At 70.3% G+C, this 42,183-nt stretch carries 35 protein-coding genes and 1 pseudogene; 23 read left to right on the top strand and 13 right to left on the bottom strand.

Annotated elements, in window-relative coordinates:
* Positions 1-950: 950 nt before the first annotated feature.
* Positions 951-2,360 carry an MFS transporter gene (locus ACLF3M_RS32660; protein ID WP_430661202.1) on the bottom strand — a complete coding sequence of 470 codons (1,410 nt, stop codon included), beginning with the start codon at positions 2,358-2,360 and terminating at the stop codon, positions 951-953.
* 1 nt (position 2,361) lies between these two features.
* On the opposite strand from ACLF3M_RS32660, the gene ACLF3M_RS32655 reads away from it, so the two are divergent.
* Positions 2,362-3,297, top strand: a complete 936-nt coding sequence (locus ACLF3M_RS32655; RefSeq protein ID WP_430661201.1) for a lipid kinase — start codon at positions 2,362-2,364, stop codon at positions 3,295-3,297.
* Here the strand turns inward: ACLF3M_RS32655 and ACLF3M_RS32650 are convergent.
* The 7 genes from ACLF3M_RS32650 to ACLF3M_RS32620 all read right to left on the bottom strand — a co-directional run bounded on the left by ACLF3M_RS32650 (position 3,221) and on the right by ACLF3M_RS32620 (position 13,095).
* Positions 3,221-4,471, bottom strand: coding sequence for an SDR family oxidoreductase (locus ACLF3M_RS32650; RefSeq protein WP_430661200.1), 1,251 nt, complete (start codon positions 4,469-4,471; stop codon positions 3,221-3,223). The two genes, ACLF3M_RS32655 and ACLF3M_RS32650, sit on opposite strands and share 77 nt — an antisense overlap.
* 94 nt (positions 4,472-4,565) lie before the next feature.
* The gene (locus ACLF3M_RS32645; protein ID WP_430661199.1) at positions 4,566-5,576 is read right to left on the bottom strand and encodes an AI-2E family transporter; all 1,011 of its coding nucleotides are present in this window, start codon (positions 5,574-5,576) and stop codon (positions 4,566-4,568) included.
* A gap of 33 nt (positions 5,577-5,609) precedes the next feature.
* Positions 5,610-6,329, bottom strand: a complete 720-nt coding sequence (locus ACLF3M_RS32640; RefSeq protein ID WP_430661198.1) for a hypothetical protein — start codon at positions 6,327-6,329, stop codon at positions 5,610-5,612.
* A 37-nt stretch (positions 6,330-6,366) separates the two neighbouring features.
* Complete coding sequence (locus ACLF3M_RS32635; protein ID WP_430661197.1) at positions 6,367-6,906, bottom strand: hypothetical protein; 540 nt, start codon at positions 6,904-6,906, stop codon at positions 6,367-6,369.
* Between the two features lie 110 nt (positions 6,907-7,016).
* Positions 7,017-9,989, bottom strand: a complete 2,973-nt coding sequence (locus tag ACLF3M_RS32630; RefSeq protein ID WP_430661196.1) for an FAD-binding and (Fe-S)-binding domain-containing protein — start codon at positions 9,987-9,989, stop codon at positions 7,017-7,019.
* 15 nt (positions 9,990-10,004) lie between these two features.
* The gene (locus ACLF3M_RS32625) at positions 10,005-11,270 is read right to left on the bottom strand and encodes an alpha-hydroxy acid oxidase (protein WP_430661195.1); all 1,266 of its coding nucleotides are present in this window, start codon (positions 11,268-11,270) and stop codon (positions 10,005-10,007) included.
* Between the two features lie 10 nt (positions 11,271-11,280).
* The gene (locus tag ACLF3M_RS32620) at positions 11,281-13,095 is read right to left on the bottom strand and encodes a thiamine pyrophosphate-requiring protein (RefSeq protein WP_430661194.1); all 1,815 of its coding nucleotides are present in this window, start codon (positions 13,093-13,095) and stop codon (positions 11,281-11,283) included.
* A gap of 174 nt (positions 13,096-13,269) precedes the next feature.
* Here ACLF3M_RS32620 and ACLF3M_RS32615 point away from each other — a divergent pair, with 174 nt between their 5' ends.
* The 15 genes from ACLF3M_RS32615 (at position 13,270) to ACLF3M_RS32545 (ending at position 30,020) form a co-directional block, all read left to right on the top strand.
* Positions 13,270-13,722 carry a PPC domain-containing DNA-binding protein gene (locus ACLF3M_RS32615; RefSeq protein WP_430661193.1) on the top strand — a complete coding sequence of 151 codons (453 nt, stop codon included), beginning with the start codon at positions 13,270-13,272 and terminating at the stop codon, positions 13,720-13,722.
* A 76-nt stretch (positions 13,723-13,798) separates the two neighbouring features.
* Positions 13,799-16,264, top strand: a complete 2,466-nt coding sequence (locus ACLF3M_RS32610; RefSeq protein WP_430661192.1) for a glucose/quinate/shikimate family membrane-bound PQQ-dependent dehydrogenase — start codon at positions 13,799-13,801, stop codon at positions 16,262-16,264.
* Positions 16,265-16,441: 177 nt separating this feature from the next.
* Positions 16,442-17,098 carry a cytochrome c3 family protein gene (locus ACLF3M_RS32605; protein ID WP_430661191.1) on the top strand — a complete coding sequence of 219 codons (657 nt, stop codon included), beginning with the start codon at positions 16,442-16,444 and terminating at the stop codon, positions 17,096-17,098.
* Between the two features lie 10 nt (positions 17,099-17,108).
* On the top strand, positions 17,109-19,925 hold the full coding sequence (locus ACLF3M_RS32600) for a 4Fe-4S dicluster domain-containing protein (protein ID WP_430661190.1): 2,817 nt from the start codon (positions 17,109-17,111) through the stop codon (positions 19,923-19,925).
* The gene (gene nrfD, locus ACLF3M_RS32595) at positions 19,922-21,274 is read left to right on the top strand and encodes an NrfD/PsrC family molybdoenzyme membrane anchor subunit (protein ID WP_430661189.1); all 1,353 of its coding nucleotides are present in this window, start codon (positions 19,922-19,924) and stop codon (positions 21,272-21,274) included. The genes ACLF3M_RS32600 and nrfD overlap by 4 nt, the downstream gene beginning before the upstream one ends.
* Positions 21,271-21,789: a DUF3341 domain-containing protein gene (locus ACLF3M_RS32590; protein WP_430661188.1), complete on the top strand. Its 519-nt coding sequence runs from the start codon at positions 21,271-21,273 to the stop codon at positions 21,787-21,789. The genes nrfD and ACLF3M_RS32590 overlap by 4 nt, the downstream gene beginning before the upstream one ends.
* On the top strand, positions 21,786-22,304 hold the full coding sequence (locus ACLF3M_RS32585; RefSeq protein WP_430661187.1) for a c-type cytochrome: 519 nt from the start codon (positions 21,786-21,788) through the stop codon (positions 22,302-22,304). The genes ACLF3M_RS32590 and ACLF3M_RS32585 overlap by 4 nt, the downstream gene beginning before the upstream one ends.
* Positions 22,301-23,380: a hypothetical protein gene (locus tag ACLF3M_RS32580; RefSeq protein WP_430661186.1), complete on the top strand. Its 1,080-nt coding sequence runs from the start codon at positions 22,301-22,303 to the stop codon at positions 23,378-23,380. The genes ACLF3M_RS32585 and ACLF3M_RS32580 overlap by 4 nt, the downstream gene beginning before the upstream one ends.
* Positions 23,367-23,750, top strand: coding sequence for a hypothetical protein (locus ACLF3M_RS32575; RefSeq protein WP_430661185.1), 384 nt, complete (start codon positions 23,367-23,369; stop codon positions 23,748-23,750). The genes ACLF3M_RS32580 and ACLF3M_RS32575 overlap by 14 nt, the downstream gene beginning before the upstream one ends.
* Entirely contained in the window at positions 23,750-24,517 is a 768-nt protein-coding gene (locus tag ACLF3M_RS32570) for a hypothetical protein (protein ID WP_430661184.1), read from the top strand. Before ACLF3M_RS32575 ends, ACLF3M_RS32570 begins: the two co-directional genes overlap by 1 nt.
* Positions 24,514-25,500, top strand: coding sequence for a cytochrome c oxidase subunit II (gene coxB / locus ACLF3M_RS32565; protein ID WP_430661183.1), 987 nt, complete (start codon positions 24,514-24,516; stop codon positions 25,498-25,500). Before ACLF3M_RS32570 ends, coxB begins: the two co-directional genes overlap by 4 nt.
* Positions 25,497-27,182, top strand: coding sequence for a cytochrome c oxidase subunit I (locus ACLF3M_RS32560; RefSeq protein WP_430661182.1), 1,686 nt, complete (start codon positions 25,497-25,499; stop codon positions 27,180-27,182). The genes coxB and ACLF3M_RS32560 overlap by 4 nt, the downstream gene beginning before the upstream one ends.
* Complete coding sequence (locus ACLF3M_RS32555; protein WP_430661181.1) at positions 27,179-27,802, top strand: cytochrome c oxidase subunit 3; 624 nt, start codon at positions 27,179-27,181, stop codon at positions 27,800-27,802. Before ACLF3M_RS32560 ends, ACLF3M_RS32555 begins: the two co-directional genes overlap by 4 nt.
* Complete coding sequence (locus ACLF3M_RS32550; protein WP_430661180.1) at positions 27,799-28,149, top strand: cytochrome C oxidase subunit IV family protein; 351 nt, start codon at positions 27,799-27,801, stop codon at positions 28,147-28,149. The genes ACLF3M_RS32555 and ACLF3M_RS32550 overlap by 4 nt, the downstream gene beginning before the upstream one ends.
* Before the next feature lie 17 nt (positions 28,150-28,166).
* Complete coding sequence (locus tag ACLF3M_RS32545; protein ID WP_430661179.1) at positions 28,167-30,020, top strand: glycoside hydrolase family 15 protein; 1,854 nt, start codon at positions 28,167-28,169, stop codon at positions 30,018-30,020.
* On the opposite strand, the gene cax is transcribed toward ACLF3M_RS32545, so the two are convergent.
* From cax to ACLF3M_RS32530, 3 genes are read right to left on the bottom strand one after another with little or no spacing between them, the layout of a single operon-like run.
* The gene (cax, locus tag ACLF3M_RS32540; protein WP_430661178.1) at positions 29,975-31,039 is read right to left on the bottom strand and encodes a calcium/proton exchanger; all 1,065 of its coding nucleotides are present in this window, start codon (positions 31,037-31,039) and stop codon (positions 29,975-29,977) included. The genes ACLF3M_RS32545 and cax overlap by 46 nt on opposite strands.
* A gap of 55 nt (positions 31,040-31,094) precedes the next feature.
* Positions 31,095-31,724: a response regulator transcription factor gene (locus ACLF3M_RS32535; protein WP_430661177.1), complete on the bottom strand. Its 630-nt coding sequence runs from the start codon at positions 31,722-31,724 to the stop codon at positions 31,095-31,097.
* Entirely contained in the window at positions 31,714-33,576 is a 1,863-nt protein-coding gene (locus ACLF3M_RS32530; RefSeq protein WP_430661176.1) for a sensor histidine kinase, read from the bottom strand. The genes ACLF3M_RS32535 and ACLF3M_RS32530 overlap by 11 nt, the downstream gene beginning before the upstream one ends.
* Positions 33,577-33,680: 104 nt before the next feature.
* Between ACLF3M_RS32530 and ACLF3M_RS32525 the strand changes: the two genes are divergently transcribed.
* The 6 genes from ACLF3M_RS32525 (at position 33,681) to ACLF3M_RS32500 (ending at position 38,811) form a co-directional block, all read left to right on the top strand.
* Positions 33,681-34,595 (top strand): PRC-barrel domain-containing protein, encoded by a 915-nt coding sequence (locus tag ACLF3M_RS32525; protein ID WP_430661175.1) that lies wholly within the window; start codon positions 33,681-33,683, stop codon positions 34,593-34,595.
* An 85-nt stretch (positions 34,596-34,680) separates the two neighbouring features.
* Positions 34,681-35,124 (top strand): hypothetical protein, encoded by a 444-nt coding sequence (locus tag ACLF3M_RS32520; RefSeq protein ID WP_430661174.1) that lies wholly within the window; start codon positions 34,681-34,683, stop codon positions 35,122-35,124.
* A 434-nt stretch (positions 35,125-35,558) separates the two neighbouring features.
* The gene (locus ACLF3M_RS32515) at positions 35,559-35,972 is read left to right on the top strand and encodes a hypothetical protein (RefSeq protein ID WP_430661173.1); all 414 of its coding nucleotides are present in this window, start codon (positions 35,559-35,561) and stop codon (positions 35,970-35,972) included.
* Positions 35,973-35,993: 21 nt separating this feature from the next.
* On the top strand, positions 35,994-36,521 hold the full coding sequence (locus ACLF3M_RS32510; protein ID WP_430661203.1) for a DUF421 domain-containing protein: 528 nt from the start codon (positions 35,994-35,996) through the stop codon (positions 36,519-36,521).
* Positions 36,522-36,664: 143 nt separating this feature from the next.
* A complete protein-coding gene (locus tag ACLF3M_RS32505) occupies positions 36,665-37,549 on the top strand; it encodes a mechanosensitive ion channel family protein (RefSeq protein WP_430661172.1) in 885 nt (294 codons plus the stop codon).
* Positions 37,546-38,811: a DUF2254 domain-containing protein gene (locus ACLF3M_RS32500; protein WP_430661171.1), complete on the top strand. Its 1,266-nt coding sequence runs from the start codon at positions 37,546-37,548 to the stop codon at positions 38,809-38,811. The genes ACLF3M_RS32505 and ACLF3M_RS32500 overlap by 4 nt, the downstream gene beginning before the upstream one ends.
* Before the next feature lie 578 nt (positions 38,812-39,389).
* Here the strand turns inward: ACLF3M_RS32500 and ACLF3M_RS32495 are convergent.
* Both ACLF3M_RS32495 and ACLF3M_RS32490 read right to left on the bottom strand, forming a co-directional pair.
* Positions 39,390-39,929 carry an ATP-binding protein gene (locus ACLF3M_RS32495; protein WP_430661170.1) on the bottom strand — a complete coding sequence of 180 codons (540 nt, stop codon included), beginning with the start codon at positions 39,927-39,929 and terminating at the stop codon, positions 39,390-39,392.
* Positions 39,930-40,341: 412 nt separating this feature from the next.
* Positions 40,342-40,661: pseudogene (locus ACLF3M_RS32490) on the bottom strand (integrase core domain-containing protein); the annotation flags it as partial.
* 384 nt (positions 40,662-41,045) lie between these two features.
* Here ACLF3M_RS32490 and ACLF3M_RS32485 point away from each other — a divergent pair.
* The coding region (locus ACLF3M_RS32485; RefSeq protein ID WP_430661169.1) for a pyruvate formate lyase family protein at positions 41,046-42,183 on the top strand (1,138 nt) is incomplete at its 3' end.

Here is a 42,183-nt window from a genome sequence, read left to right as displayed (position 1 = left end):
ACCCACAGCGGACTCTCGCGTCGGTCGACATCCCGCCGACCGTGCTCGGGGAGCTGCGTCGGTGGAGCAGGTCAGCGGCGGAGCAACGCGCCTCACCGCACCAGCATCAAGCCGGCCGGTTGCGGTCATGAACTGCATCGAGGTGTCCAAGCGGCCCCCTCAGCGTGCTGGTTTCGTGATGGCGATGTGGGCAGAGCTGGTGCCCTTCGCGCACCGCGGAGGCGGCCGCCTCATCTGCTACCGCGCCCTTCGCCGCACGCTTCTCCGATTTCGCCGCCGCCTTTGCCTGTTTGGCGCGCTAACGGTCCTTGCGTTCCACGTTGTAGTTCGGCTTCCGCCTGCTTGGTCCTTCTGAATGACATGCGCCGATCGCCGTCGGCGCGGCACGTCGCCGTACGGCACGTCGTGGCGCCGGAAAAATCCTTTGGTCGATCGAAAGCGTCGAGGCTCTCGCGTCTTCGTGCTTCGCACGACCTGAGTCCGCAAGCATGCAGGCGAGTGGGGCTCGAGTGCGGATCGGCGAGAGTGCCCGCGGACGGTCAGGCGACAAGGTTGCTTGTCGCAGTTCTGGCTGTTCGCTGGTAGTGGCCGCCGATGAAGCAAGACAGCGATCCGAAGGCAGCGTCAGCGAACTCTGGCGATGTTGTCCAAACCATTCCGACCAGGGCCGAGATGTACCGGAAGCGCCTTCATCAGGCCCAGACTGTCGCTGCGCAGATTGCCCGTGCACGGTCAGCCGGCGGGACGCCTAACGAAGCCGAAGCGGCGCGCTTGATCGCCGAGTTCCACGCCCGTGGCGGCCGAGTGACGGTCTGCCTCGAGCTACGCGAGACCGATACATCGGCAGCCGGGCACCGCACCGGGCGAAACAGCCTAGACTAGGTGCCGGACGGCATTGGAGGCCCTTCTCCAGCAGCCCGATGCGCCCTGACGCGCACGCGCTTCCCCTATCAGGAGAGCGGCCGCCGCGCGGTTTCAGGCATGGCCGCGATGGTGAGAAAGGAGACCACCGCGGCAGCGATGACGTAGAGCGACGGCGACATCGGGCTGCCGCTCGTGGCGATCAGCCAGGTCGCGACGAAAGGGGCAAAGCCCCCGAAGAGGGCGACAGCCAGAGCGTAGGAGGTGCTCATCCAGGTGGAGCGCCCTCGCGTCGGGAAGATCTCGGCGATGGCGGCCGGCCCGGGGCCGGAGAACAGCGCGATCGCGACGCCGAACAGCAGCTGGATCAGCACGACCATGGCGAACTCTGCGTGGTGAGCGAGCATGAGCGACATGAGCGGCCAGGTCATGACGGCAAAGAAGCCGCAGGAGGCGAGCAGCAGCGGCTTGCGACCGAAACGGTCCGAGAGCAGGCCTGTGAGCGGGATAAGCACCACGAGCGCCACCAGCCCGATCGTGTTCGCCCAGAGCGACTCCTGCGACGAGAGGCCGACCTGCGTTCGCGTGAAGGTCGGCATGTAGTTGAGGAACACGTAGTAGGAGACGGTCCAGAATATCGTGAAGCCGAACGCGCGAGCTGCGGGGGGCCAGCCGCTGCGAGGCTGCGGCAGATCGGCCTGGCTGGAGCCCTGCGCCGGCGCCGCCTCGTATGCTGGCGTCTCCCCCACATGGCGTCGCATGTACTGTCCAAGCAATCCGAGCACGCCGCCAAGCAGGAACGGCACGCGCCATCCCCAGGCCTCCAGCGCATCGGGCGGCAGCAGCGTCGCGACCAGTGCGCCGATGCCGGATCCGAGCAGCAGGCCTGCCGCCACCGACATCTGCTGGAAGCTGCCATACAGGCCGCGCCGGCCTGTCGGTGCCCATTCCACCATGAAGGCGGTCGAACCGCCCCACTCCCCGCCGGCGGAGAAGCCCTGCAGCAGCCTCGCAGCGACCAGCAGGGCGGGTGCGGCGGTGCCGATGGCGGCGTAGGTGGGCAGCAGACCGATCGCCACGGTGCCCGCTGCCATCAACATGATGGTCAGCACCAGCGCGGGCCGCCGGCCATAACGGTCACCCATCCAGCCGATGACGATGCCGCCGAGCGGACGGACAACGAAGCCCACGCCGAACACCGCAAAGGTGGCGAGCAGCGAGGCGGTCGGGTCCTCGGAGGGGAAGAACTCCCGGCCAATCGTCGCGGCGAAGAAGGCGTAGACGCTGAAGTCGTACCACTCGAGAACATTGCCGACAGTCGCCGCGGCGACCGCGCGCCGGCTCTCGTCCGTTCCGGTGACGGCTGGCTGCATCGGTTCCGGCCCCGCGATGTTACAGGCTGCATGGCAACGTGCCGCGCCGGATGCGCGTTCCACCGGAACCGGAAGAAGCGTCTGCACCGCGTCGTCGGCGCATGGCAGCCGATCCTGGCGCTGCAAGATGATCTTCACGGAGGCCTCGAAGTTGGATCCGGCGGATGTCGCGTCATGCTCCTCCCGGCGTGCGTTGCTGGTCGTCAACCCCGGTGCGCGTCGCGGCGATGCCGACATCTCGGAGGTGCTGGACGTCCTGCGTGCGTCCGGGATGACCGTCGAGGTGCATGCATCGGCACCTGGCCAGACGGTTTCCGATGCCATTCGCCAGCGCGCCGACGAGGACCTGGACTGTGTCGTCCTCGGTGGAGGGGACGGCACGCTCAACGAAGCGGCCACGGCGCTGTTCGATGCAGGGCTTACTCTCGGGATCCTGCCGATGGGCACGGCCAACGACCTGGCGCGCACCCTGGGCATTCCACCGGACCCTGTCGCGGCTGCCCACATCATCGCGGGCGGCCATACCAGGAGCATCGATCTGGGGGAGGTGAACGGGCATCCCTACTTCAATGTCGCGAGCCTCGGCTTCAGCGCGGATCTGGCTCGGGACCTGGGCGCGGAGGCGAAGAAGAAGTGGGGCAGGCTGGGTTATGGGCTCGCGGCGCTCCGCCTTCTACGCAGCGCCAGACCCTTCAGCGTGTGGCTCGATCATGATGGGACGACCGAGCATTTCAAGACGCTCCAGGTTGCTGTCGGGAATGGCCGCTTCTATGGCGGCGGGCTGACAGTGGCGTCGTCGGCGCAGCCTGATGACGGCAGCCTGGACGTCTACAGCCTGGAGGTGGCGCATTGGTGGCGCCTGCTCGCGCTGCTGCCGTGGCTGCGACGGGGAACACATGGCAGTTGGCGCGACGTGCGCGCTTTCCGGACGACCGAACTGGTGCTTCGCACACGGCGTCCGAAGCCGATTAACGCCGATGGCGAGATCAGGACACAAACGCCCGCGCGATTTCGTCTGCTAAAGCAGGCGATACGGGTCTACGCTCCTGCGCCGGCGGAGTAGCAGGCGTAGGCCGGGTGGTCGGCCCGGGTGTCGCATCTCCTGCCCGTGACGCCGCGCACCTTGCTGCTCGGCGCGACCGACGGACTGCTCGACGCAGGACTGGAGTGCGCGCAGGCAGGTGCACGCGGATACAGCCGCTTCGCCAAACGCGCCATTGCATGGGGCCGAAGCGTCGACCCAGCGCGAAGCCGGCTGCCGCAATGCCGACGCAGCACAGGGCCGCCACACCGCGAAGCATCGGCGGCTCCACCGCGTGGAGACGGCGTTTCGCGCAGGCGTCGAAGCGCCCGTTGGCGCCGTGGTCCGTCGGCGCCGGACCTTGCAGCGTGTCCGGCTCTCCGGGGAGGACAGGCCTGTCGGACAATTGGCCCTCATAGGCCGTGCGCGCGAGATACCGGTCGGCGAAGCCGGGCGCGAGCATCGCGCCAAGGATCGCCTGCACGGCCGGAAAGCCGAGCCAGCGCTCGCGGGTAGGGTGTTCCGCCGCACGCACGACCTCGGCGGCGACGGCTGCGGGCTGGTAGCAGGCGCCGACGGGCTGGTGGCGGCGCCCGAAATGCATGTGCGACCAGTCGAATTGCGGCGTGTTGACGCCGGGCAGTTGCAACATCGTCAGCCGGATCCGGCTGCGGTCGTGGATCAACTCCGTCCGCAGCGAATCCGTGAAGCCGCGGATGGCGAACTTGGCCCCGCAATACGCGGATTGCAGCGGGATGGCGCGGTAGGACAGGGCGGATCCGATCTGGACGATCGTGCCGCGGTTGCGCGGGCGCATGTGCCGCAGCGCTGCAAGCGTCCCATGCACCGTGCCGAGATAGGTCACCTCCGTCACGCGGCGGAATTCGGCCGGCGTGATGCGGTCCACCGGCCCGACCACCGTCTCCATCGCGTCATTGACCCAGACGTCGATCCGGCCCCAGCGCGCCATGACGCGGTCGGCGGCCTGGTAAACGGCCTCGGCGTCGGCGACGTCCGTCGGCGCCGTCAGCGCCTCGCTGCCCGCGGCCTCGACATCGTGCCGCGCGCCGGCGAGCCCCGCCTGCCCGCGCGCGAGCAGCGCGACGCGGTAGCCGCGCCGGGCGAAGGCGATCGCTGTCGCGCGGCCGACACCGGCGGAGGCGCCGGTGACCACGACGACCGGTGAGGATCCGAGGGGGCGGCTGCTCTCGCTCATCCGCATTTGCCTCTGCTGCGGCCCGGCACCTCGGCGATATGCCAGGCGATGACCGCCCGGGAACGCGATTTGGCGCGCCGTGTTCCGCCGCGCCTCATTCGCGCGACAGCAGCCGGGCGATCCAGCCTGTCGCGCGGAATTGGGCGCAGGTCACGACGAAGGCCGCGGTGAGCGGGATGGCCATCAGGCCGCCCGCCGCCCCCCAGGCCCAGCCCCAGAAGACCAGCGCGATGAGGATGGCCGTGGGCGAAAGCGACACGCCGCGGCCCTGCAGCCAGGGATAGACGAGGTTGCTGATCACGATCTGGATGGTCGCATAACCCGCGAACACGATCGCCGCATGCGCACCGAGCCCGAACTGCACCACGGCGAACAACGTCGGCGGGACGATGCCCGCGATGTTCCCGACCACGGGAAAGAAGTTCAGCAGGAAGTTCAGGATGCCCCACAGCATCGCCAACTCCAGCCCGGTCACCGCGGCCCAACCCGCGCAGGCCGCGCCCGTCAGCACGCTCGTCAGCGCCGTCACGCCCGCATAATCGCGGACCTTCGTCGAGATCTGCTCCGCGGTGGCGATGATCCGGTCGGCCTCCTCGGACAGGGTGGACCGGCGCAGCCGACGTGTCGCGGCGGACACTTCCTGCAGCCCGAACAGCACCAGGATGGCGACGAGACAGACATAGGCGCCGATCGTCCAGATATCCGCCAGGACGGCCTTCGCGACGCCGAGCAGGCGCCGATAGCCGTCGTCGCCGCTGATCACCGGCAGGCCATGCGCCGCGGCCCATCCGGTGGCGCGGGCGTAGATGGCCTCGAACTGCCCCCGGCGCTCGACGAGCGTGCCGACGAGCTGCGAGACGGAGACATAGAGGGCAGCGACGAAGGCGATGCAGATGACCAGCAGGACCAGCACCGTGCCGGCATAGCTCGCCCAGGCCGGCACCACGCGATCGAGGCCGGTCTTCACCGGCCAGGCTGCGGCGACGACGAAGGCCGCCGCAGCGAGCGGCATCGAAACAGGATAGCTCCACTTGAGCGCGGCCACCGAGGCCAGGCCCACGAGGACGGCGAGCAGGCGGTTGCGGACGACGTCGTGCTCGGGCATCGGCGACCGCCTGCTGCGCGGGGGCAGGCGGCGCTAGCGTGTCGCGCCCTGCGCCGGCGAGCCGGGGCTACCCGCCGACCCCGCCGCCGGCGCGGATGAGCCGCCCGAGCTGCCGGCCATGGCCGCGTTGCTGCCGGAGGAGGACTGCTGCTGGTTGGCCGGGGGCTGCGCGCCGGCGTTTCCGGTCCCGCCGTCGCCACGCAAGGCCTGGCGGGCCTGCTGGATCGCGGCCTGCACACCTTGTCGGTCGCCGCGCTGCAGGGCCTGCTCGGCCTGCGAGAGCGCCCGGTCCACCTGCTGCTGGCCGCGCTGCGCATCGGCCTGGCGGAACACCTGGTCGGCCTGATCCAGCGCGGAGCGGGCGCGGTTCTGGTCGCCCTGCTGCAACGCTGTCCGTGCCTCCTGCAGGGACTGCCGCAGGTCGCGCATGGCCTGCTGCTGACGGTCGCGGTCGATCAGCAGGATGAGCACGCCCTGGTCGTCGTTCCAGCCGCCGCCCTGGCCGGCGGCCTGCTGGCCCATGCCGTATGACTGGCCCGCGCCATACTGGCCGGAGGATTGGCGGCGCTCGTCCTCGCGTCCCAGCCGGTAGCCGCGTTCGTAGAGTTCGCGCAGGTAGCCATTGTCGGATTGCGCGTAGCGCTCCGTTGCCGGGCCTGCCTGGTAGCCCTGTGCTGCGGCGCTGCCCATGCCGAGGGCGCCGGCCGCGAGCGCGGCGGCCAGCATCGCCGTGGTGGTCTTCGCATGCATCATCGCTTCGTCTCCTCGTGGTTGTCCTATGCCCGTCGCGCTAGCGGGTGCGCATCTCCGGCGGCAGTTGCAGCATCGCCTCCTGCGTCTCGATCAGGGCCTGGCGCGCGCGGGACATCGCCTCGTTCCGCTGATCGCTTGGCGGCTGCTGCGCCATTGCCTGGACCGCCTCGCGCAGGCTTTGCGCGGCGGTGAAAAGCCAGTCCACGGAAGGCGTGTAGACCGGCATCAGGGCGAAGTGCTGCATGCCGCGATAGGCCGGCGTGTCCGGCAGCACGCCCGGGACCATGACCATGTGCCGGTCGCCCCGGCCGCCGCCGTCGCCCGGCATCGGCGCGCGGGCATCCGCGCCCGAGGCCTGGCCCGAGGCGGCCGAATGCGCGGCAAGCCGGCCGTCGATATAGCCGCGGGCGAGCGCCTCGCGCGCGAGGTCCTGCAGCCTGGCGTCGTGGCCGGTCGCGTCTTGCGCCTCGCCCCAGCCCTTGCCGGGCTGCGCGGACACGGCAGTCGGCGCCAAGGTCGCCGCACCGCCGAGCAGCACGGCCGCAAGGACCGCGCCGGGAAGCTGTCTGCCTGTCATGCGTTCTCCTCCGGATCACTCGCGCATGGGAAGATGAGCAGCGGCGCAGCCCGGCACAGTCCGGAGTGCTACCTAGGCAACCGTTGCGGCGCGCGGCGCCGGCCATGCGGTCACGCCTGGCCCGGCCGGGACAGGCACGCTGCCGCCAGCTCTGCGACATGCGCCGTCCCGCGGCCCGTGCCCTGCTCGATCTGCTCGCGGCAGGAGAATCCGTCGGCGACGACCCAGGCGTCGCCCGGCGCGGCGCGCAGCGCAGGGAACAGCCCGCGCTCGGCGATCGTCTGGGAGACGTCGTATTTCTCCGCTTCGAAGCCGAAGGCGCCGGCCATCCCGCAGCAGCCGAAGGGCATCACCTCGTAGTGCAGGCCGAGACGGTCGAGCAGCGCGCGCTCACCCGATGGCCGGATCACCGCGTGGTGGTGGCAGTGGATCTGCACCTTGGCCTGCTGGTCCGGCACGCGTTGCAGCGGGAGCCGGTCGGACTCACGCATCAGGAAGTCGGCGATGTGGAAGGTATGGGCGCTGAGCCGGCGCGCCAGATCGTCCTTGGGGAAGAGGCCCGGCAGCTCATCGAGGAAAGCGGTGACGCAGGCAGGCTCCAGCCCGACCAGCGGCGTGCCGGCCTCGATCTCCGGCCGGAGCGTCTCGAGCGTCTGCCGCCAGAGCCGCGTCGCCCGATCCAGCATGCCCCAGTCATAGAGCGGGCGGCCGCAACAGAGCGGGCGCGCGGGGATGTGCACGTCCCAACCCGTGGCCTCCAGCAGACGAACCGCGGCTTTTGCGGTCTCCGGGCGGAAGAAGTTGTTGAAGGTATCCGGCCATAGCAGCACGCGACGGCCGCTGCCGCGCGGCGAGTCGCGACGGGCGAACCAGCGCGTGAAGGCCTCCGCGGCGAAAGGCGGGATGCGCCGCTGCGGCGCGATGCCGCCGGCCCATTTGGCCAGGCGCGAGAGACCCGGCGTGCGCAGCAGCGCATTGACCGCGCCGGGTGCGGCGGCGGCGATCGGCGCCCAGTCCTGGATCATGCCCATCGCGAAGGCCGCACGCGGGCGCAGGCGACCCTTGTAGTAATGCGCCTGGAACTCGGCCTTCCAGGTCGCCATGTCCACATGCACGGGGCAATCGCTCTTGCAGCCCTTGCAGCCGAGGCAGAGATGCAGCGCGTCGTGCACTGCATCGCTGCGCCAGCCCTGCTCGATCGCGCCGCCATGCACCATCTCGAACAGCATGCGCGCCCGGCCGCGCGTGCTGTGCTCCTCCTCCCGCGTCGCGAGATAGCTCGGGCACATCACCTCGCCCTTGGTGTCGGTGCGCCGGCAGACCGCAACGCCGAGGCAGCGTTCCGCCGCGCGGTGAAAGCCGCCGACGTCCGAATAGTCGAACCAGGTCGGGATCCGGGGCGGCCGGTAGTCCGGGCCAAGCCGCAGGTTCGAGGTGATGGGGTAGGGGTCCACCACCTTGCCCGGGTTCATCCGCCCGGCCGGGTCCCAGATCGTCTTGAACTCCCGGAAGGCGTGGACGAGCTCGGGCCCGTACATCTTCTCGAGCAGCGCGGCCTTGGACTGGCCGTCGCCATGCTCGCCCGACAGCGAGCCGCCGTACCGCACCACCAGATCCGCTGCCTCGTCCAGGAAGCGCCGCCAGGTCTCGACGCCCTGCTCGTGGCGGATGTCGTAGCTGATGCGCGAATGCACGCAGCCATCGCCGAAATGCCCGTAGAGCGGCGTCTGGTAGCCGTAGCGGTCGAGCAGCGCGTGGAAGTCGCGGAGATAGGCGCCGAGCCTGTCGGGCGGCACCGCGCTGTCCTCCCAACCTTCCCAGGTCTCCGGGCGGCCGGGCACATAGGTGCTGCCGGGCAGGCTGGCCTCCCGCACCTTCCATATCTTCTCCTCGTCCGGTTCGTCCTTCACCAGCTTGGCGCGGATGCCGGGGCGGTCGGCGAAGGCGGCCTTCAGCCGATCCGCCTTCGCGATCGCTTCCTCCTCGGTCCAGCCGTTGAACTCGACGACGAGCCAGTCATGCGCGTCGGGTAGGATGCGGATGTTGCCGGCCTCGAGGTGCTTGCGCTGCATGCCCTCGATCAGGAAGTGGTCTATGCCCTCGACCGCGATCGGGCCGAATTCCAGCACGCGGGGAACGACGTCCGCGGCCTCGAAGATGCTGTCGAAGGCGAGCACGACCATCGAACGCTCCGGCGGATCCGGCACCAGGCGCAGCGTCGCTTCCAGGACGGTGACCAGCGTGCCCTCGGTGCCGACCAGTGCCTTGGCGACGTCGAAGCCGTGCTCAGGCAGCAGCTTGTCGAGGTCGCAATAACCGGAGACGCGACGCGGGATCTTCGGATAGCGTGCGCGGATCAGCTCACCGTAGCGCTGCCGGAATGCGTCCATGGCGCGGTAGATCTCCGCGCGGCGGCCGCCGGCGGCGAGAATGGCCTGGAACTCTTCCGCGTTCGTCTTCCCGACGGTCAGGCGCAGCCCGTCATAGGTCAGCACCTCCAGCGTCTCGACATTGTCGGCGGTGCGGCCGGCCATGACGGAGTGCGGCCCGCAGGAGTTGTTGCCGATCATGCCGCCGAGCGTGTTGCGCGTGTGCGTGGCGGGGTCGGGGCCGAAGGTCAGCTGGTGGCGGTTCGCGGCCTGGCGCAGCACGTCGAGGATGCAGCCGGGCTCGACGCGGGCGACGCGACGCACGGGGTCCACCTCCAGCACGTGGTGCAGGTATTTCGAGAAGTCGAAGATCACCGCCGTGTTCGTGCTCTGCCCCGCCAGCGCCGTGCCGCCGCCGCGCGGGAAGACCGGCACGCCGAAGCGGCGGCAGACCGACATGGCGCGCACCACGTCCTCGTTGCTGCGCGGCACCACGACGCCGATCGGCACCTGGCGGTAGTTCGAAGAATCCGTGGCGTAGAGCGCGCGGCTGCCGGCATCGAAGCGCACCTCCGCGCCGGTCTCGCGCCGCAGTGCCTCGGCGAGGCGCGCGGGATCCAGCCCCGGCTCACTCGTGAAGGCTGCGCTTACACGACCATGGGCGTCATGGCGCACCTCGCGCCGCATGACATGCGGGCGGTTCGCAACGGTCATCTCGGTGTCCTCGTGTCAGCGGGCGAGCATGTCGGGGCTGAGCTCGGCCAGGGATGTCGCGCCCATCAGCCCGAGCGTGTGGTCCATCTCCTCCGTTAGGATCGCGATGGCGCGCGTCACGCCGGCCGCGCCCGCCGCCGCGACGCCGTACAGCGCGGCACGCCCGATCTGCACGGCATCCGCGCCCAGCGCGATTGCCTTCAGCACGTCGGCGCCGCGCCGGATCCCGCCATCGACCAGGATGGTGAAGCCCTTGCCGACGAGGCGCCGCGCTTCCGGCAGCATCTCGAGCGGCGCGACGGCGCTGTCGAGCTGCCTGCCGCCATGGTCCGACATGACGACGCCGTCGGCGCCGATCTCCGCGGCGCGGGCGACGTCCTCCGGTCGGACCAGGCCCTTGACCAGCAGCCGGCGTGGCCAGAGTGCGCGGATGCGGCGCATCGTCTCCCAGTCCAGCGCCTTGTCCATCCGGTCCCGCACCCAGAAGGCGCTGTCGTAGAAGCCCTGGTGCTCCTTCGGCACGAATTCGATGATGTTCTCGAACGCCGGCATGCCGGGACGGCGCAGCATTGTCGCAGCGAGCCAGCGCGGATGCAGCGCGGCTCCCCCGAGCGACCGCCAGGTCAGACGGCCCGGGCTGACGAAATGGTGGCTGCTCCAGGACCGGTCGCCGAAGATCTGCGCGTCCGTCGTGACGACCAAGGCTTCGCAGCCCGCATGCTCGGCGCGCGCGACCAGGGCCTCCTGCACCTCGGGCGGGCCGAAGACATAGAGCTGCCACCAGTGGCGGAGGTCATCGAGTCCCGCGCGCACCTGCTCCATCGCCATGTTCGACATGGTGCTCTGGGTGAAGGGAATGCCGGCGGCCGCCGAGGCCTCGGCCAGCATGCGGTCGGCGCCTGCGCGGAACAGCCCGTTGAGGCCGGTCGGCGCGATGACGACGGGGATCGGGACGGGGCGCCCGAACAGCGTGGACGAAACGCTCCGGTGGGAGACATCCACCAGCGCGCGCGGCAGGAAGCGCCAGGCCGCCAGCGCGGCCAGGTTGCGCGCCAGCGTCTGCTCCTGCTCGGCGCCACCCTCCAGGTAGCCCAGCGCAAAATCGGGCAGGAAGCGATGCGCCATCGCGCGCAGGTCCTCGATGGTGATGGCGCGCGCAGGGTCGCGGCCGGCATAGAGCCAGCGGGGCGGCGATCCGCCGAGCTGCGCCGGACTGGGCGCCAGCGGGGAGAAGGCGGAGCCCGGCGCCTCGATACCCGGTGCGGGGGCGACAGCGCGCATCGCGGCACCCTCAGCTCTTGCCCGGCGCTTCTTCCTTCTGGCCGGTGCCGGGCATCAGCGTGGCGATGATCTCGCGCGCCGTGTTCTTCAGCACGCTGCCGAGTTCCGGCTCACCGACCATCGAGGAGACGAAGGCGCGCGCCTCTGCCAGCGTGATGTGAGGCGGCAGGGGCGGGACGTTCGGGTCGGTGTAGAACTCGACGACCGTCGGGCGATCGGCGGCGAAGGCTTCGTCCCAGGCCGAGGCGATGCGGTCCGGGTTGTCCACGAAGATGCCCTTGAGGCCGAGAAGCTCCGCGTAGCGGTGATACGGGATGTCGGGCAGGCTCTGCGATCCCAGGAACTTCGGGTCGCCCGCCATCACCCGCTGCTCCCAGGTCACCTGGTTCAGGTCGCGGTTGTTCAGGACGAGGCAGACGAGCCGCGGGTCGGACCAGCGCTGCCAGTATTTGGCGACGGTGATCAGCACGTTCATGCCGTTCATCTGCATCGCGCCGTCGCCGCAGATCGCGAGCACCGGCCGGTCGGGATAGGCGAACTTCGCGCCCACCGCATACGGCATGCCGGACCCCATGGTCGCCAGCCCGCCGGAGAGCGAGGCCATCATCCCGCTGCGCAGGCGGACGTCGCGCGCGTACCAGTTGGTGTGAGAACCGGAATCGCCGGCGATGATGCAGCGGTCGGGCAGGCGCGGCGACAGATCCCAGAAGACGCGCTGCGGGTTGATGGGATCGGCGGGGTGCATGGCGCGGGCTTCCAGCGTGCGCCACCATTCCGCGACGTTGCTCTCGATCCGGTCGCGCCACGACCGGTCCGCCTTCGGCTGCAGCAGAGGCAGCAGCGCTTCCAGCGTCGCCTTGCTGTCGCCGACGAGGCTGATCTCCATGGGGTAGCGGAGGCTCAGCATGCCGGGCTCGATGTCCACCTGCACGCCGCGCGCCTGGCCTTCCTTCGGCAGGAACTCGGAATAGGGGAAGCCGCTGCCGACCATCAGCAGCGTGTCGCATTCCATCATCATCTCCCAGCTCGGCCGGGTGCCGAGCAGGCCGATGGAGCCGGTGACGAAAGACAGGTCGTCGGGCACCGCGGCCTTGCCGAGCAGCGCCTTGGCGACGCCGGCGCCCAGCCGCTCCGCCACCGCGATCACTTCGTCCGTCGCATGCAGCGCGCCGGCCCCGACCAGCATCGCGACCTTGGAGCCAGCGTTCAGCACCTCGGCCGCGTGCCGGATCTGGGCCTGCGTCGGGATGACGAGAGGCTTCTCATAGCCGATGCCGGAATGCACCGTGCCGTGCTTGCGCGGCGGCACTTCCACGGCGTCCAGTTCCTGCAGGTCGTTCGGGATGATGATGCAGGTGACGCGGCGCTCCGCCATGGCGATGCGCATGGCGCGGTCCACGAGGTGGCGGATCTGGTCCGGCACGCTGGCCTGCTGCACGAAGGCGCCGGCGACATCCTTGAACAGCGACTGCAGGTCCACTTCCTGCTGGTAGTGGCCACCGAGCGCGGCGCGCGCCTGCTGGCCGACGATCGCCAGTACCGGCATGTGATCGAGGCGCGCGTCGTAGAGCCCGTTCAGCAGATGGATCGCACCGGGGCCGGAGGTGGCGAGGCAGACGCCGACCTCGCCGGTGAACTTGGCATGCGCGCAGGCCATGAAGGCGGCCATCTCCTCATGCCGCACCTGCACGAAGTCGATGGCGTCCTCCGTCCTATCGAGCGCGCCGATCAGGCCGTTGATGCCGTCGCCCGGAAAGCCGAAGACGCGCCTGACGCCCCAGTCCCGCAGCCTCTGCCAGATGAAATCGCCGACCGTCTTCGCCATGCGCGCTGCCCCTCACTGCTCGGCAACTCCCGCGGCCTATCCTCGCTTGCGCCGGTCCGGGAGCCACCTCAACGCCCCCTCGTGGTGCGTGTTCCGCCACCTCCGTAGTGGCCCTTAGGCAACTGCGATGAATTCACCGCGCTGGCTCAGGGCTGCAGCCATCCGGAGATGCCGATGCAGAGCAGGCTGGTGCACGAGGCGAATGGCCAGCGGACCTTCGTCGTCGTGCTGGAGACCGGGGACGAGGTGCGCAACAGCCTGCACCGCCTGGCCGAAGATGAAGGGCTTTCGGGCGCGCAGCTCAGCGCGATCGGCGCCCTGCGTTGCGCTACGATCCGCTGGTTCGACTGGGAAGCGAAGCAGTACCGGCCCATCCCGGTCGAGGAGCAGGTCGAGGTGGTCTCGCTCCTCGGCGACATCGCGCTCGATACGGAGGGGCAGCCGAAGCTTCACCTCCACGCCGTGCTCGGCCGCCGGGACGGCAGCGCGATGGGCGGCGACCTCGAGCGCGGCGAGGTGCGGCCGACGCTCGAGATCGTGGTGACCGAATCGCCCACGCATCTGCAGCGCGTCCACGACCCGCAGACCGGCCTCGCCCTGATCCGGCTGGACGGCCAGGTCCCTTGAGCAAGTCCATGCATCGCGGCAGGCAAAGCGCACTCCCTTGCCGCCACGCTGATCCCGCGCAGGAAGGCGACGCGCCATGACCACTGCCAAGCCACCGCTGGTCCTGAAGCTGGCCGGATATCCGGTCGCTCTCCTTGGGATCGTGCTGGCGCTCGCCGGCCTCTGGCTCGCCGTGCTCGGTGGGTCCTGGTTCTACGTCGCCTGCGGGATCGTCATGGCGGGGACGGGCGCGATGCTGGCGCGGGGCGAGCGCGCAGCGCTCTGGGGCGCGGCCCTGCTGGTCGGCGGAACGCTTCTCTGGTCATTGTGGGAAGCTGGCCTCGACTGGTGGCCGCTCGCTGCGCGGGGCGACGTGGTCGTGCTGGTCGGGCTGCTGTTGCTGACGCCCTGGATCACCCGCGCTCTCGGCCGCGCGGCCGGCGCGCAGGTCTCCCCGCTGCGCGGCGGTGGGCTCGCGCTGTCGCTGACCGTGCTGGCGGCGCTCGGCGTCGCTGCGGCGTCGTGGTTTACCGACCCACATCGCATTGACGGCTCGCTGCCCGAGATCCGCGGCGCCAGCAGTCCGTCCGCCGCGGCCGTGCCGCCCGGCGAGTGGCACGCCTATGGGCGCACCGAGGCGGGTCAGCGCTGGTCGCCGCTCGCGCAGATCACGCCGGACAATGTCTCGCGACTGGAGGTCGCCTGGCACTATCACACGGGCGACCTGCGCGGGCGCGCAGGCGATCCGAAGGAGACCACCTTCGAGGTCACGCCGCTGAAGATCGGCGATCGCCTTTATTTCTGCACGCCGCATCAGGACGTGGTCGCGCTGGACGCGACAACCGGCCGCGAGGCCTGGCGCTATGACCCGCGGATCCGGGGCCACCTCGCACTGCAGCACCTGACCTGTCGGGGCTTGGCCTATTTCCCCGGCGGCCGCACCGGGCCCAACGCGGCCGCGCCGGGCTCGCCGCGGCAGGTCGCCGCCGCGCCGTCCCCGGTCTCAGATATGCCCGTCGCGGCAGCGGACGGTGCCCAGGCGACGAGCTGCGACGCGAAGCTGCTGATGCCGACCGCCGATGGCCGGCTCATCGCGCTCGATCCCGCCACCGGCGCGGTCTGCCGCGACTTCGGCGATGGCACGGGGCAGGTGAACCTCTGGGCGAACATGCCGAACGTGGATCCTGGCGCCTACTACTCCACCTCGCCGCCGGTGGTGGCGGGCGGGCTGGTGATCGTGGGCGGGACGGTGCTCGACAACGTCTCGACGCATGAGCAGTCCGGCGTCATCCGTGCCTTCGACATTCGAACCGGCGCGCTGGTCTGGAACTGGGATTCGGGCAACCCGGACCAGACCGCGCCTCTGCCCGCCGGCGAGCACTACACGCCGAACTCGCCGAACAGCTGGACGACGATGGCCGCCGACGAGACGCTCGGCCTGGTCTATGTCCCGCTCGGCAACCAGCCGCCGGATCAGTGGGGTGCGAACCGCAGCCCGGCGGTGGAGCGCTTCTCCTCCTCCATCGTCGCGCTCGATCTCGCGACGGGCCGGGTGCGCTGGCGGTTCCAGACTGTGCATCATGACCTCTGGGACTATGACGTGCCGGCGCAGCCGAGCCTCGTCGACCTGACAGTTAACGGGCAGCGCGTGCCGGCTTTGGTTCAGCCGACCAAGCAGGGCGAGCTCTTCGTCCTCGACCGCCGCACCGGCGAGCCGCTGCTGCCGGTGCGCGAGGTCCCCGCGCCGCAGGGCACGTTGCGCGGCGACCATGCCGCGCCGACCCAGCCGGTGTCGGCGCTGTCCTTCGAACCGCCGCGGCTGCGGGAGCGCGACATGTGGGGCGCGACGCTGTTCGACCAGTTGGCCTGCCGCATCCAGTTCCACCGCCTGCGCTACGAGGGCCGCTTCACCCCGCCGTCGTTACAGGGCTCGATCGTCTATCCCGGCAATTTCGGTGTCTTCAACTGGGGCGGCGTCGCGGTGGATCCGCAGCGTCAGGTCGCGTTCACGACGCCGGCCTACCTCGCCTTCGTCTCGCGGCTGGTGCCGCGCGCGAACGATCACGACCTCTATGTCAACGACACGCCGCCAGAGGGCGCGCTGCCCGCGCTGAACGAGAATTTCGGCGCGCCCTATGCGGTGGAGTTGAAGCCCTTCCTCTCACCCATCGCGCTGCCCTGCCAGGCCCCGCCCTGGGGCTACGTGGCCGGCGCCGACCTGCTCACCGGCCGCATCGCCTGGATGCATCGAAATGGCACGGTGCGTGACCTCACGCCGCTGCCGCTGCCCTTCCGCATGGGCGTGCCGGACCTCGGCGGGCCGATCGTCACGGCTGGCGGCGTCGCCTTCCTCTCCGGCACGCTGGACTACTACCTGCGCGCCTATGACGTGGCGACGGGTCGCGAGATCTGGATGGCGCGGCTGCCCGCCGGCGGACAGGCGACGCCGATGACCTACCAGGGCGCGGATGGTCGCCAATACGTGCTGGTGGCGGCGGGCGGACACGGCTCGCTCGGGACCGATGCGGGGGACAGCATCATCGCCTACGCGCTCCCGCGCTGACGCGGGCGGGCGGCCTCTCCGTAGCAGCACGTAAGGGGAGAACCGCATCGCCCTGGCCACGTTGGCGACACCAAAGGCCGGGCGGTGACCAGCGTTCTGCTCAGCAAGGGCGACACCATGTGCTCCACCAGCCCGCACCGCGCCGCCGCCCTCCGGCCTCCTCGTCCGTGACCGAGCGTGGCTCAGCTCTTCCCGCCCTGGTCGAATGCCGCTGCGCGCGCGGGCCTCTTCGCGATCGTGGCGTTGCCCGTCGCGGCGCTGGGCGTCGCCATGGCGCTGCCCTTCACGCCGCATGTGACGGGGCAGGACAGGATCCTCGCCCAGCCCGTGCCCTTCAGCCACGAGCATCACGTCGGCGGCCTCGGCCTGGATTGCCGCTACTGCCACACCTCCGCGGCGGAATCGCGCTTCGCCGGGCTGCCGCCGACCGAGACCTGCATGACCTGCCATTCGCAGCTCTGGACGAATGCGCCGATGCTGGCGCCGGTGCGGGAGAGCCTGGCGGCCGGGCGGCCGCTGCACTGGCAGCGCGTCCACAACCTGCCGGGCTATGTCTATTTCGACCACAGCATCCATGTCGCGAAAGGCGTGGGCTGCTCCACCTGTCACGGCGACGTCGCGCGCATGCCGCTGATCCGCCAGGCGGCGCCGCTGACGATGGGGTGGTGTCTCAACTGCCATCGCGATCCCGTGCCGAACCTGCGGCCGGAATCCGCGATCTACGACCCGCACTGGACGCCGCCGCCGGATCAGCGCGCGCGCGGCGAGGCGCTGATCCGACACTACCTCATCGCGACGGAGCACCTGACGGATTGCTCGGTGTGCCACCGGTGACGCCGTGACGATGCCGCCCGACGACGCGATCGGACGCCGCCAGGCCGCGCTCGGGCTGCTGGCTGCGGCGCTGACCGGCGCGCTTGGCGGCTGCGACCGGCCGGAGGAGGAGATCCTCCCCTATGTCCGCATGCCGGAGCGCCTGGTGCCCGGTCGGCCGCTGACCTTCGCGACCTCGCTGCCGCTCGAAGGCCAGGCCCGCGGCGTGCTCGTCACCTCCTTCGAGGGACGGCCGACCAAGGTGTCGGGCAATCCCTCGCACCCCGCGAGCCGCGGCGCGACAGACGTCTTCGCCGAGGCCGAGGTGCTGTCGCTCTACGACCCCGACCGGTCGCGCGCGGTGCGGATCGGGGATCGCATCGGGTCCTGGGATAGTGCGCTGGCGGCGCTTCTGCCGCGGCTCGCCGCGCTCGAGGCGCGCGGCGGCGAGGGGCTGCGCCTGCTCACCGGCCCGATCACCTCGCCCACGCTGGTGCGGCTGATCGGGGATACGCGCCGGCGCTTCCCGGCAATGCACTGGCACGTCCACGCAGCTGTCGGCGAGGCAAACCGGCGGGACGGGGCGGCACTGGCCTTCGGGCGAACGCTCGCGATCCGGCCCAGGCTCGATCGCGCTGCCGTGACGCTCGCGCTGGATGCCGACCCGCTCGGGCCAGGGGCGGAGCAGATCGCGAACGCGCGTGCCTTCGCCGCGCGGCGCATGGCGCGCGCGGGCGCCACCGGCTTCTCGCGCCTCTATGTCGCGGAGCCGCTGCCGACGCTGACCGGCGCCTCGGGCGATCATCGGCTCTGCGTCCATCCCGCGGTGCTGCGCGACATGGCCGTGACGCTCGCCGCGCGGCTCGGCGCCGACCTTGCGCCGCCGGACCTGCCGCCGGACGCCGCGCGATTCCTCGATGCCGCGCTTTCCGACCTGCAGGCGCATCGGGGCGAGGCGCTGGTACTGACCGGCGAATGGCAGGATGCGCGCATGCACGCGCTGGTCCACTGGATCAACGCAAGGCTCGATGCGCCGATCGGGGCGATCGAACCGTTGCTTCCCGACGCGCCTGGGTTGGACCCGCTGGTCGAGGCGATGCAGGCCGGCCAGGTGGAGGCGCTGTTCGTGCTCGGCGCGAACCCAGCCTATGACGCGCCGGCGGCGCTTGGCTTCGCGGAGGCGCGACGCCGCGTGCCCTTCCTGCTGCACCACGGCCTGCATCGCGACGAGACGGCGGCCCTGTCCGACATCCATGTCCCGGCGCCGCATGCGCTGGAGGAGTGGGGCGACCTTCGGGCGCCGGACGGCACGGCGAGCCTGGTGCAGCCGCTGATCCGGCCGCTCTATGGCACGCGCGGCATGGTGTCGCTGCTCGGCGTGCTCGCCGGCACGCTGGACGTCGAGGCCCATCCGGCCGTGCGCGCGACCTGGGCGGGCAGGACGGGTCTGCACGGCGATGCGTTCGAGGCCTGGTGGCGAGAGGCGCTGCATGCGGGCGTCGTGCCCGACAGCAGCGCGCCGCCGGTGCCCCTGCCGCCGCCGCGGCCGCCGGAGGCGCCGGAGCGTCCTCTGCAGGAGGGGCGGATCCTTGCGCTGCGTCCCGACCCCACGATCTGGGACGGCGTCCAGGCCAACAATGCCTGGCTGCAGGAATGCCCGAAGCCCTTCACCAGCCAGACCTGGGGCAATGCTGCGCTGATGAACCCGCGCGACGCGTCGGCACGTGGCGTGGGCGACGGCGACGTCGTCACGCTGGATCTCGAGGGGCGCCGGATCGAGGCACCGGTGCTGCTGCGCGAGGAGGTTGCCCCGGGCGTCGTGGGCTTGACCCTGGGCTATGGGCGGCGCGCCGCCGGCGCGATCGGCAGCGGATTGGGCGTGGACGCCTATGCAATCCGCCGGCCCGAGGCGCCGTGGTACGCGCCGGGGCTCTCCGTCACGTCGGCCGGGCACCGCGCGCGGCTCGCGACCCGACAGGATCACCAGACGCTCGAAGGCGAGGCACGCGAGATCCTGCCCGTCGTGCCGTTGGACGAGATCATCCGCGCCGCCGCGCAGCCGCCAGCGCCGCCGCCACCCGACTTCTACCCGGACGTGGACTACGACGGCTACGCCTGGGGCATGGTGATCGACACCACGCTGTGCATCGGCTGCAACGCCTGCGTCGTCGCCTGCCAGTCCGAGAACAACGTGCCCGTCGTCGGGCCGGAACAGATCGCAATGGGCCGCGTGATGCACTGGCTCCGCGTGGACACCTATACGCAGCGGGGTCCCGGCGGCGCGGCGCTGACCGGCTTCCAGCCCGTTCCCTGCATGCATTGCGAGAAGGCGCCCTGCGAGCCGGTCTGCCCCGTCGCCGCATCGGTCCACGACCACGAGGGGCTGAACGTCCAGGTCTACAATCGCTGCATCGGCACGCGCTTCTGCCAGTCCAACTGCCCCTACAAGGTCCGGCGCTTCAACTTCTTCGGCTACGCCGACGGCCAGGAATACGCCAACCAGGGCGCGCCCTCCCTCGCCGCGCAACGCAACCCGGAGGTCACGGTCCGAGCGCGCGGCGTGATGGAGAAATGCACCTACTGCGTGCAGCGCATCAGCCAGCAAAGGCGCGAGGCAAAGAAGGAGAACCGCGCGATCGGGGACGGCGAGGTCGTCACGGCCTGCCAGGCGGCCTGCCCGACCCAGGCGATCGTCTTCGGCGACCTGAACCAGCCACGTTCCTCCGTCGCCGCGCTGCGGCGCGAGCCGCATCACTACGCGCTGCTCGGCCATCTCGGGACGCGGCCGCGCACGACCTACCTGAAGCAGGCGCGCAACCCCAACCCGGCGCTAGAGGAGGAGGGGTGAGCGCCGTCACGCAACAGCCTCTTCCGTCGCAGGCCAGCTACGGCGAGCTCGTCGGCGTGGTCGCCGACCCGCTGCTGGAACGCCGGCCCGGCCGGGGCTGGTGGATCGCGCTCGGCATCGGGACGGCGCTGACACTGGTGCTCCTCGGCGCGATGGCCTGGCTCTTCATCCAGGGCATCGGCATCTGGGGCGTGGACACCACCGTCGTCTGGGGTTTCGCCATCGCGAACTTCGTCTGGTGGCTCGGCATCGGGCATGCGGGGACGCTGATCTCCTCGCTGCTGCTGCTGACGCGGCAGCGCTGGCGCGCCTCGGTCAACCGCTTCGCGGAGGCGATGACGCTGTTCGCCGCCTCCATCGCGGGCCTCTTCCCGATCCTGCATCTCGGCCGACCCTATCGCTTCTACTGGCTGGTTCCCTATCCCAATTCCATGCAGGTCTGGCCGCAATGGCGCAGCGCGCTGGTCTGGGATTTCGCGGCGATCTCGACCTACCTGATCTTCTCCCTGCTGTTCTGGTACTGGGGCCTGATCCCCGACCTCGCCACGCTGCGCGACCGCGCGCGGAACCTAGCCTGGAAGCGCGTCTACGGCGTGCTGTCGCTGGGCTGGCGCGGCTCAGCGCGGCACTGGCAGCTGCACGGCGCCCTGTACGGCGCGATGGCGGCGATCGGCCTGCCGCTGGTCGTTTCCGTGCACAGCATCGTCGGCATGGACTTCGCCGCGAGCCTCATGCCGGGCTGGCAGGAGACGATCTTCCCGCCCTACTTCGTCGTCGGCGCGCTGTTCTCGGGCTTCGCCATGGCGGTCACGATCGCGGTGATCCTGCGCGCCGCCCTCGGCCTGCAGGAAGTGATCCGCGCGAAGCACTTCGACGCGATGTCGAAGATCCTTCTCGCGGGCTCCATCGCGATGGGCTTCTCCTACGCGACGGAGTGGTTCAACACCTGGTACGGCGGCGGCCGCGCGGAGACGGAGCATCTGCGCTTCCTCTTCGCCGGCGAGTATGCGCCGTTCTACATCCTGATGCTGTGCTGCAACGTCGTGGCGCCCCAGATCCTGTGGTGGCCGCGGGCGCGCGTTTCCATGCCGATCCTTCTCGTGCTCACGCTGGTGATCAATCTCGGCATGTGGCTGGAACGTGTGCTGATCGTCATCACGACGCTGTCGCATGCGCACCTGCCGTCGATGCGCGCGATCTTCGTGCCGACGATCTGGGACTGGCTGACGCTCGCGGGCTCCATCGGCTTCTTCGTGCTGCTCTTCGTGGCCTTCGTCCGTCTGTTCCCGGTGGTGGCCATGCACGACCTCGGCAAGCGCCTGCGGCAGGAGAAGGAGGAGATGGCATGACCCGCCTCGTCCTTGCCGAGTTCGCGGACCCGGAGACGCTGGTCGCCGCGGCGCGCCGGGCTCGGCAGGCCGGGCTCCGCGGCCTGGATGCGCACACGCCCTTCGCGATGGAGGAGTTGCCGGAGGCGCTGGGCTTCGGCAGCACCGGCATCCGCCTGGTCATGCTTGCCTCGGGCATCGCCGGCGCGGCCTTCGCCTTCTGGCTGCAGTGGTGGACGGCCGTGCTGGACTATCCCGTCAACGCCGGCGGGCGCCCGCTGTTCAGTTGGCAGGTCTTCGTCATGCCGACCTTCGAGGGCGGCATCCTCCTCGCCACCTTCGGCGGCATCCTGGCCTTCCTGCTCACCAGTGGCCTGCCGCGGCTGAACCACCCGGTCTTCGACGCGCATGGCTTCGATCGGGCGAGCCAGGACCGCTTCTTCCTGGCCATCGAGGATCCGCGCGCGGATGGCGCGCGCGTCGCCGCGCTGCTCGATGGCCTCGCCCCGCTCTCGATCCGGGAGGTCGCGGCGTGAGGCGCGCGCTGCTGGTCGCCCTGCTGCCGTTCGCGCTGCTGGGCTGCCGGCAGGAGATGGCGCAGCAGAAGCGCTACCGCACCTATGCTGCCGCGCCGCTCTGGCCCGATGGCACCGCGGCGCGACCCCTGCCGGAAGGCGTGGTGGCCCAGGGCGACCTGGCCTTCCTTGCCGCCGCCGCGCAGCCCGAGGTCACGCCGGCGCTGCTCGCCCGCGGTCGGGAGCGCTTCGATGTCTTCTGCGCGCCCTGCCACGGCCTGGCCGGCGCGGGCGACGGCATGATCGTGCGACGGGGCTTCCCCCGACCGCCGAGCTACCACACCGCCCGGCTGCGCGCCGCGCCGGCGCAGCACTTCTACGACGTCATTACGGACGGCTACGGCGTCATGTACTCCTATGCCGCGCGCGTGCCGCCGGCGGACCGCTGGGCCATCGCTGCCTATATCCGCGCCCTTCAGCTTTCCCAGGATGCCGAGATCGCCGCCGTTCCCGAGGCGCGGGAGCGGCTGCGATGAGCGTGGCGACCTTGCCCTGGCTGCGTGAACGCCGCCGCGCCGCGTCGGCGGCGGCAACTGCCTGCGCGGTGCTGCTGCTGGCCTGGGGGCTGCTCGGCCCGGCCGAGGTGGCGATGGCGGGCTGGCTGATCGGGCTGCTGTTCTGGATCGGCATTGCCCTCGGCGCGATGACGCTGCTGGCGGTGCATGCGACGACGGGCGGCGAATGGGTCGAGGAGTTGCGCCCGGTGCTGGTGCCCGCCGCGGCCTCGCTGCCGGTCTTCGCGGTGGTGGCGCTGCCGCTGCTGCTGGCGCCGGGGCTGCTTTATCCCTGGGCGACGGATCCCGGACTGGCGCAGCGGCCCTCGGTCGCCGTCTGGTATCTCTCGCCCTTGCCCTTCGCGCTGCGCTCGGTGGTCGCGCTGGCGGGCTGGAGCGTCTTCGGTCTGCTGCTGGCGCATGGCGGCGCGCGACGCAGCGGCGTCGGCGCGGCGGCGCTGATCTTCCACACCCTTGCCATGGCGGTGATCCCGCTGGACTGGGTGCTGTCGCTCGATCCGCATTTCCACTCGACCGTCTTCGGCGCGGCGACGGGGGTGAACCAGGTGCTGGCGGCGCTGGCCTGGTGCGCGCTGCTGCGTCCGGAGGAGCCCGGTGGGCAGGGGCGGGCAGGGGACCTGGCGCGGATGATGATCGCGGCGCTGCTCGGCGCCATCTATCTCGGTTTCGCGCAGTTCCTGGTGCCCTGGTACGGAAACCTGCCGGAGAAGGCCGCCTGGTTCCTGCCGCGCGAGACCGCGCCCTGGGTGTGGCTGGAGGTTGCCTCGCTGCTGCTGGCGACGCTGGTGCCCTTCGTCGCGCTGCTCGCCGCGCGCATCCGTCGTTCGCCGCGGCCGCTCGCCGCTGTCGGAGCGTCCGTGCTGGCGGGCACGCTGCTGCACCAGGCCTGGCTCGTTGGTCCTCGTGTCGGGCCGCTCGTGCTGCTGAGCGGCGTGCTCGCCGTCGTCGCGATCGGCGGCGCCTGGACCGCGCTGTCACTCCGTCCGTCCGCCGGCCGTTTGCCTACCGGGAAGGAGGCGCGGCATGGCCTCGCCTGAGGCAGCCGCCGAGCGGCGGAAGTCGATCGACCTCAACCTTCGCGCAGTGCTCTGGACGGCCGGCGGCACGGCGAGCTTCCTGCTAGTCTCGCTCGCGGGCCTATATCTGATCTGGCAAGCCGCGGACGGGCCGCGCGATTTTCCGCTGCCACAGGGCTACGGCCCTCCCGACCTGCAGAGCGACCCAGCGGGCGACCTGCGGCGCTTCACGGCCGGCCAGCGGGCCGCGCTCGAGGACTACGCCTGGGTGGACCGCGAACGCGGCATCGTGCGCATTCCCGTCGAGCATGCGATGGAGATCCTGGCGTCGCGCGGTGCAGCGGCCTGGGCTCCCCTGCCGCCGCCCGCCGCGAACGAGGCGTCGCGGTGATGAGGCCCGCGGCAGCGCTCCTGCTCTTCCTTTGCGCCGCCGCGCCGGTCAAGGCGGAGGAGCCGGCGCTGGTGCCGCCGCCGGGTGCCCGCCTGCCGCTCGATCTGCCGGCACGGGACGAGGCCGGCCGTCCGACGACGCTGCGCGACGCGACCGGCGGCCGGCCCATCGTGCTGGTCTTCGCGGATTACAGCTGCGCGACGCTGTGCGGGACCGCGCTCGGCCTCGTCGCTGCCGCGCTGCGGGAGACCGGGCTCCGGCTCGGCGAGGATGTCGTCCTGCTCGTGCTCGGCCTCGATCCGCGGGACGGCCCGGCCGAGGCCACGGCGATGCGGCGTGCCCATGTCGGCGACGGGTCCGGCATGGCTGCCGCATCGCGCTTCATGACCATGGACGCGCCGGTCCTCGGCGTCGCCACCGCGTCGCTCGGCTATCACGCGGTCTGGCGGCCGGATCAGGCCCGCTTCGATCACCCGCTGGCCTGGCTGGTGCTTGCGCCCGACGGCAGGCTCGCCGAGGTGCTGCCGGCGCTGCGCTTCGATCCCGTCGCCTTGCGCCGATCGGTGGAGAGCGCGGCGCGCACGGAACCTGGCGCGCCGGGCATTGTGGCGCGCACGCTCGCGATCTGTCGCGGCTTCGGCGCGCTCGGCAGCGGCGCCCGCCGCATGGTTGTGCTGGCCGGGCTGGGGCTCGGCGGCATTGTCGCTCTCGCCGGCCTCGGCGGCTTCGTCATGCTGCTGAGGGCGCAGCGGAGGCGCGCGGCATGAACGATGCCTCCCCCGGCTGGCCGGTGCATGGCGCGGCGCTGACGTCCTGGGTACGCCTCTGGCCCCCAGCGGCGTCGGCACAGGCCGGCACGGTGGACGGCATCTTCGTCGCGCTGCTCGTCTTCTGCGGCGCGATCTTCCTGCTGGTCGTCGGCCTGCTGGTCGTCTTCAGCATCCGCTACCGCCGCGGCTCCCGCGCAAAGCGCGGCATGCTGCCGGAGGTGCTGACGCGCGACATCGAGATCGGCTGGTATGCCGTCGTGACCTTTCTCGCGGTCTTCATGTTCGGCTGGGCCGGCGCGACACAGCTGACGCTCGACGCGCCGCCGCCCGGCGCACTGGAGATCCACGTCGTCGCCAAGCAGTGGATGTGGAAGGCCGAGCATCCCAACGGCGCCCGCGAGATCAACGAACTGCACATCCCGCGCGGCGAGCCGGTGCGGCTGGTCATGACGTCGCAGGATGTGATCCACAGCTTCTTCGTCCCCGCCTTCCGCCGCAAGCAGGATGTGCTGCCGGGCCGCTTCACCGAGATGTGGTTCACCCCGACCGAGGAAGGCGAGTTCCACCTGCTCTGCGCGGAGTTCTGCGGCACCTCGCATGCACGCATGGGCGGACGCGTCGTGGTGATGGCGCCGGAGGCCTATGCCGCCTGGGTCGCCGCGCAGCCGCAGGGCGACACGCTGGCGCGACAGGGCGAGGCGCTGTTCAACGCCTATGGCTGCTCCGGCTGCCATGCGACGTCGTCGTCGGTCCATGCGCCGCGCCTGGCCGGGCTGTACGGCCGGCCTGTGCAACTGGCCGACGGACGCACGGTGCGCGCCGACGACGCCTATCTCCGCGATTCCATCCTGCAGCCGCGGCGTGACGTGGTCGCGGGCTTCCAGCCCATCATGCCGTCCTTCGCCGGCGTGATCGACGATGGCGAGTTGCAGGCGATCATTGCCTATCTCCGCTCGCTACGTCCGGAGGAGGCACGATGAGCAGCCTTTCCTTCGATCCCGCCATCCGCGACGAGCCGTCGCCTGCGGGCACGAGCTACCTGACGGCGAGGACCGGTGTCGCCTCCTGGCTGCTGACCACCGACCACAAGCGGATCGCCCTTCTTTACATGGCGGTGATCACCGTCTTCTTCTTCATGGGGGGCGCCGCGGCGGTGCTGATCCGTCTCGAGCTCTTCACGCCGAACGGAGACCTGCTCACCGACGATGCCTACAACCGCACCTTCACCTTCCATGGCGTGGTGATGGTGTGGTTCTTCCTGGTGCCGGTGATCCCGACCACGCTTGGCAACTTCCTGCTGCCGCTGATGATCGGCGCGCGGGACATGGCCTTCCCGCGGCTGAACCTGCTGAGCTGGTACATCTTCATCGTCGCGGGCGTCCTGGCGGTGGCCATGCTGCTGGCGGGCGGCGTGGACACCGGCTGGACCTTCTACACGCCGCTTTCCACCGCCTTCGCGCGCGGGCATGTGCTCATGGCAGCGGCGGCGGTCTTCCTGTCCGGCTTCTCCACGATCGCGACCTCGGTCAACTTCGTCGCCACCACCCATCTGCTGCGTGCACCGGGGATGACCTGGTTCCGGCTGCCGCTCTTCGTCTGGTCGCTCTACGCCACGGCGATCGTCATGCTCCTGGCGACCCCGGTTCTGGCCATGGCGCTGCTGCTGATCTTCGCGGAGCGCGCCTTCGGCATCCCGATCTTCGATCCGCTGCGCGGTGGCGACCCGCTGCTGTTCCAGCACCTCTTCTGGTTCTACAGCCACCCCGCGGTCTACATCATGATCCTGCCGGCCTTCGGCGTGATCTCCGAGATCGTCGCCTGCTACGCGCGGCGGCAGATCTTCGGCTACGCGTTCATGGTCTATGCCATCCTGTGGATCGCGATCGTCGGCTTCCTGGTCTGGGGCCACCACATGTTCGTCTCCGGCCAGTCGAGCTTCGCGAACCTCGCCTTTTCCTTCCTGTCCTTCATCGTGGCGGTGCCGTCGGCGATCAAGGTCTTCAACTGGACGGCCACGCTCTATCGCGGGCAGATCACCTTCGACGCGCCGATGCTCTACGCGTTGGGGTTCATCGGGCTGTTCACGCTGGGCGGGCTGACGGGGTTGTTCCTCGCTTCCATCCCCGTGGACGTGCACGTCACCGACACCTACTTCGTGGTCGCGCATTTCCACTTCATCATGGTCGGTGGCGCGGTCACCGCGCTCTATGGCGGACTTGCCTTCTGGTGGCCGAAGATGACGGGGCGGATGTACCCCGAGGCCTGGGCGCGCTTCGCCGCCGTGATGATGTTCTTCGGCTTCGGCTTCACCTTCTTCCCGCAATTCATCATGGGCTTCGCGGGCATGCCGCGGCGCTATCACGTCTATCCCGAGGAGTTCCAGGTCTGGCACGTCCTGTCCTCCTCCGGCGCGGTGATCCTGGCGGCTGCCTACCTCATGCCGATGGGCTACATGGCGCTGTCGCTGTTCCGCGGTCCGCGCGCGGAGGCCAATCCCTTGGGCGCGACCGGGCTGGAATGGCAGACGCCGAGCCCACCGCCCGAGCAGAATTTCGATCGGCCGCCGCGCGTCGAATCGAAGCCCTATCTCTATCACCCCGCGCATGAAGGTCCGCCGGCCCTCGACCGCGCGCCGCACCGCTCGCAGGACCAGCCGGAATGAGCGAGGCGCTGCGCAAGCCCTGGCTCAGCCTGCAGCGCCAGCGGGAAGCGACGAGCTTCGGCCTCTGGGTCTTCCTGGCCACCGAGGCCATGTTCTTCGCCGCCGCGATCCTGGCCTATGGCTTCTACCGCACGCTCTTCCCCGGCCCCTTCGTCGCGGCCGCGCGGGAAAGCGCGATCGGCTACGGCACGGCGAACACCGCGATCCTGCTGACCAGCAGCCTCTTCATGGCCGCGGGCGCCGAGGCCGCGCGCGCCGGGCTGCGCCGGATGGCGCTGCGCTGCCTGCTTCTCACCATCCTGCTGGGCGCGGCCTTCCTGGTGGTGAAGGGCTTCGAATACGCCAAGGACATCGGTGAGGGCTTGATGCCCGGGCCCTTCTTCCGGCTCGACGTGCCGCGCGCGCAGTTCTTCTGGTCCTTCTACTGGGTCGCGACGGGGGTGCATGCGGTGCACCTGGCCGTCGGCATGGTGGCGACCGGCACGCTTCTTCTTCAGGCCTGGTGGCGTTCCCGTTCCCTGGCGAGTCCGGCATTCGAGGCCGTGGCGCTCTACTGGCATTTCGTCGATGCGGTCTGGGTGCTGCTCTTCGCCCTGATCTACCTGCCGGGCCGGTCATGAGCGCGACATCGATCTGGGAGCGCGTGATCCCCGTCTGGCTGGCGCTGATGGCGCTGCTGGGGATCACGGTCTTCGGCGCCTACCAGCCGGTCGGTACGTTCAACCTCCTGCTCGCGCTCGGCATCGCGGTGGCCAAGATCGCGCTGGTGGCCCTGTTCTTCATGCGGCTTCGCGAGCCGGATCCGCTGCTGCGCCTCGCCGCGGGCGCGGCTGGGCTGTGGATCCTGTTCCTCTTCTCGCTCTCTTTCGTGGACCTGCTGACCCGACCCGCCCCGTCGCAACCCGGCGTCGTCACGCCGCGCAGCGAGGCCCCGCCCGCGCGGGCCGAGGGAAGCCGCGCGTTCTGATCGCGCATCGGAGGCCCATGGCGAGCCGCATCGAGGATTACGGGCTGATCGGCGATCGCGAGACGGCGGCGCTGATCGGCCGCGACGGCTCGATCGACTGGCTCTGCTGGCCGCGCTTCGACAGCGACGCCGTCTTCGCCGCGCTGCTCGGCACGCCGGAGCACGGCCGCTGGCTGCTCGCGCCGGCCGGCACGCAAGCCGCGGTCCGGCGGCGCTACCTCGACGGCGCCCTGGTGCTGGAGACGGCGTTCCGCATGCCCGATGGCGGGCTCGCGGTGCTGACGGACTTCATGCCGGAGCGCGGCGAGAACTCCGACGTGGTGCGCATCATCGAGGGCCGCCAGGGCAGGGTGCCCTTCCGGATGGAACTCGTGCTGCGCTTCGGCTACGGCGCCGACGTGCCCTGGGTGACGCGGCTGCCGGGGGACGGCGGGCTGCGTGCGGTCGCCGGCCCGGACAAGGTCGTGTTGCGCACGACGGCGCCGCTGCAAGGGCAGGGGCTGCGCACCGTCGCGTCCTTCACCGTGGAGGCCGGCCAGCGCATTCCCTTCGTGCTGAGCCACGTGCCGTCCCACCGGCCGGACCCGGCCCCGGTCGACGCCGGACGCGCGCTGGACGAGACGCTGGCGGGCTGGCGCGCATGGTCCGGGCGCTGCCGTCCCGCGGGAGGCTGGACGGAGGCGGTGCGGCGCTCCGCCATCACGCTGCGCGCGCTGGCCTATCGCCCGACCGGCGGCATCGTCGCGGCGGCCACCACCTCGCTGCCGGAAGCGATCGGCGGCGCGCGCAACTGGGACTATCGGATCTGCTGGCTGCGCGACGCCACGCTGACGCTTCTCGCGCTGCTGCAGGCGGGCTACCGGGACGAGGCCGAGGCCTGGCGCGACTGGCTGCTGCGCGCGACGATGGGCAGCCCGGAGCAGATCCAGGTCATGTATGGCCTGTCCGGGGAACGGCGCCTGCGCGAATGGGAACTCGGTTGGCTGCCCGGATATGGGGGCTCGCGTCCCGTGCGGGCCGGGAACGCGGCGCATGTCCAGCTTCAGCTCGATGTCTTCGGCGAACTCGCGGACGCCTTCCACCAGGGGCACCGTCACGGCATCCCTATGCCGCCCGAGGCCTGGGCGCTGCAGCGGGCGCTGACCGCGCATCTCGGGCAGGTCTGGACGCAGCCGGATTGCGGGATCTGGGAAGTCCGCAGCGCGCCCCGGCATTTCACCTGGTCCAAGGTCATGGCCTGGGCCGCGGTGGATCGTGCGGTGCGCGGGATCGAGGCCTTCGGCCTGGACGGGCCGCTCGAACGTTGGCGGGATCTGCGTCGCCGCATCCACGAGGACGTCTGCGCGCATGGCTATGACGAGCGGCGCGGCAGCTTCGTCCAGGCCTATGGCGCCGCCGAACTCGACGCCAGCCTGCTGCTGCTGCCCGCGGTCGGCTTCCTGCCGCCCGAGGATCCACGCATCCGCGGCACCATCGCCGCCGTCGAGCGCGAGCTGATCGAGGACGGCCTGGTGCGTCGCTATCGCAGCGAGAGCGCGCCGGACGGGCTCGGCGGCGGCGAGGGGGCCTTCCTCGCCTGCAGCTTCTGGCTCGCGGACGCCTACGCCATGACCGGACGGCGGGAGGAAGCCGTGGCGCTGTTCGACCGGCTGCTCGGCCTGCGCAACGAGCTCGGCCTGCTGTCGGAGGAATACGACCCGCGGGCAAGGCGGATGCTGGGCAACTTCCCGCAGGCCTTCTCGCACACGGCGCTGGTCCGCACGGCCTATGCGCTCTGCACGGACGATGCCGAAGCGGCCCGCCGGCACGGCGCGGGCGCCGAGGCTCAGGCCGGCCCGATGAAGAAGAAGGCGAGGCCCAGCATCGCGTAGACGCCGACGAGCAGCAGGCCCTCGAACCAGGTCGTCTCGCCATCGGCAGCGACGGCGCGCACGGTGATCGCGGCCGCCGTCACGGCCAGCAGGTCGAGCGGGCTGTGGAAGACCAGCGTCATCGGCGAGCCGAGCGCCCAGGAAAGCAGGACGAGCAGCGGCGCGACGACCAGCGCCACCTGGACCGCCGATCCGATGCAGATGCCGAGCGCGATGTCCATCCGGTCCTGGCGGGCGAAGGCCACGGCGGCAAAGAGATCCGCCGCGGTGCCGACCACCGCGAGCAGGATCACGCCGAGGAAGACGGGCGACAGGCCGAGCTGCCCGGCGGCATCCGACAGCGCACCGGAGACGACCTCCGACAGCAAGGCCACGACCACCGTCCCGCCCACCATAACGCCGAGCGACAGGGCGAGGCTCCAGGCCGGCTTGCCGCCGCGATCCTCGCCGCCGAAGACGTCACGATGCGTGACAAGCGTGTAGAGCAGGTTCGCGGCATAGAGCACGAGCAGGACGACGGAAACGGCGAGGCTCAGTTCTTCCGAGGTGACGGCGATTTCCGTCTCCGAATGGCCGGCGCGTTCCGTGATCTCGAAGACGGCCGGCAGCACCATGGCGACGGTCAGCAGGACGAGCAGCGTCGAGAGCAGGCCGGCATGGGCACGGCTGAAGCGCTGCCTCTCGCGCCCGATCCCGCCCGCCAGCGCCGCGAGGCCGAGGCCGAGCAGGCTGGTTGCGATGATCGATCCCGTGATCTGCGCCTGCACCACCTGGACCTGCCCGCTCAGCAGCACGAAGAGCGCCAGGATCAGCTCCGACATGCTGCCGAAGCTGACATTCAGCAGGCCACCGATGGATGGCCCGACATGCATCGCCAACTGCTCCGTGCCGCGGCGCACCCAGTCCGCGAGCACGGCGACGGCGGCCGCGCCGGTCAGGAACACCCAGACCGGGCCGGCCGCGAGCCAGTCGAGCCCGAGCGCGATCGGGACCAGGCCGAGCAAGGCAAAGGGGATCATGCCGACGGAACCGTCGCCAGACGCCCGGTCCGGGTGATCCCCGGCTCCCGGGGTGTCAGTGCCCATCGGTGCGGATTCCGGCTGCGATCGCGATGCGCACGACCTCCGACAGGCTCCGCACGCCGAGCTTCGCCATCAGGTTCCCGCGGTGGATCTCGACCGTGCGCGGGCTGATACCGAGGTCGAGCGCAATCACCTTGTTCTGCCTGCCGGCGACCATGCCTTGCAGCACATCCGTCTCCCGCGGGGAGAGCGTCGCGACGCGGGCCGCGGCGTCCGCGGCGGCGCGCGCGTCATGCTGTGCGCAGGCGCCGCTCTCCAGCGCCGCGGCGGCTGCGCGCAGGATCTCCTCCGCACTGAAGGGCTTCTCGATGAAGTCGCAGGCGCCGGCCTTCATTGCACGGACAGCGAGCGGCACGTCGCCATGCGCGGTGATCATCACCACGGGGTGCGGCAGGCGACGCTCCGTCAGGGCGTGCTGGACCTGCAGCCCGTCGAGATCGGGCATTCGGATGTCGAGCAGTACGCAGCCGAAGGGCAGGTCGGTCCGGGCGGCTTCCAGGAAGGCATCGCCCGACCCGAAGGTCGCGACCTCATAGCCGGCCGATCGCAACAGCAGCGAGAGCGAGCTCCGCACCGCTTCCTCGTCGTCCACGACATAGCCACGGGGCGCCTCAGCCGGCATGGGTTATCGCCTCCTGCGAGCAAGGAGCACCGGAGAGGCCAGGGACGGGGAGCGTGAAGCGGAACACGCTGCCGCCGCCGGCATTCGGCGCGACTTCCAGCCTCCCGCCGTGCTCCTCCACGATGCTGCGTGCGATCGCGAGCCCCACGCCCATACCGCCCGGCTTCGTGGTCACGAAGGGAGAGAAGAGCCGCGAGGCGACCTCCGGCGCGATCCCCTCGCCGCTGTCGGCGACGGATACCTCGACGTTGCCGGATCCCGCGTGTCGTGTCGCGACGACCAGCTCGCGCCGCGCCGCGGCCTCCAGCGCGTCGGCCGCATTGCGGACCAGGTTCACCACGACCTGCGCGATCTGCACACGGTCCACCGTAACTGGCGGCAAGGCCGGCTCCAGGGCGAAGCGTGGCGAGATGCCGCGGTTGCGCCGGTCGGCGAGTGCCAGGCTGGCGCCCTCCCGCACGAGTCCGTTGAGGTCGGTGGATGTTCGCTCGCCGCCATGGGCCAGGAAGTCGCGCAGCCCGCGCACGATGCGGCCGGCATGTAGCGCCTGGTCCGCCGCCTGGCGCATCGCACCGCGCGCGCCGGTCAGGTCGGTCGGCTGCGCCGCCTCGGTCCCGAGCAGCCGTATCGCCGCTTCCGAGAAGGTCGCCGCCGCCGTCAGCGGCTGGTTGATCTCATGCGCGAGTGTCGCGGCGAGCGTGCCCATCTCGTTCAGCCGTGCGACGTGGCGCAGTTCCCCCTGCGCTTCACGCAGCCGGTTCGCCTCCCGCCGTGCGGCGCCATAGGCGGAGGCGAGCGCGTTCACCTCGCGCACCGGGGTCGGCAGGGCCGCGTCGCCGCCGCGAGCGGCGGCCTCGGCAAGGCGGGAGATCGGGCGCGTGATCCGGCGCGCAAAGGACATCGCCAGGATGGCGGCGAGTGCCGCGAAAACGATCGCGACGGCCGCGCTGGCGAGCAACGATCGGCGCAGCGGCGCTGCGAAGGCGCCGGCGGGCATGAAGACCCATGCGGTCCAGCCAGCCACTTCGCTGCGGGCGAAGGCGAGGACGATTGGCCGCCCCGCCAGATCGGTGCCCCGCTGCCAGCCTTCGGGCTCCTGGGGGGGCAGCGAGCGGGCGGGGCGAGCGCCGACGAGTTGCCCGTCGCTGCTGCGGGCCACCACCGTCCCGTTGCGGTCCGTGATGGAGGCCGTCATGCCGGGCGGAATGCCCTCCTTGCGGATGAGGTCGCCGAGCTCGATGACCGGAACGCGGAGCGTCAACAGGCGATCGCGCATCGCACCCTGATCCGGTACCGGGCTTATGATCGCGAAGACCGGCTCCCGCGACGGGCTCTGCCGCAGCACGCCGGTGAACTGCGTGCGCGTGGTCTGACGCGCCGCGGTCTCCGCATCGAGGTCGCGATCGCCTACTGCGGCATCGCCGGTGGCCATCAGGACCTGTCCCGCCGCATCGCGGATGACGAACTGCGCCGCGGTTGGACGGGGCAGCTGCAAGATGCGCTGGCGGAACGCATCGAAATCGTCCGCCATGACGTGGTCGGAACTCGCCAGCACTTCCGCCATGCCGCCGAGCGTGGCGAGCCTGCGGTCGAGCACCACCGCGGTCCGCCGTGCCGCCTCGCGCGCCGCCGCCTGGTGCTGCGCCCGCTCCGTGGTGGCCATCGCGACCAGCAGAAAGGCCTCAAGCGCGATCACGGGGATCAGCAGCGCGGCGCAGAGCAGGCCGAGATGCCAGGCAAGGGGTCGCCCGGCGGCCTGCCACGCAACGCCGCGCAGCGTGTCGAGGGGCAGTTCCGGATCCTCCCTTAGCGCACTTCGGAAACGCGCCGTGGCGCATCGGTTCCGCGCCACGGGCTCCGTAGCAGCGCGGAGTCGGATGGGCGGAGCGACTCACCAGTTCCGGTGGCAGGCAGGCGGCTCCCCGCCTTGCCGGCCATGGAGGACTGCGGGTGAACATGACGACACTGAACCAGTTGAACCAAGGATGGCGTCACGCCGTGCTGGCGGGTGTGGCAGCGGTAGCGCTGGGCATGTCGCCCCCGGCGCTGGCGCAGCAGCAGGGCGGCAGCGGACAGGCCCAGGGTGGCCAGGGGCAGACCCCGCAGGCGCAGAGCAGCGCGTCGCCAAACCAGCAGCCGGCCATCGTCGGGCAGATCCGCACTGCGGAGCAGGCGCTGCGCCAGGCTATGGGGCAGGTCTCCGGTGGGCAGCAACCCAATTGGGCGCAGGCCCGCACAGCGGTGGAGTCAGGTCTGACCGTCCTCGGCCGCGCGCCGCAGCAAATCCAGGGCGAGGGTGTCTGGCGCACCGCTCAGCGTGAGCTGAACGAGGCGCAGCAGGCGCTTCAGGTTAGCCAACCGAACCAGCAGCAGGCGACGAACCAGATGCGCGAGGCGGCGGATGCGCTCGGCACGCTGGCCGGCCGCATTGGCGGCAGCACGGATTCGAGCAACTCCACGAGCAGCGGCACGACTGCAGCACCGACGCCGTCGCAATCCGGTGGGTCGCAGCCGCAGCAGGCGGCCGTCGCGTCGAGCGGCGGGATGGCGCTGCAGAGCGTGCAGGACATGGTCGGGAAGAACGTCGTCGGCTCCAATGGCCGAGACGCCGGCGAGGTGCAGAACCTCCTGATTGACAAGGCCGGCCGGGTCCGCGCCGCCGTGATCGAGTGGGGTGGCTTCCTTGGTATCGGCGACCGGCAGGCGCTGGTGCCCATCGACCGCCTCCAGCTCTCCCAGGGCGGGAACGACCGCGCCCGTCTGAACATGACGCGCGAGGAGCTGGAAGCGCTGCCGCGCTACGACCGCGACCACGTCGCCGACTACGGCCGCCAGCAGGGCTGGGGCGATGGGCTTCGGCTCTATCGGTAGGCCGCATCGGGTGCGGCGCGCCCTGGCGTCGCACCTGGACTGCGCGCCAGGGCAACCGGACATCACGGACGACAGAAGACATCACATGAACGGCAAGCTTATCGCAGCCGCGCTGATCGGCGCGGCCCTCGCAGCGCCGGCCTTCGCGCAGAGTTCCGGCAGCCCGAGCCGTCAAGGCACGACAGGGCAGGGCAGTCAGTCCCAGAGCGGCCCGTCGCAGAACCAGTCCGGCAGCCAAACCCAAGCCGAAACCCAGCAGCAGCTTCGTCGCCAACTGGAGCAGGCCGGCTTCCGCGACGTGCAGATCCTGGACACCGCCTATCTCGTGCAGGCGCGTACGCAGCACGGCAACACTGTGGTCATGATGGTCAACCCGCCTGGCACGGGGATGCAGAGTTCTGGCGCATCCTCGAGCCAGTCGGGAAGTCAGTCTGGTTCGTCGAGGACGGGCAGCAGCGGTGCCGCGACGGGTTCGTCGGGTAGCGGCGGCACTTCCCCGAGCAGCGGTTCTTCGACGCCGTCGCGCTGAACGATGCGGGCGGGGGCCGCCTGGTCCCCGCCCAGTCCCATGGCCAGAAGCAGTGCGCGGTAGGCGACGACGCCCATCCGGATGGCGCCGAAGCGGCTTTCTTGGTCCGGCAGTACTCCCTTCATCACGGCAGCATGGCGCCGCCCGGCAGCATGACGAGGCGCGTGCCCCCTGACGGGCCGAGCGACGGTTCGACGAGACTGCCGTTCAGCCAGACTCGCGAACACCGTGCACAGCCATGGCGCCTGCGCGAAAGCGGCCGTTGATCAAGCGGCGACCGCAGCGACCTCGGCTGGCGTCGCGGCCCGACAGCATCACCACGCGATCGGGAGCGGAGGCCCGGCTGGCGGCCTCACCGGTCTCCAGCGACCAGGAGCCGAGGTGGGACGTTGCCCAGTCTCGGAAAGCAAGCGGCAGCAGCGCGGAGTGCCATCATGGAAGCCACTTCCTCGGGACGCGTGCTCGCGTGGACCCTGCTCGTCGCTCTGGGTGCTGCGAATATCGCCGGCTACGCGTTCGACCTCTACCGGCAGTTCTGGTGGTTTGACCGCATCCTGCACGCCTGCACGATCCACGCCGTCACGCTCTGGCTTGCACTCTTCGTACTGGGCGGGGCGCTCACACGAGAGCGCGGCCATGGCGTTCTCGTCGTGCTTCTGATCGCGAGCGTCGGGATCGCCCTCGGCGCGCTCTGGGAGGTGGCCGAGTGGGTCTTCGACCAGATCGTGCCCGGCGACGTCATCAAGGGCAAATACGACACGCTGTTCGACATCGTCATGGATACGGCCGGCGCAACGCTGGCGGGCGTCATGACGTTGCGGCTCATGCGGTCACCCGGCCGGGACTGACGGCACGGAAGGGTCTTGACCATGTTCTTCGATAGCTGGTTCGGCCTGCTCCGCGTCTTGGTGGTCGGCACCTTCGCCTATGCCGCCCTCGTGCTGCTGCTGCGCGTCTCGGGCAAGCGCACCCTGGCGAAGCTGAACGCCTTCGATCTGATCGTCACCGTGGCGCTCGGGTCGACCCTGGCCACCGTGCTGCTCAGCAAGTCGGTCGCCCTGGTAGAGGGCATCGTCGCCTTCGCACTGCTGGCCGGCCTGCAATATCTCGTCGCCTGGTTCGCCGTGCGATCTCCGGGGTTCAGCGACCTGGTCAAGTCGGAGCCGACCCTCCTGCTCCACCGCGGCCGCCTCCTGGAAGGCGCCATGCGCGCTCAGCGCGTGACGCGCGCGGAGGTCTTCGCCGCCCTGCGTGGTTCCGGCGCGGCCGAGCCCGAGCAGGTCGCGGCCGTGGTGCTGGAGACGGACGGAAGCCTCAGCGTCATCCGGAACGCGAGCCGGTCCGAAGGCATCGGGACCCTGGAGGGTGTCCAGGCCGCCGACGTTGAAGCCAGCTAGCGGAGGCGCGGCACGTCTTCAGGCGGATCGCGTTCGGTGTCTTTCCCTGCGGAGGTCAAGTGATGTTCGATGAAGCACTGGATCGTCTGCACGCCCTCGGTAACTCCGCCGCGACCATCCTGCCTGGGCTGCTGCTAGGCCTCGTGGTCTTCGGCCTCGGCCTCGGCCTCGTCGTCGTGCGTGGCGTCCGCGCCGCGGTCACCCGTGCGGCGTCCCTGCGCGAGGCCTCCGCCGACTCCGCCGCCGTGCTGGGACGCATCGCGGGCGGCCTCGTCACGCTCATCGTCTTCCTGATCGCCGCCGCCGTCGCCTTCCCGTCGGTGTCCGCCGCCGACCTGTTCAACCTGCTCGGCATCGGCGGTGTGGCCATCGGCTTCGCCTTCCGTGACGTGCTGCAGAACCTGCTTGCCGGCGTCCTCATTCTGCTCACCCGCCCCTTCCGCATCGGCGACCAGATCCGTCACGGCGAACAGGAGGGTACGGTCGAGGACATCTGGGTCCGGGCAACGGTGCTGCGGACCTACGACAACCGTCGCATCCTCATCCCGAATGCGGCTCTCTTCACCGACAAGATCGAGGTCATTACCGCCTACGAGAAGCGCCGGCTGCAGTTCGCCCTGACCATCGGCAACGGCGACGACATCGCCCATGCGCGGGACGTCGTGGTGCGGGCGCTGCGCTCCACCTCTGGCGTGCTGGCCGATCCGGCGCCCGAGGCGCTGGTGACGGGTCTGGGCACGGCCGGGGTGGATATGGCTGCCCGCTTCTGGATCAACCCGCCGCGGCGGCGAGAGGCGGTCGATGCGCTCGACGGCGCCATCGAGGCGGTCAAGCTGGCTGTGACCGAAGCCGGCCTCGACCTTCCCTATCCGACCACGCAGGTGCTGCTGCACGACCAGACCGAGGAGACCGACGGCGACCGTGCGCGGCAACGCGAAGGCTGGCCGGCCGCGGGGCGCAACGTCCCGCGGCCTCGGTGGCAGGCCGAACGCGACGCGTCACAGCACGCGGTTGGGGGCCGGCGGTGACCAGCCGTCTGCGCGAATGGCTGGAGGCGCTCGGCGACATCTTCTGGATCCGACCGGCGCTGCTCGTGCTGGGCGGGGTCCTGCTTGGGCAGGCGGCGGTCCTGGCCGAGCAGACCGGCACGAAGCTGCCTTGGGTGCCTGACGGATGGATCTACACCGGGGGCGAGGCGGGTGCCCGGGCGCTGCTCGGCGCGGTGGCCTCCTCCACCATCGGTGTGGCCGGCACCACCTTCTCGATTACCGTTGCCGCCCTGTCGCTCGCCTCCGGCCAGATGGGGCCGCGCTTGCTACGCAACTTCGTCCGCGACAGCGGCAACCAGTATGCGCTCGGCATCTTCCTCGGCACCTTCGCTTATGCGCTGGTGGTGCTGCGCACCGTCCGCTCCGTCGAGGAGGCGGCGTTCGTGCCGCACCTTGGCGTCACGGGCGCGCTGCTCCTGGCGCTGCTCTGCGTGGCCACCCTTGTCTGGTTCGTCCACCACGTCGCCACCGGCATCAACGTCGAGACCGTCATCGACATCGTGCACGGCGAGCTCTCGCAGGCGATCAGCCGCCTCGGCCGCGATCAGCCGCCAACCGCCAACTCCGTTCCACCGCGCGGAGTGCCCGTGGCGCTGAGCGAGCGCGGCTACCTTCGCGCGGTGGATGAGGAGGGTCTGGCTGAATGGGCGGCTGAGCGCGGCGCGGTCCTGGTGCTGCTGGCGCGCCCCGGCGACTACCTGTTCCCCGGCGCGGCCGTCGCAGAACTGGTCTGCGGAGAACGGGGCGAGGGCGCCGAGGAGGCCATTCGTGCCGCCTTCTCGCTCGGCCCTAGGCAGGCGGCAACGCAGGATCTCGAGTTTGCGGTACGGCAGCTGGTGGAGGTCGCTGTGCGGGCGCTGTCGCCCGGCATCAATGACCCGTTCACGGCGATTACCGTCCTCGACCGGCTGGGGGCGGCGCTCTGCGAGATCGCGCCGCGTCACTTGCCTAGCTGCACGGTTCTGCGCGGCGGACGCGTGGTGCTCTACCGTCAGGTGACGGACTACGCTGGACTTTGCGATACGATGTTCCAAATGATCCGACAGAACGCCTCGGGGTCACCGGCGGTGCTGATCCGTCTGGTCGAGACAGTCGGACGGGTGATCGAGGTCGAGACCCGCACGGAGCGACGGGCTGAGTTGCTCCGCCACGCCGAGTTGGCCTTATCGGCGGGTCGCCACGGTATTCAAGACCCTGCCGACATCGCCGCAGTCGAAGCACGCCGCGTTAGGGTGGAATGACCTGATGTGACGCAGCGAGGGGCTCGCCGTCGGTGCTTGGTCGACCGCAGGAGTTTGCTTGCAGCTTAACTCGGCGGTCAGCGAGGATGCAGAGATCGCCGCGCTCCAGAAGCCATCTAACAAGCTCGCTGTGTCGCAGAGAGTCCGCATTCCGCCCATTGCGGTCGAAGCGGCAGCGGGACTGATCCCGTGGGTCAATCTGCCAGCCACGGGTCCGGCTAGGTGCCGGCGCACCCCTGCGTCGATCAGCGAGGGGGGGCGAGGTAACGCCTTCCGGGACGTTACCGTCGGTAGCTTGGTAACGCGCCGGGTGGCATTACCATCCACCCGGGCCAGTGCGCCCCGCGCTCCGCTCCGGCCACTGGGTCTTGAGGTGGCATGCCGCAATCGCTGCCGTGGCAACTTGCCAGCGACTAAAGCGCGGCAACAATATGCCAACTACCTTCTGTCCCGGACCCTCAGCAAAGTTCGGCATAAGCCGATGCGGGTCCCCGATTTGAACCTGTTCTCCCGGCAGGTGCACCGAAGTGGCAGCCGCAGCAAGTCTCAGGCTTGCTGCGGCTGCACCCTACGCTAGTTCAGCGCGGCACGGTCAGTGTGAACCGTGTCCCCTGGCGCCCCGCGGCAAACTCGAGCCCGGCACAGAGCTGCCAGGCCATCGCCGCGACAATACAAGCCCCGAGCCCGCGCGATCGCCCGGGTTCGAAGCTCTCCGGCAGCCCGCAGCCATCGTCCTCGACGTCGACGCGATAGCCAGTCGGGCCATGTCGCGACAGGTGCACCAGCACCTGCCCCGCGTTGGCCGGATCTGGAAAGGCGTGCTTGGCCGCGTTGATCACCAGCTCGGCCACGATGGACGCAACCGCCGTCGCATCCTCCGGCGGCACTTGGATCCCGACCTCCAGGCACACACCGATGCGCCGGTCGAGAAAGGCCGCTGCGAGTTCGTTGGACAGCGCCAGCAGTGGCAGCGCCGTCGAGGAGGCGTGGCGCAGCTCGATGCAGGCCCGCGTGCCGTCCGAGATCGAGCATCGCGTGCTGCACGGCGATGTCGGGCGCTGGCTGCAGCTACGGGCATTACCGGTGCCGGCCGGCCTTGCCGTGCTGCAGCGTGACACGACCGCTGGCCGGCGTGCCCGCGTGAACCTGGTCGCCCGTGCCCGCCGGCACGAACTAGCGACCCGGGAGCGGCGAAGCGGAGCGGCACTTCGTTGCCCTCCTTCGCAAGCCGGTCTCCGGCGCCACGCTTCCGGAATGCGCCGCCGAACTGCTGCGCGTGCAAGGCTGACCGTCTTCGCTGCCTTTGCACCAGCGCCCACCTCTCCGTTGCCTCCCGGTCAGCCGGCTCCCGGCCGTTGCCTTCCGGGCTACGCCGGTGGCTCGTCGCGCCAGCGTGCCTATGGCCGCACGCGCAGAGGCATCTCGATCCGGCAGGTCACGCCGTCCGCGCCGAATGTCGCCTTTACGCCATCGCCGCCGCTTGCTGCATCAGCACCAGGCCGCGTAATCTTTGACGTGCTCCCCGCTTTCCTACCGCGGATAACTTGGATCCGTTCTCCTCTTGGCCCTGGTCGGGACCGTAGTGGATCGGGCCGAGGGCGCGGAGCCCTCGAGTAGCGCAGCGCCCTCGGCCCGATCCTTCGCGCGGGCGCTGCATTTGGCGAACTCCTGCGGCGTCCGGCCACCGAGGCTGCCGTGCGGCCGGACCCTGTTGTAGTCCTCCCGCCAAGCCTCGATCAGCCGACGCGCCTCCGCCAGCGAGCCGAACACGTGCTCATTAGGCATTCGTCCCGCAGGCGACCATTGAAGCTTTCCACGAACGCGTTCTGCTGCGGCTTCCCAGGCGGAATGCCAAACCGATCAGATCGGCGCGAAAACCGATACGACTTAAGACCGGGTTCGTTGCCGAGAAACAAACGACAACGCACCGCGTCCGCAGCGGCGCTGCCATTTGCGCGCTTGGTGGAGCCCCGACGGGCTTCTTCTCTGCGACTGCCAGGATGCCCGCGCTGATCGCGCGCTGGAGCGCTGCCAGCGGCTAATACCGCCCGTGTATGAAGGGCAGCACGGCGACACGTCAAGCCACCGTAAGGGCCGGCTCGCCCCAACGCTGAGCGGGCCGAAGTCTGCTGCGATGCAACATTTGTACAGCGCCGGGACGCTTCCAAAGCTGGGCCAAACTGTGCGTGCAAAGCTCCTCCTTTCGCGGCAGGTTAGCCCAGGAGGAACGCACCATGGACGCCCTGAACGTCGGATTTTCAGATCTTACGCAGTCCAAGGCTTGGCGCGACTTCAACGCAGGCCCGTGGCAACGTACGGTCGATGTACGCGACTTCGTCGTCCGGAACCTCACGCCCTACCACGGGGACGAGAGTTTCCTGGTGGGTCCAACGGCCCGCACCCAGGCGGTGTGGGCGAAGCTGCAGCCCTATTTCCGCGAGGAGCAGAAGAAGGGCGTGCTCGACGTGGATGCGGCGACGCCGTCGACCATCCTCGCGCATGCGCCAGGTTGGATCGACCGCGACAACGAGGTCATCGTCGGCCTGCAGACCGACAAGCCCTTCAGGCGCGCGATCTTCCCCGCGGGTGGCCTGCGCATGGTCGAATCCGGCCTGAAGGCCGCCGGCTTCCCCGCCGATGCCGCCGTGCACGAGGCCTTCACGAAGTACCGCAAGACGCACAATGACGGCGTCTTCGACGCCTACACGCCGGAGATCATGCGCTGCCGCAAATCCGGCATCATCACCGGCCTGCCCGATGCGTATGGGCGCGGCCGCATCATCGGCGATTATCGCCGCGTCGCGCTCTACGGTACCGACCGCCTGCTCGCCGCCAAGCGGGAGGAGCGGGTGCAGGTCGACGAGATGTGGCCGACAGAGGAGATCATCCGCACGCGCGAGGAACTCGCCGAGCAGATGCGCGCCCTCGAGGATCTCGCGGAGATGGGCCAGCGCTACGACTGCGACGTCAGGCGCCCAGCGGAGACCGCACGAGAAGCCGTGCAGTGGACCTACCTCGCCTATCTCGCCGCCATCAAGGAAGCGAACGGGGCGGCGATGTCGATCGGCCGCATCACCACGTTCCTCGACGCCTATGTCGAACGCGACATGCGAGAGGGCGCGTTGGACGAGGCCGGCGCGCAGGAGCTGATCGACCAGCTCGTGCAGAAGCTGCGCATCGTGCGTTTTCTGCGCACGCCGGACTACGACGCGCTGTTCAGCGGCGATCCCTACTGGGCGACGGAATGCGTCGGCGGCATGGACCTCGATGGCCGCACCATGGTCACGCGGACGAGCTACCGCGTGCTGCACACGCTGACGAACCTGGGGCCGGCGCCGGAGCCGAACATCACCGTCCTCTGGTCGAAGCAGC

The organism is Falsiroseomonas sp. HW251 (assembly GCF_050563545.1).
Taxonomy (GTDB): Bacteria; Pseudomonadota; Alphaproteobacteria; order Acetobacterales; family Acetobacteraceae; genus Falsiroseomonas.
Note: the sequence above shows the minus strand (reverse complement) of the source record. Positions and strands in the feature narration are given on the sequence as shown.

What these genes read in the sequence shown, in the direction of transcription:
- ACLF3M_RS32640 (WP_430661198.1), bottom strand. Translation starts at nt 6,329, where the DNA reads ATGATGCATGCGAAGACCACCACGGCGATGCTGGCCGCCGCGCTCGCG.
- ACLF3M_RS32525 (WP_430661175.1), top strand. Translation starts at nt 33,681, where the DNA reads ATGACGACACTGAACCAGTTGAACCAAGGATGGCGTCACGCCGTGCTG.
- ACLF3M_RS32515 (WP_430661173.1), top strand. Translation starts at nt 35,559, where the DNA reads ATGGAAGCCACTTCCTCGGGACGCGTGCTCGCGTGGACCCTGCTCGTC.
- ACLF3M_RS32600 (WP_430661190.1), top strand. Translation starts at nt 17,109, where the DNA reads ATGCCGCCCGACGACGCGATCGGACGCCGCCAGGCCGCGCTCGGGCTG.
- ACLF3M_RS32615 (WP_430661193.1), top strand. Translation starts at nt 13,270, where the DNA reads ATGCAGAGCAGGCTGGTGCACGAGGCGAATGGCCAGCGGACCTTCGTC.
- ACLF3M_RS32625 (WP_430661195.1), bottom strand. Translation starts at nt 11,270, where the DNA reads ATGCGCGCTGTCGCCCCCGCACCGGGTATCGAGGCGCCGGGCTCCGCC.
- ACLF3M_RS32635 (WP_430661197.1), bottom strand. Translation starts at nt 6,906, where the DNA reads ATGACAGGCAGACAGCTTCCCGGCGCGGTCCTTGCGGCCGTGCTGCTC.
- ACLF3M_RS32560 (WP_430661182.1), top strand. Translation starts at nt 25,497, where the DNA reads ATGAGCAGCCTTTCCTTCGATCCCGCCATCCGCGACGAGCCGTCGCCT.
- ACLF3M_RS32510 (WP_430661203.1), top strand. Translation starts at nt 35,994, where the DNA reads ATGTTCTTCGATAGCTGGTTCGGCCTGCTCCGCGTCTTGGTGGTCGGC.
- coxB (WP_430661183.1), top strand. Translation starts at nt 24,514, where the DNA reads ATGAACGATGCCTCCCCCGGCTGGCCGGTGCATGGCGCGGCGCTGACG.
- ACLF3M_RS32545 (WP_430661179.1), top strand. Translation starts at nt 28,167, where the DNA reads ATGGCGAGCCGCATCGAGGATTACGGGCTGATCGGCGATCGCGAGACG.
- ACLF3M_RS32550 (WP_430661180.1), top strand. Translation starts at nt 27,799, where the DNA reads ATGAGCGCGACATCGATCTGGGAGCGCGTGATCCCCGTCTGGCTGGCG.
- ACLF3M_RS32590 (WP_430661188.1), top strand. Translation starts at nt 21,271, where the DNA reads ATGACCCGCCTCGTCCTTGCCGAGTTCGCGGACCCGGAGACGCTGGTC.
- ACLF3M_RS32630 (WP_430661196.1), bottom strand. Translation starts at nt 9,989, where the DNA reads ATGACCGTTGCGAACCGCCCGCATGTCATGCGGCGCGAGGTGCGCCAT.
- cax (WP_430661178.1), bottom strand. Translation starts at nt 31,039, where the DNA reads ATGATCCCCTTTGCCTTGCTCGGCCTGGTCCCGATCGCGCTCGGGCTC.
- ACLF3M_RS32645 (WP_430661199.1), bottom strand. Translation starts at nt 5,576, where the DNA reads ATGCCCGAGCACGACGTCGTCCGCAACCGCCTGCTCGCCGTCCTCGTG.
- ACLF3M_RS32580 (WP_430661186.1), top strand. Translation starts at nt 22,301, where the DNA reads ATGAGCGTGGCGACCTTGCCCTGGCTGCGTGAACGCCGCCGCGCCGCG.
- ACLF3M_RS32535 (WP_430661177.1), bottom strand. Translation starts at nt 31,724, where the DNA reads ATGCCGGCTGAGGCGCCCCGTGGCTATGTCGTGGACGACGAGGAAGCG.
- ACLF3M_RS32610 (WP_430661192.1), top strand. Translation starts at nt 13,799, where the DNA reads ATGACCACTGCCAAGCCACCGCTGGTCCTGAAGCTGGCCGGATATCCG.
- ACLF3M_RS32520 (WP_430661174.1), top strand. Translation starts at nt 34,681, where the DNA reads ATGAACGGCAAGCTTATCGCAGCCGCGCTGATCGGCGCGGCCCTCGCA.
- ACLF3M_RS32570 (WP_430661184.1), top strand. Translation starts at nt 23,750, where the DNA reads ATGAGGCCCGCGGCAGCGCTCCTGCTCTTCCTTTGCGCCGCCGCGCCG.
- ACLF3M_RS32655 (WP_430661201.1), top strand. Translation starts at nt 2,362, where the DNA reads ATGATCTTCACGGAGGCCTCGAAGTTGGATCCGGCGGATGTCGCGTCA.
- ACLF3M_RS32575 (WP_430661185.1), top strand. Translation starts at nt 23,367, where the DNA reads ATGGCCTCGCCTGAGGCAGCCGCCGAGCGGCGGAAGTCGATCGACCTC.
- ACLF3M_RS32620 (WP_430661194.1), bottom strand. Translation starts at nt 13,095, where the DNA reads ATGGCGAAGACGGTCGGCGATTTCATCTGGCAGAGGCTGCGGGACTGG.
- ACLF3M_RS32555 (WP_430661181.1), top strand. Translation starts at nt 27,179, where the DNA reads ATGAGCGAGGCGCTGCGCAAGCCCTGGCTCAGCCTGCAGCGCCAGCGG.
- ACLF3M_RS32650 (WP_430661200.1), bottom strand. Translation starts at nt 4,471, where the DNA reads ATGAGCGAGAGCAGCCGCCCCCTCGGATCCTCACCGGTCGTCGTGGTC.